The sequence below is a fragment of the Streptomyces sp. NPDC000878 genome (assembly GCF_053599695.1).
In genome coordinates, this window is sequence record NZ_JBSFMT010000008.1 from 170,225 (window position 1) to 217,826 (window position 47,602).

General features: G+C 69.2%; 45 protein-coding genes, 2 tRNA genes and 1 riboswitch (1 of these 48 only partly in view). Of the genes, 19 read left to right on the plus strand and 28 right to left on the minus strand.

The features are described 5' to 3' along the window. A protein-coding gene (locus ACWDR4_RS10585) for a sensor histidine kinase (RefSeq protein WP_450406527.1) crosses the window boundary here: on the minus strand, window positions 1-890 show its 5' portion. The gene continues 586 nt to the left of window position 1, outside the view; the window shows 890 of its 1,476 coding nt (coding positions 1-890); the start codon lies at window positions 888-890; its stop codon lies beyond the left edge, outside the window. A 451-nt stretch (window positions 891-1,341) separates the two neighbouring features. After that, window positions 1,342-2,013 (minus strand): TetR/AcrR family transcriptional regulator, encoded by a 672-nt coding sequence (locus tag ACWDR4_RS10590; protein WP_450406529.1) that lies wholly within the window; start codon window positions 2,011-2,013, stop codon window positions 1,342-1,344. A 98-nt stretch (window positions 2,014-2,111) separates the two neighbouring features. Between ACWDR4_RS10590 and ACWDR4_RS10595 the strand changes: the two genes are divergently transcribed. Together ACWDR4_RS10595 and nagB are read left to right on the plus strand one after the other, a co-directional pair. Continuing rightward, window positions 2,112-2,864 (plus strand): SDR family oxidoreductase, encoded by a 753-nt coding sequence (locus ACWDR4_RS10595; RefSeq protein ID WP_450406530.1) that lies wholly within the window; start codon window positions 2,112-2,114, stop codon window positions 2,862-2,864. A 164-nt stretch (window positions 2,865-3,028) separates the two neighbouring features. Continuing rightward, window positions 3,029-3,814 carry a glucosamine-6-phosphate deaminase gene (gene nagB, locus ACWDR4_RS10600; RefSeq protein ID WP_450406533.1) on the plus strand — a complete coding sequence of 262 codons (786 nt, stop codon included), beginning with the start codon at window positions 3,029-3,031 and terminating at the stop codon, window positions 3,812-3,814. 174 nt (window positions 3,815-3,988) lie between these two features. Here nagB and ACWDR4_RS10605 read toward each other — a convergent pair whose 3' ends face one another. The 4 genes from ACWDR4_RS10605 to ACWDR4_RS10620 all read right to left on the minus strand — a co-directional run bounded on the left by ACWDR4_RS10605 (window position 3,989) and on the right by ACWDR4_RS10620 (window position 8,823). Continuing rightward, window positions 3,989-5,470, minus strand: a complete 1,482-nt coding sequence (locus tag ACWDR4_RS10605; RefSeq protein ID WP_450406535.1) for a glycoside hydrolase family 3 protein — start codon at window positions 5,468-5,470, stop codon at window positions 3,989-3,991. A 9-nt stretch (window positions 5,471-5,479) separates the two neighbouring features. Then, the gene (locus tag ACWDR4_RS10610) at window positions 5,480-6,358 is read right to left on the minus strand and encodes a carbohydrate ABC transporter permease (RefSeq protein WP_450406538.1); all 879 of its coding nucleotides are present in this window, start codon (window positions 6,356-6,358) and stop codon (window positions 5,480-5,482) included. Next, window positions 6,355-7,356: a carbohydrate ABC transporter permease gene (locus ACWDR4_RS10615; RefSeq protein ID WP_450406539.1), complete on the minus strand. Its 1,002-nt coding sequence runs from the start codon at window positions 7,354-7,356 to the stop codon at window positions 6,355-6,357. Before ACWDR4_RS10615 ends, ACWDR4_RS10610 begins: the two co-directional genes overlap by 4 nt. Before the next feature lie 183 nt (window positions 7,357-7,539). Beyond that, window positions 7,540-8,823 carry an extracellular solute-binding protein gene (locus ACWDR4_RS10620; RefSeq protein ID WP_450406542.1) on the minus strand — a complete coding sequence of 428 codons (1,284 nt, stop codon included), beginning with the start codon at window positions 8,821-8,823 and terminating at the stop codon, window positions 7,540-7,542. A gap of 400 nt (window positions 8,824-9,223) precedes the next feature. On the opposite strand from ACWDR4_RS10620, the gene ACWDR4_RS10625 reads away from it, so the two are divergent. The 8 genes from ACWDR4_RS10625 to ACWDR4_RS10660 all read left to right on the plus strand — a co-directional run bounded on the left by ACWDR4_RS10625 (window position 9,224) and on the right by ACWDR4_RS10660 (window position 18,947). Then, window positions 9,224-9,988, plus strand: a complete 765-nt coding sequence (locus ACWDR4_RS10625) for a GntR family transcriptional regulator (RefSeq protein WP_450406544.1) — start codon at window positions 9,224-9,226, stop codon at window positions 9,986-9,988. Between the two features lie 169 nt (window positions 9,989-10,157). Continuing rightward, the gene (locus ACWDR4_RS10630) at window positions 10,158-12,323 is read left to right on the plus strand and encodes a carbon starvation CstA family protein (protein WP_450406546.1); all 2,166 of its coding nucleotides are present in this window, start codon (window positions 10,158-10,160) and stop codon (window positions 12,321-12,323) included. Next, window positions 12,298-12,495 (plus strand): YbdD/YjiX family protein, encoded by a 198-nt coding sequence (locus tag ACWDR4_RS10635; protein WP_450406652.1) that lies wholly within the window; start codon window positions 12,298-12,300, stop codon window positions 12,493-12,495. Before ACWDR4_RS10630 ends, ACWDR4_RS10635 begins: the two co-directional genes overlap by 26 nt. Window positions 12,496-12,600: 105 nt before the next feature. Then, window positions 12,601-12,885: a DUF3311 domain-containing protein gene (locus ACWDR4_RS10640; RefSeq protein ID WP_450406548.1), complete on the plus strand. Its 285-nt coding sequence runs from the start codon at window positions 12,601-12,603 to the stop codon at window positions 12,883-12,885. Next, the gene (gene mctP, locus ACWDR4_RS10645) at window positions 12,882-14,510 is read left to right on the plus strand and encodes a monocarboxylate uptake permease MctP (RefSeq protein ID WP_450406550.1); all 1,629 of its coding nucleotides are present in this window, start codon (window positions 12,882-12,884) and stop codon (window positions 14,508-14,510) included. The genes ACWDR4_RS10640 and mctP overlap by 4 nt, the downstream gene beginning before the upstream one ends. A 189-nt stretch (window positions 14,511-14,699) precedes the next feature. Next, a complete protein-coding gene (locus tag ACWDR4_RS10650) occupies window positions 14,700-15,203 on the plus strand; it encodes a GNAT family N-acetyltransferase (RefSeq protein WP_450406552.1) in 504 nt (167 codons plus the stop codon). A 77-nt stretch (window positions 15,204-15,280) separates the two neighbouring features. Then, window positions 15,281-15,420, plus strand: a riboswitch (cobalamin riboswitch). 126 nt (window positions 15,421-15,546) lie between these two features. Then, window positions 15,547-17,931, plus strand: coding sequence for a ribonucleoside-diphosphate reductase subunit alpha (locus ACWDR4_RS10655; protein ID WP_450406555.1), 2,385 nt, complete (start codon window positions 15,547-15,549; stop codon window positions 17,929-17,931). Further along, on the plus strand, window positions 17,931-18,947 hold the full coding sequence (locus ACWDR4_RS10660; RefSeq protein WP_450406557.1) for a ribonucleotide-diphosphate reductase subunit beta: 1,017 nt from the start codon (window positions 17,931-17,933) through the stop codon (window positions 18,945-18,947). Before ACWDR4_RS10655 ends, ACWDR4_RS10660 begins: the two co-directional genes overlap by 1 nt. Window positions 18,948-18,966: 19 nt before the next feature. Here the strand turns inward: ACWDR4_RS10660 and ACWDR4_RS10665 are convergent, their stop codons facing one another. Further along, window positions 18,967-19,167, minus strand: a complete 201-nt coding sequence (locus tag ACWDR4_RS10665; RefSeq protein WP_450406560.1) for a hypothetical protein — start codon at window positions 19,165-19,167, stop codon at window positions 18,967-18,969. A gap of 93 nt (window positions 19,168-19,260) precedes the next feature. Between ACWDR4_RS10665 and ACWDR4_RS10670 the strand changes: the two genes are divergently transcribed. Then, window positions 19,261-20,223, plus strand: coding sequence for a GlxA family transcriptional regulator (locus ACWDR4_RS10670; RefSeq protein WP_450406562.1), 963 nt, complete (start codon window positions 19,261-19,263; stop codon window positions 20,221-20,223). Between the two features lie 30 nt (window positions 20,224-20,253). On the opposite strand, the gene ACWDR4_RS10675 is transcribed toward ACWDR4_RS10670, so the two are convergent. The 9 genes from ACWDR4_RS10675 to ACWDR4_RS10715 all read right to left on the minus strand — a co-directional run bounded on the left by ACWDR4_RS10675 (window position 20,254) and on the right by ACWDR4_RS10715 (window position 29,738). Further along, window positions 20,254-21,615, minus strand: coding sequence for a bifunctional albaflavenone monooxygenase/terpene synthase (locus ACWDR4_RS10675; RefSeq protein ID WP_450406564.1), 1,362 nt, complete (start codon window positions 21,613-21,615; stop codon window positions 20,254-20,256). Then, entirely contained in the window at window positions 21,612-22,697 is a 1,086-nt protein-coding gene (gene cyc1 / locus ACWDR4_RS10680) for an epi-isozizaene synthase (RefSeq protein WP_450406654.1), read from the minus strand. The genes ACWDR4_RS10675 and cyc1 overlap by 4 nt, the downstream gene beginning before the upstream one ends. Window positions 22,698-22,999: 302 nt before the next feature. Further along, a complete protein-coding gene (gene def / locus ACWDR4_RS10685) occupies window positions 23,000-23,650 on the minus strand; it encodes a peptide deformylase (protein WP_450406567.1) in 651 nt (216 codons plus the stop codon). 184 nt (window positions 23,651-23,834) lie between these two features. Beyond that, complete coding sequence (locus ACWDR4_RS10690; RefSeq protein WP_450406570.1) at window positions 23,835-24,815, minus strand: tetratricopeptide repeat protein; 981 nt, start codon at window positions 24,813-24,815, stop codon at window positions 23,835-23,837. Between the two features lie 157 nt (window positions 24,816-24,972). Further along, the gene (locus ACWDR4_RS10695; RefSeq protein ID WP_450406572.1) at window positions 24,973-26,199 is read right to left on the minus strand and encodes an HD-GYP domain-containing protein; all 1,227 of its coding nucleotides are present in this window, start codon (window positions 26,197-26,199) and stop codon (window positions 24,973-24,975) included. Further along, the gene (locus ACWDR4_RS10700; protein WP_450406574.1) at window positions 26,196-27,617 is read right to left on the minus strand and encodes an HD-GYP domain-containing protein; all 1,422 of its coding nucleotides are present in this window, start codon (window positions 27,615-27,617) and stop codon (window positions 26,196-26,198) included. The genes ACWDR4_RS10695 and ACWDR4_RS10700 overlap by 4 nt, the downstream gene beginning before the upstream one ends. A 180-nt stretch (window positions 27,618-27,797) precedes the next feature. After that, entirely contained in the window at window positions 27,798-28,217 is a 420-nt protein-coding gene (locus ACWDR4_RS10705; RefSeq protein ID WP_450406577.1) for a roadblock/LC7 domain-containing protein, read from the minus strand. A gap of 299 nt (window positions 28,218-28,516) precedes the next feature. Next, the gene (locus tag ACWDR4_RS10710) at window positions 28,517-29,329 is read right to left on the minus strand and encodes a hypothetical protein (protein ID WP_450406580.1); all 813 of its coding nucleotides are present in this window, start codon (window positions 29,327-29,329) and stop codon (window positions 28,517-28,519) included. 43 nt (window positions 29,330-29,372) lie between these two features. Next, window positions 29,373-29,738 carry a hypothetical protein gene (locus ACWDR4_RS10715; RefSeq protein WP_450406583.1) on the minus strand — a complete coding sequence of 122 codons (366 nt, stop codon included), beginning with the start codon at window positions 29,736-29,738 and terminating at the stop codon, window positions 29,373-29,375. A gap of 164 nt (window positions 29,739-29,902) precedes the next feature. On the opposite strand from ACWDR4_RS10715, the gene ACWDR4_RS10720 reads away from it, so the two are divergent. After that, window positions 29,903-30,268, plus strand: a complete 366-nt coding sequence (locus ACWDR4_RS10720) for a hypothetical protein (RefSeq protein WP_450406586.1) — start codon at window positions 29,903-29,905, stop codon at window positions 30,266-30,268. 73 nt (window positions 30,269-30,341) lie between these two features. Here the strand turns inward: ACWDR4_RS10720 and rsrA are convergent, their stop codons facing one another. The 4 genes from rsrA to ACWDR4_RS10740 form a co-directional block, all read right to left on the minus strand. Further along, window positions 30,342-30,635: a mycothiol system anti-sigma-R factor gene (rsrA, locus tag ACWDR4_RS10725; protein WP_450406589.1), complete on the minus strand. Its 294-nt coding sequence runs from the start codon at window positions 30,633-30,635 to the stop codon at window positions 30,342-30,344. Then, a complete protein-coding gene (gene sigR, locus ACWDR4_RS10730; protein ID WP_389348656.1) occupies window positions 30,632-31,312 on the minus strand; it encodes an RNA polymerase sigma factor SigR in 681 nt (226 codons plus the stop codon). Before sigR ends, rsrA begins: the two co-directional genes overlap by 4 nt. Window positions 31,313-31,567: 255 nt before the next feature. Continuing rightward, complete coding sequence (locus ACWDR4_RS10735; RefSeq protein ID WP_450406592.1) at window positions 31,568-32,224, minus strand: alpha/beta hydrolase family protein; 657 nt, start codon at window positions 32,222-32,224, stop codon at window positions 31,568-31,570. A 1-nt stretch (window position 32,225) separates the two neighbouring features. Beyond that, window positions 32,226-33,041, minus strand: coding sequence for an SOS response-associated peptidase (locus ACWDR4_RS10740; protein WP_450406595.1), 816 nt, complete (start codon window positions 33,039-33,041; stop codon window positions 32,226-32,228). Between the two features lie 50 nt (window positions 33,042-33,091). Here ACWDR4_RS10740 and ACWDR4_RS10745 point away from each other — a divergent pair, with 50 nt between their 5' ends. From ACWDR4_RS10745 to ACWDR4_RS10760, 4 genes are all read left to right on the plus strand, one after another. Beyond that, the gene (locus tag ACWDR4_RS10745; protein ID WP_450406598.1) at window positions 33,092-33,814 is read left to right on the plus strand and encodes a M50 family metallopeptidase; all 723 of its coding nucleotides are present in this window, start codon (window positions 33,092-33,094) and stop codon (window positions 33,812-33,814) included. 163 nt (window positions 33,815-33,977) lie between these two features. After that, window positions 33,978-35,324 (plus strand): 3-phosphoshikimate 1-carboxyvinyltransferase, encoded by a 1,347-nt coding sequence (gene aroA, locus ACWDR4_RS10750; protein ID WP_450406600.1) that lies wholly within the window; start codon window positions 33,978-33,980, stop codon window positions 35,322-35,324. A gap of 16 nt (window positions 35,325-35,340) precedes the next feature. Continuing rightward, window positions 35,341-36,351, plus strand: a complete 1,011-nt coding sequence (gene rsgA / locus ACWDR4_RS10755; RefSeq protein WP_450406602.1) for a ribosome small subunit-dependent GTPase A — start codon at window positions 35,341-35,343, stop codon at window positions 36,349-36,351. Between the two features lie 157 nt (window positions 36,352-36,508). Further along, window positions 36,509-36,832: a DMT family transporter gene (locus tag ACWDR4_RS10760; protein WP_450406605.1), complete on the plus strand. Its 324-nt coding sequence runs from the start codon at window positions 36,509-36,511 to the stop codon at window positions 36,830-36,832. Window positions 36,833-36,869: 37 nt separating this feature from the next. Here the strand turns inward: ACWDR4_RS10760 and ACWDR4_RS10765 are convergent, their stop codons facing one another. Further along, entirely contained in the window at window positions 36,870-37,502 is a 633-nt protein-coding gene (locus tag ACWDR4_RS10765) for a TetR/AcrR family transcriptional regulator (RefSeq protein ID WP_450406608.1), read from the minus strand. Window positions 37,503-37,702: 200 nt separating this feature from the next. On the opposite strand from ACWDR4_RS10765, the gene hisN reads away from it, so the two are divergent. Both hisN and ACWDR4_RS10775 read left to right on the plus strand, forming a co-directional pair. Further along, window positions 37,703-38,503: a histidinol-phosphatase gene (gene hisN, locus ACWDR4_RS10770; RefSeq protein WP_450406611.1), complete on the plus strand. Its 801-nt coding sequence runs from the start codon at window positions 37,703-37,705 to the stop codon at window positions 38,501-38,503. A gap of 138 nt (window positions 38,504-38,641) precedes the next feature. After that, complete coding sequence (locus ACWDR4_RS10775) at window positions 38,642-39,037, plus strand: CBS domain-containing protein (protein ID WP_450406613.1); 396 nt, start codon at window positions 38,642-38,644, stop codon at window positions 39,035-39,037. A gap of 24 nt (window positions 39,038-39,061) precedes the next feature. Here ACWDR4_RS10775 and ACWDR4_RS10780 read toward each other — a convergent pair. The 4 genes from ACWDR4_RS10780 to ACWDR4_RS10795 all read right to left on the minus strand — a co-directional run bounded on the left by ACWDR4_RS10780 (window position 39,062) and on the right by ACWDR4_RS10795 (window position 44,636). Next, window positions 39,062-39,135, minus strand: a tRNA-Met gene (locus tag ACWDR4_RS10780). A gap of 388 nt (window positions 39,136-39,523) precedes the next feature. Continuing rightward, a complete protein-coding gene (locus ACWDR4_RS10785; RefSeq protein WP_450406616.1) occupies window positions 39,524-41,323 on the minus strand; it encodes a sel1 repeat family protein in 1,800 nt (599 codons plus the stop codon). 206 nt (window positions 41,324-41,529) lie between these two features. After that, window positions 41,530-41,603: transfer RNA gene (locus tag ACWDR4_RS10790), tRNA-Met, on the minus strand. Between the two features lie 72 nt (window positions 41,604-41,675). Beyond that, complete coding sequence (locus ACWDR4_RS10795; RefSeq protein ID WP_450406657.1) at window positions 41,676-44,636, minus strand: UPF0182 family membrane protein; 2,961 nt, start codon at window positions 44,634-44,636, stop codon at window positions 41,676-41,678. A 164-nt stretch (window positions 44,637-44,800) separates the two neighbouring features. On the opposite strand from ACWDR4_RS10795, the gene ACWDR4_RS10800 reads away from it, so the two are divergent. Further along, a complete protein-coding gene (locus ACWDR4_RS10800) occupies window positions 44,801-45,343 on the plus strand; it encodes a PPA1309 family protein (RefSeq protein WP_450406619.1) in 543 nt (180 codons plus the stop codon). Window positions 45,344-45,402: 59 nt separating this feature from the next. Here ACWDR4_RS10800 and ACWDR4_RS10805 read toward each other — a convergent pair whose 3' ends face one another. The 3 genes from ACWDR4_RS10805 to ACWDR4_RS10815 form a co-directional block, all read right to left on the minus strand. Next, window positions 45,403-46,497 carry a YlbL family protein gene (locus ACWDR4_RS10805; protein ID WP_450406621.1) on the minus strand — a complete coding sequence of 365 codons (1,095 nt, stop codon included), beginning with the start codon at window positions 46,495-46,497 and terminating at the stop codon, window positions 45,403-45,405. A 58-nt stretch (window positions 46,498-46,555) separates the two neighbouring features. Beyond that, window positions 46,556-46,714: a hypothetical protein gene (locus ACWDR4_RS10810; RefSeq protein ID WP_189147013.1), complete on the minus strand. Its 159-nt coding sequence runs from the start codon at window positions 46,712-46,714 to the stop codon at window positions 46,556-46,558. Between the two features lie 111 nt (window positions 46,715-46,825). Then, entirely contained in the window at window positions 46,826-47,287 is a 462-nt protein-coding gene (locus ACWDR4_RS10815) for a molybdenum cofactor biosynthesis protein MoaE (protein ID WP_450406625.1), read from the minus strand. Between the last annotated feature and the right edge of the window lie 315 nt (window positions 47,288-47,602).

Sequence of the window (47,602 nt, forward strand, 5' to 3'; positions counted from 1 at the left end):
CGGTGGTGGATCTCCCGGATGGTCGCGTCCTTGGTGATCAACTCGCGCTCGCGGCGGCGCAGTTCGGTGACGTCCCGGAGCAGGACGAGCGAACCGATGCGGATGCCCTTGGGTTTGAGGGGGATCGCCCGGAACTGGATGACCCCGTCGCCGGACTCGATCTCGAACTCGCGCGGCGCCCACCCGCTGGCGACCTTGGCGAGCGCCTCGTCCACCGGCCCCCGGGTCGGGGCGAGTTCCGCGGTGGTCATGCCCAGGTGATGGCCGACGAGGTCGGAGGCGAGACCGAGGCGGTGGTACGCGGACAGCGCGTTCGGCGAGGCGTACTGGACGACGCCGTCGGCGTCGAGGCGGATCAGTCCGTCGCCGACGCGCGGCGAGGCGTCCATGTCGACGACCTGGTTCGAGAAGGGGAACGATCCGGCGGCGATCATCTGGGCCAGGTCGGAGGCGCTCTGGAGGTACGTCAGTTCCAGGCGGCTCGGGGTGCGGACGGTGAGGAGGTTGGTGTTGCGGGCGATGACCCCGAGGACGCGCCCTTCGCGGCGCACGGGGATCGACTCGACGCGGACAGGGACCTCTTCGCGCCATTCCGGGTCGCCCTCGCGCACGATCCGGCCCTCGTCCAGGGCGGCGTCCAGCAGAGGGCGGCGGCCACGGGGGACGAGGTGGCCGACCATGTCGTCCTGGTACGAGGTCGGGCCGGTGTTGGGCCGCATCTGGGCGACCGAGACATAGCGGGTGCCATCACGCGTGGGGACCCACAGGACGAGGTCGGCGAAGGAGAGGTCGGAGAGCAGCTGCCACTCCGACACCAGCAGATGGAGCCACTCCAGGTCGGAGTCGCTGAGCGCGGTGTGCTGGCGTACGAGTTCGTTCATGGAGGGCACGTGTGCGAGCGTACCCGGCGGTTCGGACATGGCCGGAAACCGTGGCTGAGGGAAGGCTCGGAGGGGCCCGGAAACACCCGCGGGCCGCGGCGCCTGGGAGGGACCCTCAACCCTCCCGGCACCGCAGCCCGGAGCAGCAACGGCCGTGGGGTGTGCGGTCCCAGTCGGCCGATGGATGAGGAGCCGGCGCAGTCAGGGCAGAGAGCCCCGGTTCCTCGATCCGCCTTCCTGTGCGGGGAAGACGGAGGCTCTGGTCGTACCTGCAGCTGGTTGTACCTACAGCTGATCGATCATACGTTTCTCTACGCATTGTGGACTAGACCACAGGCCGTGTCCATGCGTTGAAGAGTGTTTGTTGCTGTGTCTTCGCGAGCAGTTCGGATGCCTCAAGGCCGCCCGTTGGAACTAGTCGGACGTCCCAGGATCCACCATGCAGCCTAGCCCTGTTGGTTCATGTGCGGGGCCAGAACTCCATGGCAATTTCCGCGACCGCCTCCAGTTCCTCCCGGCTCGCGCCGTCCCGCGCCTGTTGCGACATTCCCTGAAGGATCGCCCCGGCGTACCGGGCGAGTGCGGCGGCATCGGTTCCGGCGGACAGCTCCCCCGCCGCGACATCCTCTTGCACACGGCTCTCGAAGGCGGCGATGTTCGCGTTGCGCCGCTCGCGCAGGGACGCCTCGACCTCGGGGGTCGTGCAGTTGGTGGCCGCGTGGATGACGAGACAGCCGTGCGGATGGCCGGGGTCCGTGTACTCGGCGGCGGCCTCCTTGAGCATCCGCCCGATGGCGGCCCGGGCAGTGGGTTCCTCGGCGAGGGCGCGGTCACCGAACGCCCCGTGCTTCACGCCGTACGCCTGCACGACCTCGGCGAAGAGGGACTGCTTGTCGCCGAACGCCGCGTACAGGCTCGGGGCGCCGATGCCCATGACGCGGGTGAGGTCGGAGACGCAGGTCGCCTCGTACCCGTGCTCCCAGAAGGCGAGGACCGCCTGCTCCAGCGCGGTTTCGCGGTCGAAGGAGCGGGGGCGGCCTCGCGGCTTGGGTGCGGGCGCGGCCGTGGTCGCGGGCGCGGGTGCGGCTGCCGGTGCGGACTTTTCCCTGGTCAGGGGCTCCTCGTTCACCATGGAGTGAATTCTATAGCGGGCACTAGCAAAATGCCCGCACCTCGTTGTACGGTTTTTTCTGTAGCGACCACTAGAAAAATGCGAGGGGGATGTCGGTCATGGGTGTGCTCACGGGCAGGACGGCGCTGGTCACCGGTGCGAGCAGGGGAATCGGGCGGGGAATCGCCGAGCGGTTGGGGCGGGACGGGGCTCGGGTCGCGGTGCACTACGGACGGGGCGAGGCTGCCGCCAAAGAGACGGTCGCCTCGATCGAGGCGGCGGGCGGTTCGGCGTTCACGATCGGGGTGGAGCTGGGGCGGCCGGGGGACGCCGAGGCGGTGTGGAAGGCGTTCGACGAGCGGGCGGAGGGCGTGGACATCCTGGTCAACAACGCCGGGATCGGGACGTCGGCGCCGATCGGGGAGATCGACGAGGAGGAGTACGACAGGGTCTTCGCGGTGAATGTGAAGGCGCCGTACTTCATCGCCAAGCACGGCCTCGACCGGCTGCGGGACGGCGGGCGGGTCATCAACATCTCGTCGGGCCTGGCCCGCTCCGCCGGGATGCCGGACCTCACGGCGTACTCCATGACCAAGGGCGCACTGGACGTCCTCAGCCGGGACCTGTCCAAGCTGCTGGGCAGCCGGGGGATCACGGTGAACTCGGTCGCCCCGGGAATCATCGACACGGACAACACGGCCGAGCTGCTGCACTCGACCGAGAGCGCGTGGGCGGAGGCGGCGGCGATATCGGCGCTGGGACGGGTGGGAGCGCCGGCGGATGTGGCGGACGTGGTCGCGTTTCTCGCGTCGGACGGAGGGCGGTGGGTGACCGGGAGCTGGGTGCATGTGACGGGAGGTTCACTGACGTAGGACCTGGGCCGACATGACATAGGACCTGGGCCGGGGAACCCCGTTCTGTTAGATTGGTCTAAACCACACGGTTCCCCTATGTCCCCCTCCAGGTCTCGGTCGGGTCCTCTACTGAAGACCTCTACCGAAGACTTACGTCGTCACTCCAGATCGGCAGGCCCAGCGTGGAAGTTGTCATCGTTCCGGACGCCAAGGCGGGTGGCGAGCTGATCGCCGGGGCCATGGCACAGCTGCTCCGGCACAAGCCGACCGCCCTGCTCGGCGTGGCCACCGGCTCGACCCCGCTGCCCATCTACCAGGCGCTCGCGGCACAGGTGAGTTCCGGTGCCGTGGAGGTGTCCCGAGCACGAATAGCCCAGCTCGACGAGTACGTGGGGCTGCCGGCCGAGCATCCGGAGTCGTACCGTTCGGTGCTGCGGCGCGAGGTGCTGGAGCCGCTCGGGATCGGGATGGACGCGTTCATGGGGCCCGACGGGACCGCCGAGGACGTGCGGGGGGCGTGCGAGGCGTACGACAGGGCGCTGGCCGAAGCCGGCGGGGTCGACCTCCAGTTGCTGGGGATCGGGACCGACGGGCACATCGGGTTCAACGAGCCGTGTTCCTCGCTCGCCTCGCGGACCCGGATCAAGACGTTGACCGAGCAGACGCGGATCGACAACGCGCGGTTCTTCGACGGGGACATCGGGCAGGTTCCGCACCATGTGATCACGCAGGGCATCGGGACGATTCTGGAAGCGCGGCATCTGGTGCTGCTGGCGACGGGCGAGGGTAAGGCTGATGCCGTCGCGGCGACTGTGGAGGGGCCTGTTGCTGCGGTGTGCCCGGCGTCGGCGCTGCAGTTGCATCCGCATGCGACTGTGGTTGTCGATGAGGGGGCGGCTTCCAAGTTGAAGTTCGCTGATTACTTCCGGCACACCTTTGTCAACAAGCCTGACTGGCAAGGGATCTAGAGGGATCTAGGGATCTGAGCGTCTGCCGGGTTCGGTTGTTTGTCGGCTGACGGTTCGTTGTGGCTTGTCGCGCCCACGCGGCGGAGCCGCAAATGTCACAGCCCCGCGCCCCTAAAAGACAAAAGCGGCGCCGGGCCCCCGTTGAGAGGGACCGGCGCCTGTGTCGTCGTACGGCTACTCCCCCGCGATGAACTCCGCCGCCGCCTGGCCGCAGACTCTGGCTGCGCCGTGGGTTGCGAGGTGGAGGGGGCCTCGGTGGGGGGACTGGGGGACGCCCATCTCCACGACGATCGTGTCGGGGCGGGCGGTGAGGAGGGTGTCGAGGGCGGCCGACATCCAGGGGTGGCGGTGTTCGTCGCGGACCACGGCGACGATGCGGCTCGGGCCCGCCTCGGTCAGGGCCGCGTGGCCCGCGTCCTCGCCGGTGAAGGTGCCGGTGCGGGTGCCGGGGAGGAGGCGTACCAGTTCGGCTGCCACACCCCACGGGGTCTCGTCGCCGACGGCGAAGTTCGCGACGGGGGTGAAGGCGGCCACGTACGGGGGTTCCCGGAGGGGTTCATAGGGCTCGGAGTGCGTTGCCTTCAGGGCGCGGCGGGCCGCTGAGAGGCCCACGTCCGTGGCGGCCGTGTCGGAGGGCTGTGGTGCCGAGGCCGTCCAGCGGGACAGGGTCCGGACGCGTTCCGCCGCGTCCGCCAGGCGTTCTTCCGGGAGTTCGCCGGTGCGGACGGCATTGATCAGGGCGTCGCGCAGGCTGCGTACCGTCTCGTCGTCCGCGAGGCCGCCGCCCACACAGATCGCGTCGGCGCCGGCGGCGATGGCGAGGACGCTGCCGCGTTCGATGCCGTAGGTGCCCGCGATGGCCTGCATCTCCATGCCGTCGGTGACGATCAGGCCGGTGTAGCCGAGTTCGCCGCGGAGGAGGTCGGTGAGGACGGGGTGGGAAAGGGTGGCCGGGTGGTCGGGGTCGAGGGAGGGGATCAGGATGTGGGCGCTCATCACTGCCCTGGTGCCGGCTGCGATCGCGGCACGGAAAGGGGCGAGTTCACGGTCGAGCACTATCGAGCGGCTCGCGTCGATGCGGGGGAGGGCGTGGTGGGAGTCGACCGCTGTGTCGCCGTGGCCCGGGAAGTGCTTTGTGCAGGCGGCGACGCCCGCGTTCTGGAGACCGGTGACGTAGGCGGCGGTGTGACGGGCGACCAGTTCCGGGTCGGCGCCGAAGGAGCGGACGCCGATGACGGGGTTGGCGGGGTTGGAGTTGACGTCGGCGGAGGGGGCCCAGTTGAGGTTGACCCCGCAGACGCGGAGGCGGTGGCCGAGTTCGTGTGCCACCTCCCGGGTCAGCTGGACGTCGTCGATCGCGCCGAGGGCGTGGTTGCCGGGGAAGGAGGAGCCGGAGCGGACCTCCAGGCGGGTGACGTCGCCGCCCTCCTCGTCGATCGCGACCAGGACGTCGTCGCGTTCGGCGCGCAACTGGGCGGTGAGGGCGGCCAGTTGGGCGGGGGAAGCGATGTTGCGGCCGAACAGGCCCACGGAGGCGAGGCCTTCGCCGAGGCGGCGCAGCAGCCAGTCGGGGGCGGTGGTGCCGGGGAAGCCGGGCTGGAGGACGGTGAGCGCGTCGCGGGTCAGGGTGTCGGGGCGGCGGGCGAGTGTCGTCATCGGGTGGGGTTATCCCTTCACGGCGCCCGCGGTCAGGCCCGCGGCCATCTTGCGCTGGACGAGGAGGAAGAGGACGACGATCGGTACGGCCATCATCGTGGAACCGGCCATCATCGGGGCGTACTCGGTGCCGTGCTTGGTGGTGAAGTTGCCGAGCCAGACGGTGGCGGTCTGGTTCTTCTGGCTCATCAGCATCAGGGCGTAGAGGTACTCGTTCCAGGCCTGGATGAAGCCGTAGACCGAGGTGGCGACCAGGCCGGGGGCCAGGAGGGGGAAGACCACGCGGAGGAAGGCGGTGGTGCGGGAGCAGCCGTCGACCATTGCGGCCTCCTCCAGCTCCTTCGGGATGTTGACGATGAAGCCGCGCAGGGTCCACACCGTGAACGGAAGGATGAAGGTGAGGTAGGTGATGATCAGGCCGGTCAGCCGGTCGTACTGGCCGAGGTCGTTGAGAAGCAGGAACACGGGGATGATCATCGCGACCAGGGGGACCATCTGCACGGCCAAAATGCCGACGATGACGACCTTTCGGCCGCGGAAGGCGAAGCGCGAGATGGCGAGGGCCGCCAGCATGCCGACGATGATGCCGATCACGACCACCGTGAGGGACACGATGAGGCTGCGGCCGACCGGGCCCCAGAAGTCGGCGATGTTCAGCGCGCGGCGGAAGTTGTCGAGGGTGAAGCCGGTCGGCAGCAGGCTCGGGTCGGGGTCGATCGCGTCCTTCGCCGGTTTGAACGCCGTGTTCAGCATCCAGTAGACGGGGAAGCCGGCCGTCAGGAAGACGAACAGGCCCAGCAGGTTCCAGCCGGCCTTCGACTTCCGGGGCCTCGGGGTCTGTTCGGCCTTCCGGGGCATGGAGGGGGCGGCCGCGCTCATGCCGGTCATTCGACGTCTCCGATCTTCAGCATCTGGCGCATGTAGACGGCGACGACTCCGAGCAGCAGCACCACGGTGAGCAGGGCGATCGCCGAGCCCTGGGCGTAGTCGTTGACGGCGAAGGCACGGTCGTAGGAGTAGGTGGTCAGGAGCTGGAACTCGGCCTCGGGGTGGCCGTTGCGCATCACGAACACCTGGGGAAAGACGCCCATGTCCCAGATCACGGACAGGGTCGTGAGCATCACGACGATCGGCTTGAGGATGGGGAGGGTGACATAACGAAAGACGCCCCAGGCGCCCGCGCCGTCGAGCCGGGCCGCCTCCTCCAGTTCCTTCGGGACCTGGGTCAGCCCCGCGCCGAGCGTGATGACGACGAACGGCACCGCGCCCCAGACCACGAGCAGCATGATCACGGCCAGGCCCTGCGGTCCGCTCGCGAACCAGTTGTGGCCGATCATCTCGACGCCGGGCAGCTTGCTCAGCAGCGCGTTGATGATTCCGTAGTCGGAGTCGAACAGCCACTTGAAGACAGTGGTCGCCACGATGATGGGCATGCCCCAACTGGCCACCAGGACAATGTTGATGAGCGTCTTCATCCAGCCGCTCACCCGCTGGAGCAGCAGGGCGATCAGCATGCCGATGACCATCGTGAAGACGACGCAGCCGACGGCGAAGACGATCGTGCGGACGACGACGTCCCAGAACTCGCTGTCGCCGAGCACGGTGCTGAAGTTGTCGAAGCCCACCGACTCGGCGGGCTGGAAGCCCCACAGCTGGGACTGCCCGAACTTCTGGAAGGACAGGGTGACCAGACGAACGAGGGGATAGCCGAGGACCAGCGCGAGGATCAGCAGACAGGGGGCCAGCAGGGCCCACGGAATCGCGGCGGCGCCCTTGGCCGTCCGCTTTCTCCGTGGGGTGTCCGGGCCGCCGGTCTGCGGTGATGGTGGCGCCTGCCGTGTCGACGGCGGCAGTTTGGCAGGGGTGGTCGTATCAGCGGCAGTCATCCGCGCGCTCCTCAGCGGTCCCTCAGGTCGTACGGTCGTGGCGGTCGTTGCGGTCGTTGCGGTCGTCCAGGTCCTGCGTGTGTCGAGCAGGTTCTGCCTGTGTCAGCAAGTCCTGTGTGTGGCGAGCAGGTCCGGCGTACGGCGAGCGAGCGGGGCCCTCCCGAGACAGGGCCCCGCCTCGGCTCACTTGACGTTGATGATCTTGTCGATCGCCGCGTCCGCTTCCTTCGCGGCCTCCTCGACCGTCTTCTTGCCGGTGCCGATGCTCTGCAGCATCGTCTGGAGGATCTGGGCCTTCTCGACCTGGCCCCAGCCCGGTGCCATCGGCACGAACCAGTTGGACTCGGCCGCCGTGGCCGGGACCGCCGTCGCCGGGTCGTTCTTCAGGGTGGCGAGGTCGGTCTTGTTGTTGGGCAGGTTGCCCTTGGCCATCAGGCCCTTCTGGCCGCTCGCACCGGTGTAGGCGTCGATCCACTCGGCGGCGACCGTCTGGGCGTCCGACTTCACCGGGACGGCGAGGTCCGAACCGCCCAGGAACACCGGCATGTTCTTGCCGGACGGGCCGGGCATGACGAAGTTCTCCAGGTTGCCCTTGAGCTTGCCGGTCTTGTCGTTCTCCGGCGCCTCGGCGGTCGCACCCTCCCAGGCGGCGGCGAAGATCATGCTGGTCTTGCCCTGGCCGTAGACGATGTAGCGGTCGGACTCGTCCTTGGTCTTGTCACCGTGCATGTACTTGTCGATGACGTTCTTGAACTCCGTGAGGCCCTTGACGGAGTCCGGCGAGGAGAGGTTCGCCTTCCATTCGCCGCCCGACTCCTCGGCGATCGAGCCGCCGGCGTCGTAGACGAAGGACATGGCGGCGTACCAGTCGCGGGTGGGCTGGTACCAGGCGTTGTACTTGTCGCCCTCCTTGCTCTGGATCTTGTCCAGGGCGGAGGTGAGTTCGGCGTACGTCGTCGGCACGGACTTGACGCCGACCGAAGCGGCCACGTCCTTGCGCCAGTTGGCGACACGGCCACCGGCGTAGTAGGGGACGCCGTACGTCTTGCCCTCGTAGGTGACGGAGGCCTTGAGGCCGTCGAGCCAGGCGGCCGAGTTCTCGAACTTCGCCGGGTCGACGGGGGCGAAGGCACCCTTGACCATGTAGCTGAGCATCTCGGTGTTGCCCATCTCGACCACGTCGGGCGCCTTGTCGGTGGCGAGGACGGCGTCGAGCTTGGCGTTCTTGTCGGGCCAGCCGTAGTACTCGTGGTTGATCTTGATGCCGGGGTGCTTCTTCGTCAGCGCGGCATCGGCGGCCTTCACCAGCTCGGGCCAGTTGTTCTGCGCGTCCACGGTCAGCCAGACGGTCAGTTCCTTGGCGTCGGCGCCGGTGTTGTCCGAGCTTCCGCTGTCACTGTCCCCGCATGCCGCGATGGAGACCATCATGCCCGCGATACCGATCGCGGCTATCAGCTTGCGCTTCACGCCACCCTCCTCAGGGACCTGGACCAATGGTGTAGACCAGTAGGCGGAGCTTGGCTCAGACCAAACAACGTGTCAAGGGTGCGGGAACGCCTTTGACCAGCCGTTATGCGACCTACATATGCAGGAACCTTTAAGTAAGAAGGTGGCGGAAATACCCTGCACACGCGTCCGGTTCGAGGTAGACCACTCCGAGGGAACAGTGGGACGCGATGTGCGCACGGGTTTCCGTACGGTGGACTAGACCAGCGAGGGGCGTGAAGGTATACAGAGGGGATCACGGAGCGCGCGCGGGTCCGACGAGACCATTCACAGGTCAATCGGGGCGTGAGCCGTGCCACGATGTGAACTTGGACCGGCGGGACGCCGGCCCTAGCGGCACCAGGAGCCGGGAAGGCGGAGCATGAGCACCGACGTGAGCAGTGCGGAGAACGAGGGTGGGGCTACCGTCCGTACCGCGCGCGTGCCCAAGTACTACCGTCTGAAGAAGCATCTGCTCGATATGACGGAGACCCAGGCACCCGGCACGCCGGTCCCGCCCGAGCGCACGCTGGCGGCGGAGTTCGACACCTCCCGTACGACCGTCCGCCAGGCCCTTCAGGAACTGGTCGTCGAGGGCCGGCTCGAACGCATCCAGGGCAAGGGCACGTTCGTCGCCAAGCCGAAGGTCTCGCAGGCGCTGCAGCTCACCTCGTACACCGAGGACATGCGTGCCCAGGGCCTCGAACCCACCTCGCAGCTCCTCGACATCGGCTACATCACCGCCGACGACACCCTCGCCCAGCTGCTCGACATCACGGCGGGCGGGCGGGTTCTTCGTATCGAGCGGCTGCGGATGGCCAACGGCGAGCCGATGGCCATAGAGACCACCCATCTGTCGGCGAAGCGGTTTCCGGCGTTGCGCCGGTCGCTCGTGAAGTACACGTCCCTGTACACGGCTCTCGCCGAGGTGTACGACGTGCATCTCGCGGAGGCGGAGGAGACGATCGAGACGTCTCTCGCCACTCCTCGTGAGGCGGGGCTGCTCGGTACGGATGTGGGGTTGCCGATGCTGATGCTGTCGCGGCATTCGCTGGACAAGGATGAGCAGCCTGTGGAGTGGGTGCGGTCTGTTTATCGGGGGGATCGGTACAAGTTCGTTGCTCGGCTCAAGCGGCCTATTGATTAGGGGCTTGAAGGTGCGTGGGCGGGTGCGGGTTCGTTGTGGCTGGTCGCGCCCCGCGGCGGAGCCGCAAGTAGACACAGCCCCGCGCCCCTGACACCTGCACGCGGTGTAGCGCTGTCCCCCATCCCGCACTACCGTCCTTGCGTCATCGCATGGACGGGAGGACGACCCGGTGCGCACTGCGAACACTCGAACCATCGTCATCTGGACCCTCGTCGCGCTGGTGGGCGCGGCCGGCTGGTCCGTGCTCGCGCTGGCGCGCGGCGAGGAGGTCTCGGCCGCGTGGATGGTCGCGGCGGCCCTCGGCTCGTACGCCGTCGCCTATCGCTTCTACTCGAAGTTCATCGCGTACAAAGTGCTCAAGGTCGACAAGACCCGGGCCACCCCCGCCGAACGCCTCAACAACGGCATCGACTTCCATCCGACCGACCGGCGTGTGCTGCTCGGTCACCACTTCGCCGCCATCGCGGGCGCCGGTCCGCTGGTCGGGCCCGTACTGGCCGCGCAGATGGGGTACCTGCCCGGCACGATCTGGATCATCGTGGGCGTCATCTTCGCGGGCGCCGTCCAGGACATGGTCGTGCTGTTCTTCTCCACGCGCCGCGACGGACGCTCGCTCGGGCAGATGGCCCGGGAGGAGATCGGGCCGGTCGGCGGGGCGGCGGCACTGGTCGCCGCGTTCGCCATCATGATCATCCTCCTTGGCGTGCTGGCCCTCGTCGTGGTGAACGCCCTGGCCGCCTCGCCCTGGGGCACCTTCTCCATCGGCATGACGATCCCCATTGCTCTGCTGATGGGCTTCTATCTGCGCGTCCTGCGGCCGGGGCGGGTCACCGAGGTCTCGCTGATCGGTGTGGCGCTGCTGCTGCTCGCGCTGGTCGCCGGGCGCTGGGTCGCCGAGTCGTCGTGGGCCGACACCTTCACCCTCGCGCCCTCGACGCTGGTCGTCTGGCTGGTGGCGTACGGGTTCATCGCGTCGATCCTGCCGGTGTGGATGCTGCTCGCCCCGCGCGACTACCTCTCCACCTTCATGAAGATCGGCACGATCGGGCTGCTGGCACTGGGCGTTCTCGTCACGCTGCCCACGCTGAAGATGGACCCGGTCACCGACTTCGCCTCGCGCGGCGACGGGCCCGTCTTCGCGGGTTCGCTCTTCCCGTTCGTGTTCATCACCATCGCCTGCGGGGCGCTCTCCGGCTTCCACTCCCTCATCTCCTCCGGTACGACGCCGAAGATGATCCAGAAGGAGACGCAGGTCCGGATGATCGGGTACGGCTCCATGCTGATGGAGTCGTCCGTCGCCGTGATGGCGCTGATCGCCGCCTCCGTCATCGACCCGGGGCTGTACTTCGCGATGAACGCGCCCGCCGGGGTCATCGGCACCAGCGTGCAGTCGGCGTCGGAGGCGGTCGCGAACCTCGGGTACACGATCTCGCCGGACGCGCTGGCCAAGGCGGCCGAACAGGTCGAGGAGGCAAGCCTGTTGTCGCGTACGGGCGGTGCGCCGACCCTCGCGGTCGGGGTCTCGGAGATCTTCGCCAAGGTGACCGGGGACGGGCTGCGCGCGTTCTGGTATCACTTCGCGATCATGTTCGAGGCGCTGTTCATCCTGACCGCGCTGGACGCGGGCACCCGCGTGGGCCGGTTCATGCTCCAGGACATGCTGGGCAACCTCTACAAGCCCTTCAAGAACGTGAGTTGGAAGCCCGGGCTCGTCATCACCAGCGCGATCGTGTGCACGCTCTGGGGCTACTTCCTCTGGGTCGGCGTGCACGAACCTCTCGGCGGGATCAACCAGCTCTTCCCGATCTTCGGCATCTCCAACCAGCTGCTCGCGGCGGTCGCGCTGGCGGTGTGCACGACGCTGCTGGTGAAGTCCGGACGCCTCAAGTGGGCCTGGATCACCGGGATTCCGCTCGCCTGGGACGCGACGGTGACCCTCACTGCCAGCTGGCAGAAGGTGTTCTCCAGCGATCCGCGCGTCGGCTTCTTCAAGCAGCGGTCCGTCTACCAGGACGGCATCGACCGGGGCGAGGTCCTCGCGCCGGCCAAGAGCATGGACGACATGCACACCATCGTCACCAACTCGACGGTGGACGGCATCCTGGCGGCCGTACTGGCGATCCTGATCGTCGTCGTGATCGTGGACGCGGCCCGGGTCTGCGTCCGGCATGTGCGCCGGCCCGCCCTCTCCACGCTGAGCGAGGCGGCGTACGTGGAGTCGAAGATCGTCGCTCCGGCCGGGCTGATCCCGACCAGGGAGGAGCGCGAGGAGGAGAGGGAGGAGGAGCGCCGTGCGGTCGTCGGCAGTGCTGCGCCGGGCTCGTCGGGCGATTAGGGGGGTGCGCTCGTACGTACGGGAACTGACCGACGAGTCGGCGTACGAGCGGTATGTCGCGCATGTCCGGGAGGGGCACGGGAAGGAACCGGTGCCCACCCGGCGGGAGTTCGAGCGGATGCGTACGGACCGACAGGAAAGGGACCCCCGGCAGGGGTTCCGCTGCTGCTGATATCCGTTATGCGGACGGGGGTTCCATAAAGCGAAAGCGTCCCCTAGATTTCCTGCGCGTTGCACAAGTGATCACAGGGAATCGGTGAGGGGACGGAGCCGCGACATGCCAGAAGCGCCTGAAGTGAGACAACCAGGGGGAGAGCAACCGGTGGTGACACCGGTTCGTGTCGTCATCGGGCTCTGCCTCTTCGTGCCTTTCGTGGCCATGCTGTGGGTCGGCTCGTACGCGAGGATCGAACCGACCCTCATCGGCATACCGTTCTTCTACTGGTACCAGATGCTGTGGGTGGTCATATCCACCGCGCTGACGATGACCGCGTACCAGCTCTGGCAGCGTGACCAGCGTGCCCGCAAGGCGTCGGCCCAGGGCGGGGGTGCGTCCGCGTGAACGACGGCGTGAACGGCGTGGCACTCGCCGTCTTCATCATCTTCTTCCTGGCCGTCACGGTCGTCGGCTTCATGGCCGCGCGCTGGCGCAAGGCCGAGAACGAGAACAGCCTCGACGAATGGGGCCTGGGCGGCCGGTCGTTCGGCACCTGGGTCACCTGGTTCCTGCTCGGCGGCGACCTGTACACGGCGTACACCTTCGTGGCCGTACCGGCGGCGATCTACGCGGCGGGCGCGGCCGGCTTCTTCGCGGTGCCCTACACGATCCTCATCTACCCGCTGATGTTCGTGTTCCTGCCCCGCCTGTGGTCGGTCTCGCACAAGCACGGGTACGTCACCACCTCGGACTTCGTGCGCGGCCGGTTCGGCTCGAAGGGGCTGTCGCTGGCGGTCGCCGTCACCGGGATCCTGGCGACGATGCCGTACATCGCGCTCCAGCTGGTCGGCATCCAGGCCGTACTGGACGTGATGGGCGTCGGCGGTGGCGAGGACACCAACTGGTTCGTCAAGGACCTGCCGCTGCTGATCGCCTTCGGTGTGCTGGCCGCGTACACGTACTCGTCGGGGCTGCGGGCGCCCGCGCTGATCGCGTTCGTGAAGGACGCGCTGATCTACCTCGTCATCGGGGTCGCGATCATCTACATCCCGATCAAGCTGGGCGGCTTCGACGAGATCTTCAAGGCCGCGGGCGACGCCTTCTCCCAGACCAACCCGGCGACCGGCAACCCACGCGGCGCGCTCGCTCCCGGCGAGGCCTCGCAGTGGACGTACGCCACGCTGGCGCTCGGCTCGGCGCTCGCGCTGTTCATGTACCCGCACAGCGTGACGGCGGTGCTGTCCAGCCGCAGCCGTGACGTGATCCGCCGCAACTCCACGATCCTGCCCCTGTATTCGCTGATGCTGGGCCTGCTCGGGCTGTTGGGCTTCATGGCGATCGCGGCCGGAATCAAGGTCACCAACGGGCAGTTGGCGATCCCGCAGCTGTTCGAGAACATGTTCCCGGCCTGGTTCGCGGGCGTGGCCTTCGCGGCGATCGGCATCGGGGCGCTCGTCCCGGCGGCCATCATGTCCATCGCGGCGGCGAACCTGTTCACCCGGAACATCTACAAGGACTTCCTCAAGCCCGACGCGACACCGGAGCAGGAGACGAAGGTCTCCAAGCTGGTCTCGCTGGTGGTGAAGGTGGGCGCGCTGGTCTTCGTCCTGACCATGGACAAGACGGTCGCGATCAACTTCCAGCTGCTGGGCGGCATCTGGATCCTGCAGACGTTCCCGGCCCTGGTCGGCGGCCTGTTCACCCGCTGGATGCACCGCTGGGCCCTGCTGGCCGGCTGGGCGGTCGGCATGCTGTACGGCACGCTGGCGGCGTACGGGGTCGCTTCTCCGACGCAGAAGCACTTCGGGGGTAGTTCGAAGGAGATTCCGGGGATCGGGGAGATCGGGTACATCGGGCTGACGGCGTTCGTGCTGAACGTGGTCGTGACGGTGGTGCTGACGTTCGTGTTGAAGGCGCTGAAGGCGCCGGAGGGCTTGGACGAGACGAAGGCGTCGGACTACACGGCGGATGCGGGTGATCCGGGGGTGGTGGTGGAGTTGCCGCCGGCTACTGCGGGGGCCGTGCACTGACGGCTCCGCCGGGTGCGTAGTTCGTTTGCCGCGGGCCGGTGGGGGCTTGTCGCGCAGTTCCCCGCGCCCCTTAAGGGGCGCGACAGCGCACGCGACTTCACCGGAACCGCCCATGCGACGGGGCGCGACGGCGGGCCGCCGGTCAGAATCCGGCGGCCCGTTGTCGTACCCCTCCGGCACACTCCACTCATGGACATCTTGATCAGGGAGGCCCTTCCCGAGGAGTACGAGGTGCTCGGGGAGATCACCGCGCAGGCCTATCTCGGGGACGGGCTGCTCGACTTCGGGGAGAGTGACGGGTATCTCGTCGAGCTGCGGGACGTCGGGAAGCGTGCCGCCGCTGCCGAGGTGCTGGTGGCGGTCGCCGACGGGCGGCTGCTCGGCGGCGTGACCTTCGTGCCGGCCGGCGGACCCATGTCCGACATCGCGCGCGAGGGCGAGGCCGAGATACGGATGCTGGCGGTCGCGGGGGAAGCACGCGGCCGGGGTGCCGGGGAGGCGCTCGTGCGGGCCTGCGTCGAGCGCGCACGGGCCGTCGAGGGGTGCGTGCGCGTCGTCCTGTCGACCCAGAGCACCATGCGCGCCGCGCACCGGATCTACGGGCGCCTGGGCTTCGTACGCGCCCCGGAGCGCGACTGGAAGCCGATTCCCGACCTCGACCTGAGCCTGCTCGCCTACGAGCTGACGCTCTGACAGCACCGGTCCCTCAACCCTCCGAAGCCGACACGACACAACATGTGGGGGTGCTTCCAGGGCCCGGCACAAGATGTATGCTCATGCTCGCTGTCGCCGCAGGGGAATCCGGTGCGAATCCGGAACTGTCCCGCAACGGTGTACACGCGTGCATTCGTGCCCTCTTGCGGCTGTGCGCGTGTCCAGTCCGAGGACCTGCCGACGGTGTGCCCGGCCGACCGGTCCGGGCGCCTGACGTCCGGGCCTCGTGGAGTGGGCCGGTGGACGCGCGCGTACCCGTAAGGCGTCCGTGTGCCCCGCTGCCCTCCGCCAGGCCCCGTGCCGAGCGAGGGAGAGCCCCCACGTGACCATCGCGCCAGCCGAACCGGCTTCAGCGACCCCAGTGGCCCGAGTCGAGACGGACGGTCCCGGAACCGCGCTGCTGCGGACCCTGACCGAGCTGACCGCCGACCTCCCCGACGCCGACCCCGGCCGGGTCGCCGCCGCCGCGTTGCGCGGCCGGTCCTCGCGGGCCGACGAGTCGGAACTGCGCGAGCTGGCCACCGAGGCGGCGGCCGGCCTCATCTCCGAGGACCCCGCCTACTCCCGCCTCGCCGCCCGGCTGCTGACCGTCAGCATCGCCGCCGAGGCCGCCTCGCAGGGCGTCACGACCTTCTCGGAGTCGGTCGCGGTCGGGCACCGGGAGGGCCTGATCGCCGACCGCACCGCCGAGTTCGTACGGCTGCACACGGACCGGCTGAACACCCTGATCGACGTCGACGGGGACGATCGGTTCGGGTACTTCGGGCTGCGTACGCTCCACAGCCGGTACCTCCTGCGCCACCCGATCACGCGCCGGGTCATCGAGACGCCCCAGCACTTCATGCTGCGCGTCGCGAGCGGACTGGCGGAGGACACTGCGCTTGATTCAAAGACGGGCGTCCGTGCGTTCGAGGAAGTCGCCGCGCTCTACCGGCTGATGAGCCGCCTCGACTACCTCCCCTCCTCCCCCACCCTCTTCAACTCCGGTACCCGGCACCCCCAGATGTCGTCCTGCTACCTCCTCGACTCCCCGGTCGACGAGCTGGACTCCATCTACGACCGCTACCACCAGGTCGCCCGCCTCTCGAAGCACGCCGGTGGCATCGGGCTGTCGTACAGCCGGATTCGCTCGCGCGGGTCCCTCATCCGGGGCACCAACGGGCACTCCAACGGCATCGTGCCGTTCCTGAAGACGCTGGACGCCTCCGTCGCCGCCGTGAACCAGGGCGGCCGGCGCAAGGGTGCCGCCGCGGTCTACCTGGAGACCTGGCACTCCGACATCGAGGAGTTCCTGGAGCTGCGCGACAACACGGGTGAGGACGCCCGCCGTACGCACAACCTGAACCTCGCGCACTGGATCCCCGACGAGTTCATGCGCCGGGTGAACACGGACGCGCTCTGGTCGCTCTTCTCCCCCGCCGACGTGCCCGAACTGGTCGACCTGTGGGGCGACGAGTTCGACGCCGCCTACCGCAAGGCCGAGGCCTCCGGGCTCGCCCGCAAGACCATCCCGGCCCGTGATCTGTACGGCCGCATGATGCGTACCCTCGCGCAGACCGGCAACGGCTGGATGACCTTCAAGGACGCGGCCAACCGCACCGCCAACCAGACGGCCGAGCCGGGCAACGTCGTCCACTCCTCGAACCTGTGCACCGAGATCCTGGAGGTCACGGACGACGGGGAGACGGCGGTCTGCAACCTGGGCTCGGTCAACCTCGGCGCGTTCGTGGTCGACGGGGACATCGACTGGGAGCGGCTGGACGAGACGGTCCGCACCGCCGTCACCTTCCTCGACCGGGTCGTCGACATCAACTTCTACCCGACCGAGCAGGCCGGCCGGTCGAACGCGCGGTGGCGTCCCGTCGGGCTCGGCGCGATGGGCCTCCAGGACGTCTTCTTCAAGCTGCGCGTCCCCTTCGACTCGCCCGAGGCCAAGGCCCTCTCCACGCGGGTCGCCGAGCGCGTCATGCTCGCCGCGTACGAGGCCTCCGCCGCCCTCGCCGAGCGCAACGGCCCGCTGCCGGCCTGGGAGAAGACCCGTACGGCCCGTGGTGTGCTCCACCCCGACCACTACGACGTCGAGCTGAACTGGCCCGAGCGCTGGGCGGCACTGCGGGAACGTATCGCCGCGACCGGGATGCGCAACTCCCTGCTCCTGGCGATCGCGCCCACCGCAACCATCGCCTCGATCGCCGGTGTGTACGAGTGCATCGAGCCGCAGGTGTCCAACCTGTTCAAGCGCGAGACGCTGTCCGGCGAGTTCCTCCAGGTCAACTCCTACCTGGTGCAGGAGCTGAAGGACCTCGGAGTCTGGGACGCCCGCACCCGTGAGGCGCTGCGCGAGTCCAACGGCTCGGTGCAGGAGTTCGCCTGGATCCCGGCCGACGTACGCGCCCTGTACCGCACGGCGTGGGAGATCCCGCAGCGCGGGCTCATCGACATGGCCGCCGCCCGGACCCCGTTCCTGGACCAGGCCCAGTCCCTGAACCTGTTCCTGGAGACGCCGACCATCGGCAAGCTCTCCTCGATGTACGCGTACGCCTGGAAGTCGGGCCTGAAGACGACGTACTACCTGCGCTCGCGCCCCGCGACGCGCATCGCCCGCGCCGCCCAGGCGCAGGCCCCGATCCCCGTGCAGGCCACAGCTGACGAAGACGCCGTCGCCTGCTCCCTTGAGAACCCCGAGTCCTGCGAGGCCTGCCAGTAATGCCCACCAACGCTGAGAAGAACCTGCTCGACCCGGGCTTCGAGCTGACTCTCCGTCCCATGCGCTACCCGGACTTCTACGAGCGCTACCGGGACGCCATCAAGAACACCTGGACCGTCGAGGAGGTCGACCTCCACTCGGACGTCACCGACCTGGCGAAGCTCTCCGAGGGCGAGCAGCACATGATCGGCCGGCTGGTCGCGTTCTTCGCGACGGGCGACTCGATCGTCGCGAACAACCTCGTGCTGACGCTCTACAAGCACATCAACTCCCCGGAGGCGCGGCTCTACCTGAGCCGCCAGCTCTTCGAGGAGGCCGTGCACGTCCAGTTCTATCTGACGCTGCTCGACACCTATCTCCCCGACCCGGAGGACAGGGCCGCCGCCTTCGACGCGGTGGAGAACATCCCGTCCATCCGCGAGAAGGCCGAGTTCTGCTTCAAGTGGATCAACGAGGTCGAGAAGCTGGAGAGCCTGCAGACCCAGGCCGACCGCCGCCGCTTCCTCCTCAACCTGATCTGCTTCGCCGCGTGCATCGAAGGCTTGTTCTTCTACGGCGCCTTCGCGTACGTCTACTGGTTCCGCAGCCGGGGTCTGCTGCACGGCCTGGCCACCGGCACCAACTGGGTGTTCCGCGACGAGACCATGCACATGTCCTTCGCGTTCGAGGTGGTCGACACCGTCCGCAAGGAGGAGCCGGAGCTGTTCGACGACCAGCTCCAGCAGCAGGTCACCGACATGATCCGGGAGGCGGTCGAGGCGGAGCTGCAGTTCGGCCGCGACCTGTGCGGTGAGGGCCTGCCGGGCATGAACACCGAGTCCATGCGCCAGTACCTGGAGTGTGTCGCCGACCAGCGCCTGGCCCGGCTGGGCTTCGCCCCGGTGTACGGCTCCGAGAACCCCTTCTCCTTCATGGAGCTGCAAGGGGTCCAGGAGCTGACCAACTTCTTCGAGCGCCGCCCGTCGGCGTACCAGGTGGCGGTGGAGGGCTCGGTGTCGTTCGACGACGAGTTCTGACACCGATAGCCGGCTGAGGTCACGCCGCCCGGGTCACGTCCTGGGCGGTGATGACCGGGCGGGCCGAGGCCTGCCGAGCCTGCCGGTCCTGCTGGGCCTCCCGGAGCTGACGGTCGATGCGCCGGTCGTGCGCGAGGCCGATCAGGGACGGGAGGGCGAGGGCCACGAAGATCGCGACGACGACGAGTATTCCGACGATGCTGTCCGCTGCTGTGTTCATGGACATCAGTCTGGACCCGAACACTCCTGACCGTCAGTGGCAGGACTGCCGCACACCCTCGATTTCCTGCCAATGCCGAGGCACACTGGCAGCATGCTGAAAAACGTGGCCGTCGTCCTGCTCGACGGAGTGCATCCCTTCGAACTCGGCGTCGTCTGCGAGGTCTTCGGCCTCGACCGCAGCGACGAGGGCCTGCCGGTGTACGACTTCGCGGTCGCCTCGGCCGAGGGCCCGACGCTGAGCACCCACGCGGGCTTCTCCGTGCAGCTGGAACACGGGCTGGAACGGCTGGAGAACGCCGACCTGATCGCCGTACCGGCCGGGCAGACCTATGCCGCCCGGGAGTATCCGCCGGAGCTGCTCGATGCGCTGCGACGGGCCGTCGACCGTGGGGCCCGGGTGCTCAGCGTCTGCTCCGGGGTCTTCGTGCTCGCCGCCGCGGGTCTGCTGGACGGCCGGCGGTGCGCGGTGCACTGGCGGCACGCCGATGAGCTGGCCCGGCGCTATCCGCTGGTCGAGGTCGAGCCGGACGTGCTGTACGTCGACGCGGGGCCGGTGATCACCTCCGCCGGTACGGCCGCCGGGATCGACGCCTGTCTGCACCTCGTGCGCGAGGAGCACGGGCCCGAGGTCGCCAACTCCATCGCCCGCCGGATGGTCGTACCGCCGCACCGGGACGGCGGGCAGGCCCAGTACATCGAGCGGCCCCTGCCCCGGTCGCGGTGCGACACCGTCGGTGAGGTGCTGGTGTGGATGGAGCGCCATCTCGACGAGGAGGTGACCGTCGAGCAGCTCGCCGAGCGCGCCCACATGTCGCCGCGCACCTTCGCCCGCCGCTTCCAGCAGGAGACCGGCACGACGCCCTACCGCTGGATCCTGCGGCAACGCGTGCTGCTGGCCCAGCAGTTGCTGGAGGCGACGGACGAGACGATGGACGCGATCGCCTGGCGCACCGGCTTCGGCAACGCGGCGGCGCTGCGCCACCAGTTCGTGCGGTCGCTGGGGACGACCCCGCAGGCGTACCGGCGTACGTTCAAGGGCCCGGAGGCCGCCTGACCGTACGCCGGTTCCACCGCCCGGGCGCCTTCAGCGGGGTATGGCCCGCAGCAGCATCCGGTCCGGGTGCAGGGTGATGCCCACGCGGACCGCGTCGCGTGAGCCGGGGACCCGTTCGAAGCGCCACTTCCTCGCCAGCTCAGCCGTGAGAATGGTGAGCATGGCCATCGAGAAGTGGTCGCTCGGGCACTTGCGGTTGCCCACGCCGAACGGGGTCATCGCGTACTTGGGCAGGCTCCTGGTGCGTTCCGGAAGCCAGCGGTCGGGGTCGAACTCGGTGTTCCGCTCGTACGAACGCGGATCGCGCTGGATCGCGTACGGGCTGTACACGAGATCGGCACCGGCCGGAATCCGATAGCCGCCCAGCTCGGTCTCGGCCACCGCCCTCCGGGTCAATATCCATACGGGCGGCTGCAAACGCATCGTCTCGACGACGACATTGTTCGTGTGCGTCAGCTTGCGGACGTCCGCGAATGCGACCGGGCGGTCGCCCCCGACCGATTCTCCCTCCTTGGCCACCTTGTCGGCGTGGTCCGGCTGTTCGGCGAGGACCTGGAGCAGCGACATGATCGTGGAGGCGACGGTTTCGGCGCCCGGGGTGACAATGGCGACGACCTGATCGTGGATCTCCTGTTCGCCTATGGGGTCGCCATTCTCGTCCTTGGCCGTCAGCAACGCCGTCAGCAAATCGTCCGGATTTTGACCGGATGCCCGGCGCTCGGCCACGATCTCGTCGACGACGAGATGCATATCGGCCAGGGCCCGGTTGAATTTGCGGTTGCCCGGCAGCGGGAGCCGGTAGAGCGGTCCCGCGGGGATCACCATGCGCCGGTACATCCCCAGGAACACCGTGGCGAGCGCGGCGCACAGCCGGTCGGCCCGCTCGTCCATGTAGTCGCCGCGCAGCAGACAGCGGGCCGCGATGCGCACGGCGACCCGGAAGGCCTCCGCGGTGCAGTCGACGATCTGGCCGGGCCGCAGCCGCTGGGCGAACGCGTGCGCCTCCTCCTCCAGGATCGGCCCGTACTCGGGGAGCACGTCCAGCCGGAACGCGGGCTGGATGGTGCGCCGTTGGCGCCGGTGGGTGGGCCCGTTGGCGGTGGCCACGCCCTCCTTGCCGAGCAGCCCTTCGAGGGACTCCCACAGCGGACCACCGATGATGTAGGCCGGGTTGAGCGCGAGTTCCCCCACGAGTTCCGGCGAGGTGGCCGCGTACACCGTCTTGGGGCCGAGCTTCAGCCGGACGACGTCACCGTGGTCGCGGAGCCCGGCGAAGTAGCCGAGCGGGTCGCGGACCAGCTGCCAGCCATGGCCGAGGAGCGGGACACCGCCGCCCGCGAGGGGCGGTTCGCTCATGGGGAGAGACGCGGGACGCACGGATTCGACGGTCATTTCTCACCTGCCGCTTCGTTGTTGACGTACGGGGGTGTGGAGCGGTCGTCCCAGTTGTCGACCATGTAACGGCCGGACTCGTGGTGGAACCAGTAGACGGAACTGAACCAGTTCCGCATGTTGTCGAGACAGGCGTTCACGGCGCTGCTCGTTTCCTTTCCCCGGGCGCTGCCGTCGTCGAGCGATTCGGCGAACCGGCGTGCCTCCTGTTCCGCCGCGAGGAATTCGAGAATGGATTCCTCGACCCGCCTCCTGATTTCCGCGATGGCCTCTTCGAGGGTCAGCCCCTGATGCCGGATGAGACTGATTCCGAGATTGTGGACCTCGTCTCCCGCGATTTCCTTCGGAAGCGAGCAGAGGTCGTTGTACCAGGCGGCGAACTCCTGGCTGAACAGAGCCGCCCGACGGAATGCGGGCTGTTTCCGCACCGCCGTGGGGAGTTCGCGGCCCACGCTCGGTTCCAGAAGATCGGTCCAGATCCAGTGCGCGAAGGTGAGCCGCCGGAGTTCGAGGTATTCCTCGACTTTTGGCACGGTTCCGTTTGTACGGTTGCGGAACTCACGGTCGTACGCCTCGATCACCACGTGGAAATGCCGCGCGAAGCGGGCGTTCCACTTCCTGCCCAGGACCGAGTACAGCCGCAGAACACTGTCCGCGAACCCCGCGACCAGCGGATCCCGGTGGTACGGATACAGCCCGGGTGCGTCCAGCACGGCATGGAGCCGGCTCTTGAGTTTCCGCCAGGCGGCGGGCCGGCCGTGCACGATGTCACGGTCGTGGCGGTCGTCCCAGACGAAGAACCAGGCACTGAAGTCCGCTATCGCCTGGAGTACGTCGTCCGGGGCGCCGAGGTAGTACCCGGCCATGAGGTCCGTATAGCAAAGGCCGTCGGCATATTCTGCGACCTTGTCCGCCGGCATGAGGCGTTTTTCCAGCAGCCAGCCCCTGGTGTTCTCCTGAAGCCGGGGCCAATACGGATGCAGTTGCCGGGGAAACGCCGCCTCGATCACCGGTAAGGCCAGTGATGGTGGGATCGCTACCGCTGTTGTCGCCGGTGAGGTGCTGTGTGGGAAAGCAGGCACGAACAAACCCCTCTCAGCCGCCAGTTGGCGCAACACCCCTCCCGCTGTGCCGGGCGTGCGCCGTTGCGTATCCCCGCACTTCCCATTCAGCACCACAACTGACCGTTCTGGGAACGGATTTGCTTCCTTCACTACCCCAAGCTGCCGAGATTCGCCGCTGGTCTGACTGATTCTGGATCACTGGAAGCACACTTGAGTCCGATTCTCGATCGAACGTGCGACAGACGCATGACCGACACACGAACGGCCCCTGGTCAGGGGCCGTTCGTGTGCGGGTGAGTGCGCGGGTGCCTCAGAGGTTGTCAGTCGTTCGCGACCACGGGGTACCGGGGCTCGTTCTCGGCCATCTGCCGCAGCGCGTCCTTGCGCTCACGCTTGGAGAGCCGGTCGATGTACAGGTACCCGTAGAGGTGATCGGTCTCGTGCTGCAAACAGCGTGCGAAGTAGCCGGTGCCGCGCACCTTGATCGGGTTGCCCTTCTCGTCCTGCCCGGTCACCTCGGCGTAGTCGGGCCGGGCGAGCGGCGCGTACGCGGTCGGCACGGAGAGGCAGCCCTCGTTGCTGTCGTCCAGCCGGCGCCGGTCGGCGGGCAGCTCGACGAGCTTGGGGTTGCAGATGACCCCGGTGTGCCGCTGACCCTCGTCATCGGGGCAGTCGTAGATGAAGACCTTCAGACCGACACCGATCTGGTTGGCGGCCAGGCCCACGCCCTCGGCGGTGCGCTGGCTGGCGAACATGTCCGCGACCAGCTGCTCCAGCTCAGCGCCGAACTCGGTGACGTCCTGGCACTCCTTGTGCAGCACCGGGTTGCCGACGACCGTGATGGGCCGCGAGGTCCCGCGCTCCCGCCAGGCGGCCTCGCGCTCCTCCCCGTCCTCGGTGTCGATGACGAAGCCCTCGTCGTCCACGGGAAGCACGCCCACGTGCTGCTGATCGGTGTCCTGCTGCGCCATGACCGACGATGCCTTCCTCAAACAAACAGGCGGAGAGTTGCGGATACAGGGTACGGGCAGAGGCCGGCAGGAGCCGCCCCCGAGGGCGCCCCCCGCTGGCGGGGCGCTGCCCCGCAGGGGCGCGCCCTAGGGGCGCGGGGAACTGCGCGACAAGCCACAACGAACCCGCACCCGGCAACAAGCCCTAACAAACCTCTTCGAGATCCCGCCAAGCCCGAGTCTCCGGACTGTCGGCAACCCACCCGTCCAGCAGCCCCCTCACCAACGAGGCCGGGGCAGCGATGCCACATTCCCGCTCAGGCGCCCAGAACTGCCCATCCGTACGATGCCCCAACGGCCCAGGATGCCCAGGCTCACTGTGATCGTGCGGATCAAGATGCTCCCCATCCCCCTCATCGGACGGCATCCGCGACTCCGAGCACATCCGACACAGCAACCGCACCGACGACGACCAGTCCTCCGCGGCGAACCCCGCGTCGGACGCCAGCCGCTCCAACGCGTCCCGGTCCTCCTCGGCGGCAGCCTCCAGCAGCACCACCCAGGTCGGCACCGGCGAGGGCGCCCACAGCTCGATCTCGTCGAAGACGGGGTAGGAGTGCCCGGCCGCGGTCGTCCGCTCGCCGTGCGGCACCCCGTCGTGCAGCACGACCTCGCCCCAGCGCCGCCCGGACGACGGCAGCGGGATCGACAGCACCTCGATCCGGGCGGGATCGAGCCGCCGCCCCCACACGACCTCGGCCTCGCCCTCGGGCGACAGCCGTACGGCCGCGCTGCCCAGGTCCATCCCGACCGGCTCACCGGCGGCCGTGACACCCCCGGGCACCCGCAGCCCGTACGCCTGCCAGGCCCGGCGGGCCAGCGGCCAGTCCTGGAGGGCGGTCGCGGCGATGCCCACGTTCCACCAATCGGGGGCCCCGGTCTCCCGGTCTAGCAGCGCGACGGCGCGCAGACCGGCCGCCCTGGCCTGCTCCCAGTCGTGCCGGAACTTGTGCAGGAGAGCGAGGTTGAACCAGGACTCGGACAGCCACGGTTCAAGATCGGCGGCACGTGTCAGCAGCGCGCCCGCGTCCTCGTACCGCCCGTCGCCGATCAGCGTGAACGCGCGGTCGGTGGCCTGCCGCCATGAGGCGGAGGGCCGGTGCCGTCCCTTGCCGAAGATCCTCACGATTCCCGCCTGCCAGTGCCGTGGAGTGGGCCGGCTTCTGCCCCCGTACAGCCTCTCCCTCGCATCCAACCACGGACCGTTGGAGGGGCGCTCATTACCCATGGGTTACCCAACCGAGGGCAGCGTAAGACCGTCGACCCCTCTCCCACCACCACCTTCAGCCGATGCGCTCGCGGACGGCTCCGCCATTTCTGGCGAGCACCCGGGCGAGTGATTCCACGACCTCGGGCTCGTAGTCCCGGCCGGTCCCCAGCCGCAGCTCTTCGAGCGCCCGCAACGGCCCGTCCGCTCCGGCTTCCCAAACTTTCTCCTCGTACGCGTTGACGGCCCGCACGATCCGCGCGGAGACCGGCTGCTCCCGGTACGGATCGGCCTGCCGTTCCACGACCACGGCGACCGCGGCGGCCACCCCCGTCTGCCGTACGACGGCCCCGCCAAGCAGCGCGATCCGGCGCTGTTCCGCCACCGGGAGTACGGCCGTGGCGCCGGCCGGTACCGGGTCGACGAGGCTGAGCTGCCCGATGTCGTGCATGAGGGCCGCGTACTCCAGCACCGTCAGCTCCGGCTCGGACAGCCCCAGCTCTCGCCCCACCGCCGTGCTCAGCACCGCGACGCGCCGGGCGTGCCCGGCCGGGGTGTACCCGGCGATCTCGGTGGCGCGGGCCAGTGAGGCGATGGTCTGCCGATACGTGGCCCGCACGGCCGCGTACCGCCGGAAGGAGAGCTGGGTCAGCAGCAGCGGCAGCGAGAAGACGGGCAGCGCCCAGAGCCCGACGACGGCGACCGCCAGCGCCATGACCACGCCGGTGGCGCACACCGCGGTCCCGATCCCCAGCGTGGCCCGCAGCTCGTCCCGGAGCAGCGGACCGAAGGGCCAGCCGGTGCGGGAGTGGGCCAGCGCGGCGGCGAGCACGGCGTCGCAGAGCGCGGTGAGCCCGAGCAGCGCGACGAGCAGCAGGACGTAGGCGGGGCCGCCCCAGGCCTCGAACACGCCCTGGTTGTAGAGGGGTTGGAAGCAGACGGCGGCGAATCCGGCGGTGAGGACACGCCTGGCGAGGTGGTCGGCGGTCGGCCCCTGCCCGCGTGCGACGTGCGGTACGCAGCCGACGAGGGTGGCCGCGAAGACGACGGCGACGACCTGGAGGGCGCCGTGGTGGGTGGCGCGTCCGGCGTCCTCCCCGAGCAGCGCGTACGACAGTGCCCCGGCGGCGGCGAGCGGCGCCACCTCCCGCGACTCGGGCCCGCTCCACCGGGTCAGCTCCCCGAGGACCATGAGCAGCCCGAAGGAGAGCGCGACGGCACGTTCGTCGAGGCCGGACCAGAGGGTGTGGGCGAGGGAGAGGGTGGTGAGGAGGCCGGCGGTGAGGTGGACGAGGGTTCTCATCTCACCCCGTCCTTGGTACCGGCCTGCCCGGGGACACCGTCGGGGCACGTTGGTGTCGAACTGGAAACGGGTGGAGTGGGCGGGTAATCACCACGGGACGGCACAGAGTCAGCTGTGACCGCCGGATGCCAGCCACCCCCGTGGCCGAGCGCCCGCACCAACGCCTGAACCATCTCGGGGTCGAACTGGGACCCCGCACACCGTTCCAGTTCCGCCAAAGCAACCTGCACGGGCCGGGCCCGGCTGTACGACCGCGTCGACGTCATCGCGTCGAACGCGTCCGCGACGGCCACGACCCGCGCGAACTCCGGGATCTGGCTCCCGACGAGCCCGTACGGGTATCCGCTCCCGTCCAGCCGCTCGTGGTGGTGCAGGATCGCCGACCGGGCCTCCCCGAGGAAGCCGATCCCCCGGACGATCTCGTGCCCGTACTCCGGGTGCAGCTCGATCACCCGGCGCTCCTGAGGGGTCAGCGGCCCGTCCTTGCGCAGGAGCCGGGTGGGAACGCCCAGCTTGCCCACGTCGTGCAGAATTCCGGCGAACCGGAGCACTTCGACCCGCTCGTCGTCCATGCCCAGTTCCCGCGCGATCATCATCGAGGCCTGCCCGACCCGCTCGCTGTGCCCGCGCGTGTACCCGTCCTTGATGTCGACGGCCTGCACGAGCGCCCTGATCGTCGCCTGGTGCGCCGCCCGCTCCCGGTGGTACTGCGCGAACACCCACCACGACACCCACATCGGCAGCAGCACGAGCAGCGCGGCGACGGGTCCGTACGGGCCGCGCCACAGGACGGCCATCATCAGCCCGGCGAGCCCGTGCACCCCGACCGGCACCAGGGACCGTACGAACAGCCCCCGCCAGGCCAGCCGCACCGGCACCCGTTCGGCGAGCGCCAGGATTCCGCCGTCGAGCAGGGCCAGGACCAGGCAGAACGCGACCACGGCGGCCCCGGCGCCGAACAGCGCGTACGGGAAGCCGGAGGAGTCGACCGCGTCAGGACCGCCGAGCGACCAGTGCACCCGCGAGGCCGTCCAGGCGCCGATCCCGAGCTGTCCGGCCCGCCAGAGCCGACGTGGCCAGGGCGTGCGTTCGGCGCCCCGGACGAGCAGCGCGCCCGGCAGCGGTACGAGCGCGGCAGCGGCGGGCGGCAGCAGGAAGGCGCCGGCGAGCAGGACGGGCGTGTGCCACCGGGGCGGCCCGCCGCCGGTGCCACCGGAACCGGCGGCGCCCGGACCCTCGTACCCCCGCCCTCCGCCGAACCGGCCCACGGCGAGCTGCTCGCACGCGGCGCACAGCGCGGCGAACAGCGCCACGGCGCCCCAGGGGGCGTGCGCGAACCGGACGGGCGCCGCGCAGAGGACGGCCCCCAGGGCGACAGCGACGACGTAGACACGCGCCCACGGTGTGATCGACCGCATGGCGCTCCCTCCCCCGTGTCCCGGACCGGGGCCGGCCGGGCTGACGTTCGGCACAAGCCTGTTCAGGCTCCGGGACATGGAGGATAGGGCGGCCGGTGGCGGCCGTACGGAGGCATTGGGCGAATCCCAGGCCTCAGGGGCCGCAGATTAGCCCGTTAGAGGGAACAGCGAGCGTCAGTCTCAGTAGGCCACGTCCGCGGCCAGCACCTTGGTCAACTCCTCGACCGTGGCCGGGGATTCACGCTGGAACGCGGCGACGTCCAGCCCGTCGTCGCCCATGACGGTCAGCAGGGCGCGTTCGCCGACGGCCAGCACGATGACGTGCCCGGCACCGCAGCGGGCGACCACCTCGCGGAGTGCGCCGACGTTCGCCTGCTCGGCGATACGGCGGCTCACTCCGAGCGTGGCGGCGGCGAGCGCGGCGATCGACTCGGGGTGCGCGGAGTCCGTGTCGGAGACCACGAGCAGGCCGTCCACCGTGGACAGAACGCTTTCGGAGACTCCCATCACCCGGTCCCGTAACGAGGTCAGGATGCCGGTCAGCCGGTCGGACTGGGAGGGCTGCGGGTTTTCGCTCAGGGGAGGGCTCAGGGGACCCATGGGACGTACTCCTTGCGGTCAGTCGGGCTCCGGAAGAGCGCGCAACGCATGGCGGACCCGCCGCAGCGTTTCGACAGAGGGTTGGTCGGCGGCCAGATCTTCGGCCGAAGGGCCCAGGAGGGCGGGGTTCGCGGGGCCCCGTACAGGGAGCGGTTTCCGTACGGGCGGAGGGGGTGTGCTCACACCCTGGTCGTTCTGGGTCGCCGCGCCTCCGTCGGCGGTTTCCCCAGCAGTGCCCCCGTTGGTTCCCCCATTGGTTCCGACAGCGCTTTCGGCATCTCTTCCGTCGTCCGCACTCACTACCCCCCTCTCTCTCCGCCCCTGGGCTTACGCCTCGGCAGCGGCTCGGTTCTCGACGGCACCGGCGGCGGGCCGGTGGCCGACGTACGGCCGGGGGTGACACGTGGCGCGGTGCTGGGCCGGCCGCCGGGTGCGGTCGGGGTCCCCCATCGGAGGAGCCCGAGCGTCTCCATGCGGATCAGGTCCAGCATCACGGCGTACAGTCCGCGCCCCAGCGCGAAGGCGATGTCCCGGGCCGTACGGCGCCCGTTGACCTGGTTCAGAACGTCCTCGTGCCGACCGGACAGCGGCCCCTCCACAACCCCGGTACCCGGTGTGGGACGCGCACGGGCGAGTTCGCCCGGGGGTCCCCACACGCGGCTGAGCAGCGCGATACGCCGTGTGGTCTCGTCGGTCAGCTGCCGTGGTTCCACGCCGGGCCGGATACCGAGGGTCGGCTCCGGGGCGCTCAGCTCCCAACTGCCCGGCGCGCCCAGCGACATGGCGAAGGCCGCGTCGAACACGGCGGCCGTGCAGATGACTTCGAGTTCGGCGGCGCCCACCAGCCCGTCGGCCACCAGGCGTTCACCGAGCAGGTCCGGGTCGCGCTGTGCGGCGCACGCGGCGAGCCAGGCCTCGTCGCCGATCCGGCCCGAGGTCAGCAGGGCCGAGGTGGCGGTCGGCGCACCCGGAGTCTCCATCGCGCCCACCAGACCGGCACGCAGGTGAATCGTGCCACCAGGCGTGCCCGTGACCCGTACCGTGCCGCTGAACTCCTCCTCGCGCAGCCCCAGCAGCAGTGCGGGCAGATTGCGCGCGGCGGACGCGTTCACGCGCTCACCCGCGCCCTCGGGCGGGCCGCACCGGGTGTGCCGGTCATGCCAGCACCTCGTCGGCCAGGTCGCCCATGCTGCGCGCGGCGAGCGCGAGGTTGGCGCGCTCCCGGTCGAGTCCGGCCGTCAGCAGCAGTGGGTCGCCGGCCGGGCGGCCCACCGCGAGCAGGACCTGATGGCGGCGCACGCTGGTGGTGACGACACTCTCCAGCTCGCCCTCGGCACCCGCCCGGCCCAGCCGGTCGGCGACGAGGGCGGCGAACTCGGAACTGTCCTGGCCGTCCCCGGCCTCGGCGATGTCTCCCGCCACTCCGTAGGTGAGGCCGGTGACGGCGTCGACCAGGGCGACACCGGTGACGCCGGGGGAGTCGAGGAACCGGGCCAGCGAAGCCTCAACTGCCGTCGTCATTTCGCCATTCCCCCTTCGCGTACGACCGTTGCGCAGTACTTTGAACGTCAACTTCCGTAACAAACACAAAAGTTGATGTTTTGCGACTCGCATGTCGCTTGAGTTCGATCGTAGTTGCACGGACTGCGACCGGTCAGCGTCACTGAGGAATTGGGGCAGCAAGAATGAACATCGAGACAGCGCTCAAGGAAGCAATGACCGTGGACGGGGCGCTCGGAGTGGCGCTCGTCGACTACGACAGCGGGATGTCGCTCGGCACCCTCGGTGGCGGCCCGGCCCTCGACCTGGAGCTGGCGGCGGCGGGGAACACCGAGGTCGTACGGGCGAAGATGCGCACGCTCGCCTCGCTGGACATGGACGACACCATCGAGGACATCCTGATCACGCTGGGCAGGCAGTACCACCTGATCCGCCCGCTGGCCAGCAGCAAGGGCGCGCTCTTCCTGTACATCGCGCTCGACCGGTCGCGCAGCAACCTGGCGCTGGCCCGGCACAGCCTGAAGAGGATCGAGAACGGCCTGGACGTCTGAGGCGTCCGAGGCCGGAAAGCAGCGATCGGCCCCGCATCGCGGGGCCGATGGCGTCCGACAGGGTCCGGCGGCGTCAGCCCTCGGTGGCCACGTCGTGTTCGGGCACGACCTGTCCGGAGCGGATCATGTCCAGCCGCCCCATGACCTTGGCGCGCAGGTCGGTCGGCACGTCGTCCTGACCGCAGCAGCGCTTGACGAGCTTCTTCACGGCCTGTTCGAGCCCGTACTTCTCCAGGCACGGAGAGCACTCCTCGAAGTGGACCTCGAACTTGGTGCAGTCCGAGTCCGGCATCTCCCGGTCGAGGAACTCGTAGAGATGATCGAGTACTTCACTGCAGTCCGTTTCGTGCGGCTCTCCGCAGCTCATGAGCCCGAGCCTTTCGCTTCGTTCGACTCTCCGGCACCGGCCGGGACCAGGCCACGGTCACGGGCGTAGTCCTCCAGCATGCCGCGCAGCTGGCGACGGCCGCGGTGCAGCCGGGACATCACCGTACCGATGGGTGTCCCCATGATGTCCGCGATCTCCTTGTACGCAAAGCCCTCTACGTCCGCGAGATACACCGCGATCCGGAATTCCTCCGGGATCGCCTGCAGGGCCGCCTTCACGTCCGAGTCGGGCAGGTGGTCGAGCGCCTGCGACTCGGCGGAGCGCAGACCGGTCGACATGTGCGACTCGGCACGCGCGAGCTGCCAGTCCTCGATCTCCTCGGCCGCACTGCGCTGGGGCTCGCGCTGCTTCTTGCGGTACGAGTTGATGAACGTGTTCGTGAGGATGCGGTACAGCCACGCCTTGAGGTTGGTGCCCTCACGGAACTGGTGGAAGGACGCGTACGCCTTGGCGTACGTCTCCTGCACCAGGTCCTCGGCGTCGGCCGGGTTGCGCGTCATGCGCAGCGCGGCCGAGTACATCTGGTCGAGGAATTCGAGCGCGTCCCGCTCGAAGCGCGCGCTGCGCTCGGCGGTCGACTCACTCCTGCCCGGGCCCTCGGGCTGCTCCGCCTGGCCGTGTTCGGTCCCTGCGTCGGTCCCAGTGACCGGACCCACCTCCTCCAATGACGTTGCGAGACCGAAACCGATCCCACTCGAATCGGAGGATAGACGAACATCGTGTCCGCCCGCCGCCCGAATAGGGGCGGTCTTCGCCGCGTGCAGGACCGTCCAGTCCAGGTCAGCGCTGCTGCGGCGATTCGGGCAGATGGTCGAACCCATGCGGCGGACTTCCTCTCGTACGAACGGTCACCACACGCTTGTGGTATCTGATCCGCACAACAGCAGTCCGCCGCCCGGCATTCCCGGCCGTCACCCGAGTGACGCGGTCCACTCCACGACCCGCCCGGTGATCACCGCCACCGCCTCCTCCTGCCCCATGGGTGCCCGTTTCGGGACGACGAAACCATGATCGCCGTACGGCACCTCCGCCAACTCGTACTCCCCCGGCGGAAACTCGTCCGGCTTCCCGAACGGATCGTTGCCGCCCTGGACGACGAGGGTGGGCACCCCGGCCCCGAGCAGTTCGTCGGCCCGCGACTTCTCGGGCCGGCCCGGCGGGTGCAGCGGGAAGGAGAGCGCGAGCACGGCCACGGCGCCCAGTTCCCCGGCCGTACGACAGGCCACGCGGGCCCCGGCGCTGCGCCCACCGGCGATCACCGGCAGCCCTGGCCTCGTCAGCGCGGGCCAGATCCCCCGCCACCCCACGTCCAGCGTCTTCGGCGCGGGCGCCACCTTCTTCCCGGCCACCCGCCAGGGCTGCTCGACGAGCGCGACGGTGACCCCGCGCGCGGGCAGCTCCCCGGCGAGCGCCTGGAGGTCCCGGGCCTCGATGCCGCCACCGGCGCCATGACTGACGGCGAGGACGAGTCGGGGCTGCTCGGCCGGGTGCCAGGTGATGCGCGCGAGACCGGCATCGGTCTCGACGGTCTCGGTACGAATGTCAGTACGGGTTTCGGATGGGCTCACATCAGAAGAGTGTGCCCTCCTCGGGCCCCTCCAGCTCGGTCAGCAGCTCCGGTCCGTTGTTGCGGACGTTGCTGACGGCCGTGGAGACGGGGTAGGCGCGCATCAGCCCGGCGGGCGGCGCCGCGAGCAGCTCGCGCAGGTCGTCCACATCCGTACGGGCCGGGTCGAGCCAGGCGTCCCAATGGTTCGGAGTGAGCATCAGGGGCATCCGGGGGTGGATGTCGGCGAGGGCGCGCGGGCCCTCGGCGGGGGCGACCGTGAGGGGGGAGGTCTCGGCCTCGGTGGTGATGACCGAGCACGTCACCCACCAGGCCTGCGGGTGGTCGTCGGGCAGGGTCCGGTCCCGCCAGAACTCGTACAGGCCCGCCATCGCGAAGACCGACCCGTCGGCGGGCGTCACGAAGTACGGCTGCTTGCGCGGGCGCTTCTTCTTCCCCTCGACCTCCAGCTCACGCTCGCCGACCCCGGTGACCCACTCGTAGTACCCGTCGGCGGGCAGGATGCAGCGCCGGGTGGTGAAGGCACGACGGTACGAGGGCTTCTCGTGGACGGTCTCCGCGCGCGCGTTGATCATCCGGGCGCCGCCCTCGGGCGTCTTGGACCAGGAGGGGACGAGGCCCCATTTCAGCTTCCGCAGCTGCCGAACCGGTTTCGGGTCGTCGGCGTCCTTCAGAGGACGGTCGAGTACCGCGTAGACCTCTTTGGTCGGGGCCACGTTGTAGTCGGGGGCGAGTGTCTCCTCGGGATCCCACTTGTCGATCTCAAAGACTCCTGCGAGATCCTCGGGCGCACGACTCGCTGCATACCTACCGCACATACATGTCACACTGCCAGATTCGACGCGACACTAGGGAGCCTCCGCCGACAATGGACAGCACCGCATCCACCTCGCTGGCCGGCCTCTGGGACGAGATCTTCGGCAGCCAGCCCGACCCCGATCTGTGGGTGGTGATCGCGACCCTGGTGGCCGCGCTCGCCGTGACCGTCCCCCATCCCGTGTGGCGCCTCTCACGCAACGCCATCACCATCGCGCACGAGGGCGGCCACGGACTGGTCGCGCTGCTGACCGGCCGTACCCTCACCGGCATACGCCTGCACTCCGACACCAGCGGCCTCACGGTCAGCCGGGGCAAGCCCCACGGCATCGGCATGATCCTCACGGCCGCCTTCGGCTACACCGCTCCCCCGCTCCTGGGCCTCGGCGGCGCCGCCCTGCTGGCCGCCGGCCACATCACGGCCCTCCTGTGGCTGGCCACGGTGCTGCTCTTGGCGATGCTGGTGATGATCCGCAACGCGTACGGCGCCCTCACGGTGTTCATCTCCGGCGGCACCTTCGTGGCGGTGTCCTGGCTGGCGGGCCCCCAGATCCAGGCGGCCTTCGCCTACGCGGTGGTCTGGTTCCTCCTGCTCGGCGGAGTCCGCCCGGCCTTCGAACTCCAGGCCAAACGCCGCAGGGGCGGAGCAGGCGACTCGGACGCGGACCAGCTGTCGCGCCTGACCCACGTCCCGGCGGGCCTGTGGCTGTTCCTGTTCCACGCGGTGAGCCTGTGCTCACTGATAGGCGGGGGGCGATGGCTGCTTGAGGTGTAGGCGGGGCAGGTGGCTGCTGGAGGTGTGAGACGGGGGCTGGAGGAATGCGGGGCTCGGGGGATGACGCGCCCCGAAGGGGCAGCGTCTTCAGGGGCGCGGGGAACTGCGCGACCAGCCACAACGGCGCCGCACCCGATTCACCACCGACTACTAAAGTGACCCCATGGCCCCAACCCCCGCAGACCCCGCCCTCTGGCCCGCCCCGCACGCGAGCGGAGCCGTCGACGCGACGGTCCACGTGCCCGGGTCCAAGTCCGTCACCAACCGCGCCCTCGTCCTCGCCGCCCTCGCCTCAGAACCGGGCTGGCTGCGCCGCCCCCTCCGCTCACGCGACACCCTCCTCATGGCCGCCGCCCTGCGCACCATGGGCGTCGGCATCGAGGAGACGGTGTCCTCAAGCTCCTCCGTCGCAGCGGAGCCCAACGGCTCGGGCGAGGGCGAGGCCTGGCGAGTGATCCCCTCCGGCCTCCACGGCCCCGCCACGGTGGACGTCGGCAACGCCGGCACCGTGATGCGCTTCCTCCCCCCGGTCGCCGCCCTCGCCGACGGCCCCATCCGCTTCGACGGCGACCCGCGTTCGTACGAGCGCCCCCTCAACGGCGTGATCGACGCCCTGCGCACCCTCGGCGCCCGCATCGACGACGACAGCCGAGGCGCGCTCCCCCTCACCGTGCACGGCAGCGGCGCCCTGGACGGCGGCCCGGTGTCGATCGACGCCTCCTCGTCCTCGCAGTTCGTGAGCGCCCTGCTGCTCTCCGCCCCCCGCTTCAACCAGGGCGTGGAGGTCCGCCACACCGGCGCGACCCTGCCCTCGCTCCCCCACATCCGGATGACCGTCGACATGCTGCGCTCGGTCGGCGCCCAGGTCGACACACCGGAGTCGGGCGGCGAACCGAACGTCTGGCGGGTCACCCCGGGCGCGCTGCTCGGCCGTGACCTCACCATCGAGCCGGACCTCTCCAACGCCCAGCCGTTCCTGGCGGCAGCCCTGGTGACCGGCGGCAAGGTGACGGTCCCCGACTGGCCGGCCCGCACCACCCAGCCCGGCGACCGCCTCCGCGAGATCTTCACGGAGATGGGCGGCTCCTGCGAACTCACCGAGTACGGCCTTGAGTTCACCGGCTCCGGCGCGATCCACGGCATCGAGGTGGACCTGAGCGAGGTCGGTGAACTCACCCCCGGCATCGCGGCGGTCGCCGCCCTTGCCGACTCCCCCTCCACCCTCACCGGCGTGGCCCACCTCCGCCTCCACGAGACGGACCGCCTGGCGGCCCTGACCAAGGAGATCAACGAACTCGGCGGCGACGTGACCGAAACGGCCGACGGCCTGCACATCCGCCCGCGCCCCCTGCACGGCGGCACCTTCCACACGTACGAGGACCACCGCATGGCGACAGCCGGTGCGATCATCGGTCTGGCGGTGAAGGGCGTACAGATCGAGAACGTGGCGACGACGGCGAAGACCCTCCCGGACTTCCCCGAACTGTGGGCCGGAATGTTCGGGAACTGACGGGCGGACCTGGATCATGCGCCGCTACGGCAAGAACACCGACGAGGACGACATCCGCTCCCGCCCGAACCCCAAGGGCAACCGTCCCCGTACGAACATCCGCCCGAAGCACGAGGACGCCGCCGACGGCATGGTCCTCACCGTCGACCGGGGCCGGCTGACCGTCCTGGTCGACGACCGGATCGTCATGGCGATGAAGGCCCGCGAACTGGGCCGCAAGGCCGCGGTGGTCGGCGACCACGTGTCCGTCATCGGCGACCTCTCCGGCAAGAAGGACACCCTGGCCCGTATCGTCCGCATCGGGGAGCGCACCACACTCCTGCGCCGCACGGCGGACGACGACGACCCCTACGAGCGCGTGGTCGTGGCCAACGCCGACCAGCTCGCCATCGTGACGGCCCTCGCGGACCCTGAACCCCGCCCCCGTCTGATCGACCGCTGCCTGGTGGCCGCGTACGCCGGCGGCCTGACCCCCCTCCTCGTCCTGACCAAGTCGGACCTCTCCCCGCCCGACGAGCTCCTGGAGCTGTACGGCGCCCTGGACATCCCCCACGTCGTCACGAGCCGCCAGGAGCTGGAGAGCGGCGCGGCGGTGGCCCGCGTACGCGAGCAGCTCGACGGCAAGATCACGGCGTTCGTCGGCCACTCGGGCGTAGGCAAGACGACCCTGGTCAACGCTCTCGTACCCAATGACCAGCGCCGCTCGACGGGCCACGTCAACGCGGTCACGGGCCGAGGCCGCCACACCACCACCTCCGCCCTGGCCCTCCCCCTCTCGGGCAACGCGGGCTGGGTGGTCGACACCCCGGGCGTACGTTCGTTCGGGCTGCACCACGTCGACCCGTCGCTCGTGATCCACGCCTTCCCCGACCTGGAGCCGGGTACGGAGGGCTGCCCGCGCGCGTGCAGTCACGACGAGCCCGACTGCGCGCTGGACGAGTGGGTGGAGAAGGGCCACGCGGACCCGGCGCGGCTCTACTCGCTGCGCCGACTGCTGTCGACCCGGGAACGCACGGAAGGCGACTGACCTCCCCCGGATCTCTCCCCTCCTGACCTCCGCGTTGTTTGGCCGGTGCGGGTGCCGGTAAGTGCATAATCGCACCGAGCCGAATCCGAGCGTGACGAATCAGACCCAGCGGACTCAGCAGACGAAGCAGTCGAAGCGGCACACGGGAGGACAAGACATGGCGTGGCTGCTGGTCGTTGTGGCGGGACTCCTGGAAACCGGCTTCGCCGTCTGTCTGAAGCTGTCGCACGGCTTCACGCGCCTCTGGCCGACGGTCGCCTTCTGCATCTTCGCGCTGGGCAGCTTCGGCCTGCTCACCCTCTCCCTGAAGAAGCTCGACGTGGGCCCGGCCTACGCGGTGTGGACGGGCATCGGCGCGGCGGGCACCGCGATCTACGGGATGATCTTCCTCGACGACCTGGTGTCCATCCTGAAGATCGTCTCGATCAGCCTGGTGATCATCGGCGTGATCGGCCTACAGCTGTCGGGCTCGTCGCACTGAGGACACCAAGGACTGCGCCAGGGCCGGTCCGGCGCGCTCAGTTCCAGACAGCGGCACCGGCCGACCTCTGCAGCACACTCGCCACGAGATCGGCCAGACCGCCCTCCCCCGGGGGCGCGGCGACACAGGACAGGGCGAGCCGGACGGCCAGTTCGCAGGTACGGGACATCTCGACCGCGTCCGACTTGGCCGCGCCGGGCCCGGACAGCACCGTGACGGCACGGTCGCGGACGAGCGCCACGAACTCGCCGGGCGAGGGCAGCGGCCCGTCGGCCCGCCGCTGCGCGGGCACCGCGGCCGAGGACGGCACGGCGGACAGCGTCGGCGAGGGCAGCCGTTCGCTCCAGCAGCCGGTCAGCAGGGCCCGGACGAGCACGCTGTCGCGGGCGGCCGACGCCGTCCACTCGGCGGCGGCGGTGAGCCGCTCCCGCGCACCGGCACCCGGGTCGGCGGGCCCGGTCAGCGCCCGTTCGACGCCCGCGAGGTAGGCGTCGGCCTCTCTGCGCACCAGGGCCCGGGCGAGCCCGTCCTTGCTGCCGAACTCGTTGTACAGCGTCTGCCGGGACACTCCGGCCGCCGCCGCGACGTCGACCATCCGCACAGCGGACCACGGACGGCGCGCGAGCGCCGTGTAAGCGGCGTCCAGCAGGGAATCCCGCGCTGCAGGCATCATCGGCCTCCCAGGGGCGAGCGGCTCTGCGCCCCAGGTTTGACGCGGACGGAGTCACTGTCAAGGGTTCGCGGCAGCGCCGGGGGGCGCGTATCGACATTCGCACCCCCCGGGTGGAGCCGGCGGAGCCGGACAACTGCGGGTAACCGCACCCCGGCCCCCTGTAGCCCCTGGACGGCCCTGAAAGATACGGTTCGCCTATGCCCGACTATCACGATGACCTGCGCTTTGCCCATGTCCTCGCGGACGCTGCCGACGCCACGACGATGGGCCGGTTCAAGGCACTCGACCTCAAGGTCGAGACGAAGCCGGACATGACGCCGGTCAGCGAGGCGGACAAATCGGCCGAGGAGCTGATCCGGGGCCAGTTGCAGCGGGCCCGCCCGCGCGACGCGATCCTCGGCGAGGAGTACGGCATCGAGGGCACCGGCCCCCGCCGCTGGGTGATCGACCCGATCGACGGCACCAAGAACTACGTCCGCGGGGTGCCCGTCTGGGCCACGCTGATCTCCCTGATGGAGGCGGCCGAGGGCGGTTTCCAGCCGGTCGTCGGCGTCGTGTCGGCCCCCGCCCTGGGCCGCCGCTGGTGGGCGGCGAAGGGCCACGGCGCCTTCACCGGCCGCAGCCTCTCCTCGGCGTCCCGACTGCGCGTCTCGGGCGTCTCCAAGATGTCGGACGCGTCGTTCGCGTACTCGTCGCTCACCGGCTGGGAGGACCGCGGGGTACTGGGCGGCTTCCTGGACCTGACCCGCGAGGTGTGGCGCACGCGCGCGTACGGCGACTTCTGGCCGTACATGATGGTCGCCGAGGGCTCGATCGACATCTGCGCGGAGCCGGAGCTGTCCCTGTGGGACATGGCGGCCAACGCGATCATCGTCACGGAGGCCGGCGGCACGTTCACCGGCCTCGACGGCCGCCCGGGCCCGCACAGCGGCGACGCGGCGGCGTCGAACGGCCACCTCCACGACGAGATGCTGGGTTACCTCAACCAGCGTTACTGACCCCCCGTACGCCCTGTAACAGCCGTACACGCCCCCTTGTTGACCGTCTCTTTAACTGCCACTCTGAAGTTCCCCCCACTTGTGAACTTGTGAAAAATTGCACAGGGGCGGGATCTCTCTAGGAGGTGGCTCCACCCCATGCTCGTACGTGACGCCATGAGCACCGTGGTCCTCACCATCGGCCCCGATCACACTCTCCGCCAGGCCGCCGCACTGATGGCCACGCGCCGTATCGGCGCGGCGGTGGTCCTCGACCCGGACGCCGGCGGAATCGGCATCCTCACCGAACGCGACATCCTCAACTCCGTCGGCCTGGGCCAGAGCCCCGACACGGAACGAGCCCACGCCCACACCACCAACGATGTCGTCTTCGCCGCCCCCTCCTGGACCCTGGAGGAGGCCGCACACGCGATGGCCCACGGCGGCTTCCGCCATCTCATCGTCCTGGACGGCGGCGAACCCACCGGCATCGTCTCGGTCCGCGACATCATCCGCTGCTGGGCCCCGGTACGCCAGAAGGCCGGAGCCCTGTAAAGGACTCCGGCCTTCGGCCTGAAGTAGCGGGGACAGGATTTGAACCTGCGACCTCTGGGTTATGAGCCCAGCGAGCTACCGAGCTGCTCCACCCCGCGTCGGTAAACGCAACGTTACGTCAGCCCGACCGACAAAGGCAAATCGCTTACTTCCCAGCGCCGGGCGGCACCACCCAGCCCGTCCGGCGTCCGAGGACGAACGCGCCCAGCCGCCCATTTCCCGCCCACCCCCGCCGCACTTCAGCACGGGCCGGGGCATTCCAGCCCGTCCGGCGATTGAGGACGAGGCCGTTCAGGCCGAGCCTTTTGCCCACCCACCCGCCGCACCCTCCACCACAGCCCCCAGACCCCTCCAGCCCGTCCGGCGCATGAGGACGAGCGCGTTCAGCGCGAAAGGGGGGCTGGGGGCGCAGCCCCCAGGAACGGGATGGGACGGGTAAGGGCGGCGGGGGCGAAGAAAACCCAACGCCCGCCCCCACCAACCCGCTCAAGCAGAAAGCTCCTCCCGCAAAGCGTCCCGCAACCGAGCCGCCCGCTCCGCAACCTCCCCCGGCCCAAGAGAAACGGCAAGATCAGCCCACCGCTGCCCCTCCGCCAACTCCCCCCGCCGCGCATACACCAGCGCCAGCCTCAACGCCGCCCGCCCATGCCCCGCCTCAGCCGCCCGAGCCCACCACACAGCCGCCTCGGGCTCGCTCCCCTCCCGAGCCAGCAACAGCCCCAGGTTGAACGCCCCGTTTCGAGAACCGGCCTCAGCCGCCGCCCGGTACCACCGAGCCGCCTCCACCACGTCCCCCCGAGCCGACGCCAGCATCCCCACCCGCACCTGCGCCCGCCGATGCCCCTGGGAAGCCGCCCGCTCGTACCACTCCTCGCACTCGGTCTTCTCGTGCGCGATCTCACCCAGCTCATGCGCGGGCGCCGGCGGACGCCGGGCGTCGAGCACCGCGGCCAGCCGATAGGCCGCCTCGGGGCTCCCCCCACCCGCCGCACACCGCAGATACCGTTCGGCGTCCCGCTCGTCCCCGTCCCGCAGCCGCGCGGTACCGACCTGAAGCGCCGCCTCGGTGTGCCCGGCACCGGCGGCACGCTCGTACCACCGCAGCGCATCCGCGTCCTCACCTCGCCCGGCGTACAGAATCCCGAGATTGAAGGCGGCGTCGACACTCCCCGCCTCGGCCGCCTTCGAGAACCACGGCTCGGCCCCCGACGCGTCCCCACCCTGCAGCAGCAGAATGGCGAGCGCGTTGGCGGCCTCACGGTGCCCGGCGTACGCGGCCCGCCGGTACCACTGCTCGGCCTGCGCGGTACGCGCCTGCTCAGCGCAGAGCAGCCCGAGGTTGTACGCGCCGTTCACGTCCCCGGCGTCCATGGCCGCGCGGTACCACCGCTCGGCCGTCTGAGTCTCACCGCGCTCGGCGTGCAGCGCGCCCAGCGCGTTGGCGGCGTTGCCGTCCCCGTCCTGGGCAGCCCGCAGCCACCACACGGCGGCGCTCTCCGTGTCCCCCGCGTCCCGCAGCAGGAACCCGAGCGCACACGCGGCCCGGGCCTCGCCCTCCTTGGCGGAGGTCAGATACCAGCGCCCGGCCTCCTTGAGCTCCCCGCGCTTCTCGAGAATGGCCCCGAGATGCAGCGCGGCCCGCTGGTGCCCCCGGGCGGCAGCCTGCCGATACCACTGCTCGACCTCCCCGGCCCCCTCGCCCTCGTCACCGTCCGCGCTGTCCGCCCCGTCCGCGGCCTTCCGGTCCAGCGCGCGGGCCAGCCGGTAGGCGGCCTCCCGATGCCCCCGCTCGGCGGCGACCCGCATCCACTGCTCGGTGGCCGTGTCCCCGCGGTGCTCCAGCAGATCGGCGAGCGCGTACGCGCCCAGCACATGCCCCTGCTCGGCGGACTGGCGCAGCCAGTACTCGGCGGCCGGCTCGTCACCGCGCTCACGGTGGTGGCGGCCGAGCGCGTGCGCGGCGGGGGCGGAGCCGGCGACGGCGGCGATCCGCCACCATCCGGCGGCGTCGTCGGCGTACCCGCGCTGGTGGAGGAGGACACCGAGGTTGTTGGCGGCGGCACGGTCACCCGCGGCGGTGGCGGCACGCAGTTGAGGCTCGGCTCCGTCGAGATCACCACGGCGCAGCAGCATGGCTCCGAGGACACTCATCGCCTCGACGTCGCCGGCCTCGGCCGCGAGCCGTTGGCGTGCCTCTTCTACCGCCTCGCCGGTTTCGTCCCGGTCGGAAGGCTGCACAAATCGCCCTGTCTCCAACAGAGTTGCCTTGTCCCCCATAACGTCCATCGTCGCACCACCTGCAACCTGGGTACACCTGGTATACCGCAGTCAGTGAGGTCTCTACAGCGTTTTGTCGACATGCCCACAGAGAGACAAGTCAAACACAGTTCCCTTCAACTGCCCCGGGAAGACGCGGCCTTCACCAGGTCGGCACATGCGTTCGCACACCACGAAGGCCCGGATCCTTGGAGGATCCGGGCCTTCGCAATCAGTAGCGGGGACAGGATTTGAACCTGCGACCTCTGGGTTATGAGCCCAGCGAGCTACCGAGCTGCTCCACCCCGCGCCGTTGTGTTGCAACCGTACCACGGCGCGGGAGGGGCGGAAGCCACTGCCTCAGCAGGGCCTCCGACCAGCACTAACCACTGCTGGGACTGCTACTTGGAGAACCGCTGGGACTGGGACTCGCGCTACCGGAAGAACCACTTCCGGCACCACTCCCGCTCCCACTCCCGGCCTTGTCCGCCGCGGTCTGTGCCGCCTCGGCCCGCTGGAGCGCGTCCTCAAGGGCCGCCTGCGCCTTGCCGTACGCCTCCCAGTCGCCCTTCTTGAGGGCCGCCTGGCCGTCGTCGAAGGCCTTCTGCGCATCGTCGAGTGCCTCTTGGACCGTTGGGTCCTCGGACGTCGGCGGTGTCGTCGTACCACCGCCCTCGTCCGGTGGCTCGGTCGTCGTGCCCTCCGCCCCGAAGACCTTGTTGAGCGCGGCGTCGAGCGTGTCCTCGAAGGCGGTCTGGCCGCCGTAGGTCACCAACACCTTGCGCAGCAGCGGGTACTTGAGTCCACTGCCGCGTACGTAGACGGGTTCCACGTAGAGCAGTCCGCCGTCGAGCGGCACCGTGAGCAGGTTGCCGTACTCGATCTCCGAGTCGCCGCCTCTCAGCAACCTGATGGACTCGGCGATGTCCTGTTCGGAGTTGAACTGGCTCTGGACCTGTTTGGGCCCGTCGACCGTTCTGCTAGTCGGCAGCTTCAGGATTCTGATCCTGCCGTAATCACTCGTCCCCGCCTCGGCGTTGACCGCCATGAAGGCACTGAGGTTGTCCCGGCCGTTCGGCGTGAACGTCGTCGTCAGGGAGAACGCCTGCGCCTGCTGGTCGGGCATCTTCATGCTCAGGTAGTACGGCGGCACCGCGTCGCCCGACTTGTTGCTCGGGTCGTCCGGCACCTGCCACACCTCGGAGCCGCTGAGGAACGTCTCGGCGTCCGCCACGTGGTAGCGGGTGAGCAGCTCACGCTGGACCTTGAACAGGTCCTGCGGGTACCGGAGATGGGCCATCAGCGAGGCCGAGATGTCGCTCTTCGGCTCGACCGTGTTCGGGAAGGCCTTCATCCAGGTCTTCAGAACCGGGTCCTTGGTGTCCCACTGGTAGAGCTTGACCTCACCGGTGTACGCGTCGACGGTCGCCTTCACCGAGTTGCGGATGTAGTTGACCTGGTTCTGCTGGGCCACCACCGCGCGCTGGTTGTTGTTGGCGGTCAACGAGTCGGCCGTCGTGTCACCCAGGGTGGTACGGGACGCGTACGGATAGCCGTTCGTCGTCGTGTACGCGTCGACGATCCACTGGATCTCACCGTCGACGACGGCCGGGTAGGCGTCACCGTCGATGGTCAGCCAGGGCGCGACCGCCTCGACGCGCTCCTTGGGCGTGCGGTTGTACAGAATCCGCGAACCCTCGCCGATGGCACCGGAGTAGAGGATCTGCGGCTCGCTGAACGCGACGGCGTACGCGGCACGGTTTATCGGGTTGGAGAGGTTGACGCCGCTCTTCCCCTTGTAGCTGGTGGTCTTCTCACCGGTGTCGTCGGAGTAGTCGATCTCCTTCTGGGGACCGCCGACGATCGAGTACTGGCTGGTCTTCTCGCCGTAGTAGATCCGCTGCTGGTACGTCCCGAGGTCACCCGTGGACGGCAGGTCGGACTCGGTGAAGACCGGGCGTCCCTCGGCGTCGGCCGTGGTGCCCTTGGCCGCGACCACACCGAAGCCGTGCGTGTAGCGGAAGTGGTCGTTGATCCAGTTGTTCTTCGGAATGCCGTTGAGGTTCAGCTCACGCAGACCGATGACCGTGTCCTGCTCCTTGCCGTCCTTGCTGTAGCGGTCGACGTCAAGGTTGGTCGGGAACGCGTAGTAGTTCCTCATCTGCTGGAGCTGCTGGAACGTCGGCGACACGATGTTCGGGTCCACGATGCGGATGCTCGCCGTCGCGTCGACGTCGTCACGCAGCTTGGTCTTGTCCTCGGTGTCGCTGCGGCCGGCGTACTCGCTGACCTTGGCGTCGTCGATGCCGTACGCCTCGCGCGTCGCCTTGAGGTTCTTGGTGACGTACGGCGCTTCCTTGGCCTGCTCGTTCGGCTGGACCTGGAACTTCTGCACGATCGCCGGGTACAGCCCGCCGATGAGGATGGCCGAGAGGACCATCAGTCCGAAGCCGATGACGGGCAGCTGCCAGGTGCGCCGCCAGAGCGTCGCGAAGAACAGCAGCGAGCAGATGATCGCGATGCAGAACAGGATCGTCTTGGCCGGCAGATAGGCGTTGGCGTCGACGTACCGCAGACCCGTCCAGTTGCCGGTCGCCTTGAAGTCGCTCGACTTCACCGCGAGGCCGTACCGGTCGAGCCAGTACGCGACCGCCTTGAGGGCGACGAAGAGGCCCAGCAGCACGGACAGATGCCCGGTCGCCGCGGCCGTGGCACGGGCTCCCGGGCTGGTGACGCGCAGCCCGCCGTACAGATAGTGGGTGAGGGCGGCGGCGATCAGGGAGAGGATCGTGGTGGCGAAGCCGAAGCCCAGCAAGAAGCGGTACCAGGGCAGGTCGAAGGCGTAGAAGGACACGTCAAGACCGAACTGGGGGTCCTTCTGTCCGAAGGACACCCCGTTGACCCACATCAGCCAGGTCCGCCACTGCCCGGACGCCGAGGCGCCCGCGATGAGGCCGACCAGAGCGGTGATACCGAGCAGCAGCCACTTCTTGTACGGGGCGATGCCCATGCGGTACCGGTCGAGGCTCTGCTGCTCCATCGACATGGCGCTCAACGGCGGGCGCAGCCGGTGCGCCAGCCAGATGTTCACCCCTACGGCGGTCGCCATCAGCAGACCGAAGACGAAGAAAAGTCCGATCTTGGTCCACAACGTGGTCGTGAAGACCGACGAGTAGTTGACCGAGCGGTACCAGAGCCAGTCCGTCCAGAAACCCGCGAACATGACGAACGCCATGCCGAGTACGGCAAGGACGCCCAGCGTCATGAGCAGGGTCCGGACGCGCCGGGACGGGCGGCCCACTCTGATCCGTGGCCCCTGCGGGCCTCCGCCGCGGTCCGGCATCTGGAAAGCCAAGGTGGCACCTCAAAAGTCGCTGTCGGTCCGTCAGGCCCCCGTGATCGCGGACCATCCGTCAGGCCCCGTGATCGTACGGGCCTCACCTATGCAACTTACTCACGCTTTACTCGGTTCCCGGTTCGGGCCATGAACGAGGCAGGATTGTGACTATGTCCAACACTCCCATGGCGGCGAACCCGCTCACCCGGGCCGTACTCGAGATCGACGAGTACGTCTCCGGCCTCGGCTGGGACCAGCCGGCCAGGCTCTTCGCCCTCGTAGACACCGCCCGGCTGCGGGTCCAGGAACCCTCTCTCGCGGCTCAGCTCGGCCTGTCGGACGAGCAGGAGACCAGCGGTTTCACTCCGATCGAGCAGGACGAGATCCCGGCGGGCAAGCCGCTGGACGAGTTCCTCGCCACCATCGCCTGGCCGGACGCGGTGGTCGGCTGCGCGCTCACCGTCGAGCGCCTGATGCTGCCGCCGTCCGCGGAGGCGTCTGTTCCGCAGGGGCTGAGCGGCAAGAAGCTGGCGGCCTGGGTCGCCGCGCATCCGGACCGGCAGGAGGTCCGGATGACGGTCGCGGTCCTGCGCGACGGCACCCGGGACTCGGCGGTGCGCCTGCGCGAGAAGGACGCGGCAACGGAGGTGCTCACGGGCTCGGGGCTGGTACCGGGCCTGGCGGAGGCACTGTCGGCGACGTTCGCGGAGTAGCAAGGAGCGAAGGAGCGGGTGCGGGTGAGCAGTCCTACGGACTGCTCACCCGGTGCCGCTCACTTGGTGCTGCACTTCGGCAGATCACCGGTGTCGCCGGAGCGGATGTCCTTGAGGGCGCTCAGCGCGTCGCCAATGGTGCCCACCTTGATGAGCGTGAGCCCCTCGGGGGTGTCCTTGGCGGCAGCCGCGCAGTTGTCGGCGGGCGTCAGGAAGTACTGAGCCCCCTTGTCCCGCGCGCCGACGGTCTTCATCTCGATCCCGCCGATGGGACCGACCGTGCCGTCGTCGTCGATGGTGCCGGTGCCGGCCACGAACTTGCCGCCGGTGAGGCTCCCGGACGTCAGCTTGTCGTAGATCCCGAGGGCGAACATCAGCCCGGCACTGGGGCCGCCGACATCGGCGAGCTTGATGTCGATGGTGAACGGGAAGGTGTGGTCGGTCCCGGCGGAGATCCCGACGATGGCGCGCTCGGCCCCGTCGTCGTCGGACTTGGCGGTGGTGATGGTGATGTCCTGCGTCTTGGTGGCAGCCCGGTTCGCCTTCTCGGCGGCGGCCTGCTCCGCGGCGGGCACGATGGTGAAGACGACCTTCTCGCCGACCTTGTGCTTGGTCACCAGCTTGGCGACGTCGGTGGTCTCCTTGACGGTCGTACCGTCGACGGCCTTGATGACGTCACCGGCATGCAGCGCGCCCTCGGCCGGTGACCCCTTCTTGACGGTGGAGACGATCACCCAGGACTGCACCGGGACGTCGAGTTTCTCCAGTGCCGCGACCTTGGCGCTCTCCTGGGACTGACTGAACTCCTCGGCGTTCTCCTGGGTCGACTGCTCCTCGGTCTTGCCGTTCGGGTACAGCGTGTCGTGCGGCACGACCTTGTTGTCGTGCGCGAGCCACCCGTACACGGCCTCGACGAGGTTCATGTTGTAGTCGGCGCTGGTGACCCGGACGGTGGTCATGTTCAGGTGTCCGGTGGTCGGATAGGTCTTGCGCCCGGAGATCTGCAGCACCGGCTCGCCGCCATGGTCCCCGAGTGTGTTCACGGTCGGCCCCGGCGACATCTCCGCATACGGCACGGTGATGAACACTCCGGCGCAGAGGAGCGCGATCAGCATCAGGGTGGAGGCGAGCATCGTCGCGGTGCGGCGTGGCATGGCACGACAGTACGGGACGGTCCTGTCGGCGCACCGTCAGGGCCGCCCGTACGGTGTCTCAGGTACGGGACTTCTCCATGGCCTCGCGGAACCGCACATAGCCGTCGAGTTCGGGCCCGTCACCGCGCGTCCTGCGCGTCCGGTTGGCCCAACTGCCCCACAGGCCGGCACCGATCGCAGCCACCAGCGGAATCAGCAACCAGGCGAGCGCCGCCATGCCGACCTCCCAACCCCAAAGAGTGACCGCAACTGACTGATCAGCAGATTAACCTCCGCTGTGTTAACGCTCACGCCCGGGGGCCGGTTACGCAACCGGAGCCGCGTGGCCTCAGCAGGCGCCGACCCATTCCTCGGTCCCGTCGGAGAACGTCTGGTGCTTCCAGATGGGCACCTCGTGCTTGAGGTCGTCGATCAGCTTCCGACACGCCGCGAAGGCCTCGCCCCGATGCGGGCAGGACACAGCGACAACAACAGCCAGATCCCCGACCACCAGATCCCCGACCCGATGCACAGCGGCAAGCGCCCGCACCGGAAACTCGGCAACGACCTTCTCGGCGACACGCCGCATCTCTGCTTCGGCACTGGGGTGACACGAATAGCCGAGCGCCTCGACATCGGCACCCCCGTCATGATTCCGCACGGTCCCCACAAAGAGGGCGGTCCCCCCGGCGGAGTCGTCCCCCACAGCCCGAAAAACCTCGTCCAGGGAGAGCGGCTCATCCCGAACGGCAAGAAGCTTGATGGGCTCCAGGGCGGCCTGCTCACCAGGATGATCGTCAAGGGATGCCATACCCCCATGGTGCCACCCCAGCTGCACCACTCAGCCTGACCGGCACCACTCAGCCTGGCGGGCACCACTCAGCCCGTCCGGCGTTTGAGGACGAGGCCGTCCAGGCCGAGCTTCTTGCCCATCCACCCGCCGCACCCTCCACCACAGCCCCCAGGCACACCCAGCCCGTCCGGCGATTGAGGACAAGCGCGTCCAGCGCGAGCTTTCCTCCCACCCACCCCGCCGCACTTCACCACCGGCCCGCACCCTCCAGCCCGTCCGGCGTTTGAGGACGAGCGCGTTCAGCGCGACAAAGGGGGGTCTGGGGGCGCAGCC

Bases quoted from the DNA above. Each gene is read 5' to 3' on its own strand.
- ACWDR4_RS10590 (WP_450406529.1), bottom strand. From the start codon at position 2,013: ATGGTGAACGAGGAGCCCCTGACCAGGGAAAAGTCCGCACCGGCAGCC.
- ACWDR4_RS10595 (WP_450406530.1), top strand. From the start codon at position 2,112: ATGGGTGTGCTCACGGGCAGGACGGCGCTGGTCACCGGTGCGAGCAGG.
- ACWDR4_RS10605 (WP_450406535.1), bottom strand. From the start codon at position 5,470: ATGACGACACTCGCCCGCCGCCCCGACACCCTGACCCGCGACGCGCTC.
- ACWDR4_RS10610 (WP_450406538.1), bottom strand. From the start codon at position 6,358: ATGACCGGCATGAGCGCGGCCGCCCCCTCCATGCCCCGGAAGGCCGAA.
- ACWDR4_RS10615 (WP_450406539.1), bottom strand. From the start codon at position 7,356: ATGACTGCCGCTGATACGACCACCCCTGCCAAACTGCCGCCGTCGACA.
- ACWDR4_RS10625 (WP_450406544.1), top strand. From the start codon at position 9,224: ATGAGCACCGACGTGAGCAGTGCGGAGAACGAGGGTGGGGCTACCGTC.
- ACWDR4_RS10640 (WP_450406548.1), top strand. From the start codon at position 12,601: ATGCCAGAAGCGCCTGAAGTGAGACAACCAGGGGGAGAGCAACCGGTG.
- ACWDR4_RS10650 (WP_450406552.1), top strand. From the start codon at position 14,700: ATGGACATCTTGATCAGGGAGGCCCTTCCCGAGGAGTACGAGGTGCTC.
- ACWDR4_RS10660 (WP_450406557.1), top strand. From the start codon at position 17,931: ATGCCCACCAACGCTGAGAAGAACCTGCTCGACCCGGGCTTCGAGCTG.
- ACWDR4_RS10665 (WP_450406560.1), bottom strand. From the start codon at position 19,167: ATGAACACAGCAGCGGACAGCATCGTCGGAATACTCGTCGTCGTCGCG.
- ACWDR4_RS10670 (WP_450406562.1), top strand. From the start codon at position 19,261: ATGCTGAAAAACGTGGCCGTCGTCCTGCTCGACGGAGTGCATCCCTTC.
- ACWDR4_RS10675 (WP_450406564.1), bottom strand. From the start codon at position 21,615: ATGACCGTCGAATCCGTGCGTCCCGCGTCTCTCCCCATGAGCGAACCG.
- def (WP_450406567.1), bottom strand. From the start codon at position 23,650: ATGGCGCAGCAGGACACCGATCAGCAGCACGTGGGCGTGCTTCCCGTG.
- ACWDR4_RS10695 (WP_450406572.1), bottom strand. From the start codon at position 26,199: ATGAGAACCCTCGTCCACCTCACCGCCGGCCTCCTCACCACCCTCTCC.
- ACWDR4_RS10700 (WP_450406574.1), bottom strand. From the start codon at position 27,617: ATGCGGTCGATCACACCGTGGGCGCGTGTCTACGTCGTCGCTGTCGCC.
- ACWDR4_RS10705 (WP_450406577.1), bottom strand. From the start codon at position 28,217: ATGGGTCCCCTGAGCCCTCCCCTGAGCGAAAACCCGCAGCCCTCCCAG.
- ACWDR4_RS10715 (WP_450406583.1), bottom strand. From the start codon at position 29,738: ATGACGACGGCAGTTGAGGCTTCGCTGGCCCGGTTCCTCGACTCCCCC.
- ACWDR4_RS10720 (WP_450406586.1), top strand. From the start codon at position 29,903: ATGAACATCGAGACAGCGCTCAAGGAAGCAATGACCGTGGACGGGGCG.
- rsrA (WP_450406589.1), bottom strand. From the start codon at position 30,635: ATGAGCTGCGGAGAGCCGCACGAAACGGACTGCAGTGAAGTACTCGAT.
- ACWDR4_RS10740 (WP_450406595.1), bottom strand. From the start codon at position 33,041: ATGTGCGGTAGGTATGCAGCGAGTCGTGCGCCCGAGGATCTCGCAGGA.
- ACWDR4_RS10745 (WP_450406598.1), top strand. From the start codon at position 33,092: ATGGACAGCACCGCATCCACCTCGCTGGCCGGCCTCTGGGACGAGATC.
- aroA (WP_450406600.1), top strand. From the start codon at position 33,978: ATGGCCCCAACCCCCGCAGACCCCGCCCTCTGGCCCGCCCCGCACGCG.
- rsgA (WP_450406602.1), top strand. From the start codon at position 35,341: ATGCGCCGCTACGGCAAGAACACCGACGAGGACGACATCCGCTCCCGC.
- ACWDR4_RS10760 (WP_450406605.1), top strand. From the start codon at position 36,509: ATGGCGTGGCTGCTGGTCGTTGTGGCGGGACTCCTGGAAACCGGCTTC.
- ACWDR4_RS10765 (WP_450406608.1), bottom strand. From the start codon at position 37,502: ATGCCTGCAGCGCGGGATTCCCTGCTGGACGCCGCTTACACGGCGCTC.
- hisN (WP_450406611.1), top strand. From the start codon at position 37,703: ATGCCCGACTATCACGATGACCTGCGCTTTGCCCATGTCCTCGCGGAC.
- ACWDR4_RS10775 (WP_450406613.1), top strand. From the start codon at position 38,642: ATGCTCGTACGTGACGCCATGAGCACCGTGGTCCTCACCATCGGCCCC.
- ACWDR4_RS10785 (WP_450406616.1), bottom strand. From the start codon at position 41,323: ATGGACGTTATGGGGGACAAGGCAACTCTGTTGGAGACAGGGCGATTT.
- ACWDR4_RS10795 (WP_450406657.1), bottom strand. From the start codon at position 44,636: ATGCCGGACCGCGGCGGAGGCCCGCAGGGGCCACGGATCAGAGTGGGC.
- ACWDR4_RS10800 (WP_450406619.1), top strand. From the start codon at position 44,801: ATGTCCAACACTCCCATGGCGGCGAACCCGCTCACCCGGGCCGTACTC.
- ACWDR4_RS10805 (WP_450406621.1), bottom strand. From the start codon at position 46,497: ATGCCACGCCGCACCGCGACGATGCTCGCCTCCACCCTGATGCTGATC.
- ACWDR4_RS10810 (WP_189147013.1), bottom strand. From the start codon at position 46,714: ATGGCGGCGCTCGCCTGGTTGCTGATTCCGCTGGTGGCTGCGATCGGT.
- ACWDR4_RS10815 (WP_450406625.1), bottom strand. From the start codon at position 47,287: ATGGCATCCCTTGACGATCATCCTGGTGAGCAGGCCGCCCTGGAGCCC.